This window comes from Paenibacillus sp. LjRoot153, assembly GCF_964253085.1.
Classification (GTDB): Bacteria; Bacillota; Bacilli; order Paenibacillales; family NBRC-103111; genus Paenibacillus_E.
In genome coordinates this window covers 4,036,000-4,093,670 of record NZ_CAXUQH020000001.1, presented here as the reverse complement: position 1 = coordinate 4,093,670, position 57,671 = coordinate 4,036,000, and the positions used below count along the sequence as shown (strand labels likewise).

Annotated in this window: 56 protein-coding genes and 4 pseudogenes (2 of these 60 only partly in view); 46 read left to right on the top strand and 14 right to left on the bottom strand. The window is 40.7% G+C overall.

All coding sequences use genetic code 11. From position 1 onward, the window contains the following. The 4 genes from ACSQ8P_RS17555 to ACSQ8P_RS17540 all read left to right on the top strand — a co-directional run. On the top strand, positions 1-366 hold the 3' portion of the coding sequence (locus ACSQ8P_RS17555) for a UPF0158 family protein (RefSeq protein WP_436236333.1). It extends 111 nt beyond the left edge of the window; only the last 366 of its 477 coding nucleotides appear in the window; its start codon lies beyond the left edge, outside the window; its stop codon occupies positions 364-366. A 39-nt stretch (positions 367-405) separates the two neighbouring features. Continuing rightward, positions 406-711 carry a stalk domain-containing protein gene (locus tag ACSQ8P_RS17550; protein ID WP_436236332.1) on the top strand — a complete coding sequence of 102 codons (306 nt, stop codon included), beginning with the start codon at positions 406-408 and terminating at the stop codon, positions 709-711. A 307-nt stretch (positions 712-1,018) separates the two neighbouring features. Then, the gene (locus ACSQ8P_RS17545) at positions 1,019-1,510 is read left to right on the top strand and encodes a DUF4309 domain-containing protein (RefSeq protein ID WP_436236331.1); all 492 of its coding nucleotides are present in this window, start codon (positions 1,019-1,021) and stop codon (positions 1,508-1,510) included. Between the two features lie 455 nt (positions 1,511-1,965). Continuing rightward, on the top strand, positions 1,966-3,210 hold the full coding sequence (locus tag ACSQ8P_RS17540) for an MFS transporter (protein ID WP_436236330.1): 1,245 nt from the start codon (positions 1,966-1,968) through the stop codon (positions 3,208-3,210). A gap of 322 nt (positions 3,211-3,532) precedes the next feature. On the opposite strand, the gene ACSQ8P_RS17535 is transcribed toward ACSQ8P_RS17540, so the two are convergent. From ACSQ8P_RS17535 to ACSQ8P_RS17525, 3 genes are read right to left on the bottom strand one after another with little or no spacing between them, the layout of a single operon-like run. Next, positions 3,533-4,681: a Ger(x)C family spore germination protein gene (locus tag ACSQ8P_RS17535; protein ID WP_436236329.1), complete on the bottom strand. Its 1,149-nt coding sequence runs from the start codon at positions 4,679-4,681 to the stop codon at positions 3,533-3,535. Further along, the gene (locus ACSQ8P_RS17530) at positions 4,678-5,775 is read right to left on the bottom strand and encodes a GerAB/ArcD/ProY family transporter (RefSeq protein ID WP_436236328.1); all 1,098 of its coding nucleotides are present in this window, start codon (positions 5,773-5,775) and stop codon (positions 4,678-4,680) included. The genes ACSQ8P_RS17535 and ACSQ8P_RS17530 overlap by 4 nt, the downstream gene beginning before the upstream one ends. Beyond that, positions 5,760-7,247 (bottom strand): spore germination protein, encoded by a 1,488-nt coding sequence (locus ACSQ8P_RS17525; protein WP_436236327.1) that lies wholly within the window; start codon positions 7,245-7,247, stop codon positions 5,760-5,762. The genes ACSQ8P_RS17530 and ACSQ8P_RS17525 overlap by 16 nt, the downstream gene beginning before the upstream one ends. Before the next feature lie 291 nt (positions 7,248-7,538). On the opposite strand from ACSQ8P_RS17525, the gene ACSQ8P_RS17520 reads away from it, so the two are divergent. The 11 genes and pseudogenes from ACSQ8P_RS17520 (at position 7,539) to ACSQ8P_RS17470 (ending at position 16,275) form a co-directional block, all read left to right on the top strand. Continuing rightward, on the top strand, positions 7,539-8,204 hold the full coding sequence (locus ACSQ8P_RS17520; RefSeq protein ID WP_436236326.1) for a GntR family transcriptional regulator: 666 nt from the start codon (positions 7,539-7,541) through the stop codon (positions 8,202-8,204). Between the two features lie 29 nt (positions 8,205-8,233). Further along, positions 8,234-8,635, top strand: coding sequence for an SDR family oxidoreductase (locus ACSQ8P_RS17515; RefSeq protein WP_436236325.1), 402 nt, complete (start codon positions 8,234-8,236; stop codon positions 8,633-8,635). Between the two features lie 32 nt (positions 8,636-8,667). Further along, entirely contained in the window at positions 8,668-9,765 is a 1,098-nt protein-coding gene (locus ACSQ8P_RS17510; RefSeq protein WP_436236324.1) for a mandelate racemase/muconate lactonizing enzyme family protein, read from the top strand. A gap of 93 nt (positions 9,766-9,858) precedes the next feature. Next, positions 9,859-10,026: a hypothetical protein gene (locus ACSQ8P_RS17505; RefSeq protein WP_436236323.1), complete on the top strand. Its 168-nt coding sequence runs from the start codon at positions 9,859-9,861 to the stop codon at positions 10,024-10,026. 90 nt (positions 10,027-10,116) lie between these two features. Then, positions 10,117-10,452 (top strand): GerAB/ArcD/ProY family transporter, encoded by a 336-nt coding sequence (locus ACSQ8P_RS17500; RefSeq protein ID WP_436236322.1) that lies wholly within the window; start codon positions 10,117-10,119, stop codon positions 10,450-10,452. A gap of 288 nt (positions 10,453-10,740) precedes the next feature. Beyond that, positions 10,741-11,148: pseudogene (locus tag ACSQ8P_RS17495) on the top strand (GNAT family N-acetyltransferase). A 77-nt stretch (positions 11,149-11,225) separates the two neighbouring features. After that, a pseudogene (locus ACSQ8P_RS17490) lies at positions 11,226-11,420 on the top strand (transposase); the annotation flags it as partial. A gap of 147 nt (positions 11,421-11,567) precedes the next feature. Further along, the gene (locus ACSQ8P_RS17485; protein ID WP_436236321.1) at positions 11,568-11,897 is read left to right on the top strand and encodes a transposase; all 330 of its coding nucleotides are present in this window, start codon (positions 11,568-11,570) and stop codon (positions 11,895-11,897) included. Then, complete coding sequence (locus tag ACSQ8P_RS17480; protein ID WP_436236320.1) at positions 11,837-12,742, top strand: IS3 family transposase; 906 nt, start codon at positions 11,837-11,839, stop codon at positions 12,740-12,742. Before ACSQ8P_RS17485 ends, ACSQ8P_RS17480 begins: the two co-directional genes overlap by 61 nt. 182 nt (positions 12,743-12,924) lie before the next feature. Then, entirely contained in the window at positions 12,925-14,715 is a 1,791-nt protein-coding gene (locus ACSQ8P_RS17475; RefSeq protein WP_436236319.1) for a cache domain-containing sensor histidine kinase, read from the top strand. Continuing rightward, a complete protein-coding gene (locus ACSQ8P_RS17470) occupies positions 14,716-16,275 on the top strand; it encodes a response regulator (RefSeq protein WP_436236318.1) in 1,560 nt (519 codons plus the stop codon). A gap of 47 nt (positions 16,276-16,322) precedes the next feature. Here the strand turns inward: ACSQ8P_RS17470 and ACSQ8P_RS17465 are convergent, their stop codons facing one another. After that, entirely contained in the window at positions 16,323-16,976 is a 654-nt protein-coding gene (locus ACSQ8P_RS17465) for an SGNH/GDSL hydrolase family protein (protein WP_436236317.1), read from the bottom strand. Positions 16,977-17,170: 194 nt separating this feature from the next. On the opposite strand from ACSQ8P_RS17465, the gene ACSQ8P_RS17460 reads away from it, so the two are divergent. The 8 genes from ACSQ8P_RS17460 to ACSQ8P_RS17425 all read left to right on the top strand — a co-directional run bounded on the left by ACSQ8P_RS17460 (position 17,171) and on the right by ACSQ8P_RS17425 (position 24,704). Next, on the top strand, positions 17,171-18,100 hold the full coding sequence (locus ACSQ8P_RS17460; RefSeq protein WP_436236316.1) for an ABC transporter permease: 930 nt from the start codon (positions 17,171-17,173) through the stop codon (positions 18,098-18,100). A 14-nt stretch (positions 18,101-18,114) separates the two neighbouring features. Then, entirely contained in the window at positions 18,115-18,993 is an 879-nt protein-coding gene (locus ACSQ8P_RS17455) for a carbohydrate ABC transporter permease (protein WP_436236315.1), read from the top strand. A 71-nt stretch (positions 18,994-19,064) separates the two neighbouring features. Next, a complete protein-coding gene (locus ACSQ8P_RS17450; protein ID WP_436236314.1) occupies positions 19,065-20,765 on the top strand; it encodes a hypothetical protein in 1,701 nt (566 codons plus the stop codon). A 926-nt stretch (positions 20,766-21,691) separates the two neighbouring features. Beyond that, entirely contained in the window at positions 21,692-21,850 is a 159-nt protein-coding gene (locus ACSQ8P_RS17445) for a hypothetical protein (protein WP_436236313.1), read from the top strand. A gap of 571 nt (positions 21,851-22,421) precedes the next feature. Then, entirely contained in the window at positions 22,422-22,880 is a 459-nt protein-coding gene (locus tag ACSQ8P_RS17440) for a hypothetical protein (RefSeq protein ID WP_436236312.1), read from the top strand. Between the two features lie 154 nt (positions 22,881-23,034). Beyond that, on the top strand, positions 23,035-23,583 hold the full coding sequence (locus ACSQ8P_RS17435; RefSeq protein ID WP_436236311.1) for a hypothetical protein: 549 nt from the start codon (positions 23,035-23,037) through the stop codon (positions 23,581-23,583). 77 nt (positions 23,584-23,660) lie between these two features. Continuing rightward, positions 23,661-23,978: a YdcF family protein gene (locus ACSQ8P_RS17430; RefSeq protein WP_436236310.1), complete on the top strand. Its 318-nt coding sequence runs from the start codon at positions 23,661-23,663 to the stop codon at positions 23,976-23,978. Positions 23,979-24,233: 255 nt separating this feature from the next. After that, a complete protein-coding gene (locus tag ACSQ8P_RS17425) occupies positions 24,234-24,704 on the top strand; it encodes an NUDIX hydrolase (RefSeq protein ID WP_436236309.1) in 471 nt (156 codons plus the stop codon). On the opposite strand, the gene ACSQ8P_RS17420 is transcribed toward ACSQ8P_RS17425, so the two are convergent. Beyond that, entirely contained in the window at positions 24,681-24,971 is a 291-nt protein-coding gene (locus ACSQ8P_RS17420) for a hypothetical protein (RefSeq protein WP_436236308.1), read from the bottom strand. The genes ACSQ8P_RS17425 and ACSQ8P_RS17420 overlap by 24 nt on opposite strands. A gap of 231 nt (positions 24,972-25,202) precedes the next feature. On the opposite strand from ACSQ8P_RS17420, the gene ACSQ8P_RS17415 reads away from it, so the two are divergent. Beyond that, on the top strand, positions 25,203-25,664 hold the full coding sequence (locus ACSQ8P_RS17415) for an NUDIX hydrolase (protein ID WP_436236307.1): 462 nt from the start codon (positions 25,203-25,205) through the stop codon (positions 25,662-25,664). Between the two features lie 332 nt (positions 25,665-25,996). Here the strand turns inward: ACSQ8P_RS17415 and ACSQ8P_RS17410 are convergent, their stop codons facing one another. Then, a complete protein-coding gene (locus ACSQ8P_RS17410) occupies positions 25,997-26,515 on the bottom strand; it encodes a DUF3231 family protein (protein ID WP_436236306.1) in 519 nt (172 codons plus the stop codon). 80 nt (positions 26,516-26,595) lie between these two features. Further along, positions 26,596-26,711, bottom strand: a pseudogene (locus ACSQ8P_RS17405) (MBL fold metallo-hydrolase); the annotation flags it as partial. A gap of 645 nt (positions 26,712-27,356) precedes the next feature. Between ACSQ8P_RS17405 and ACSQ8P_RS17400 the strand changes: the two are divergent. The 7 genes from ACSQ8P_RS17400 (at position 27,357) to ACSQ8P_RS17370 (ending at position 33,697) form a co-directional block, all read left to right on the top strand. Then, positions 27,357-28,451: an L-dopachrome tautomerase-related protein gene (locus ACSQ8P_RS17400; protein WP_436239543.1), complete on the top strand. Its 1,095-nt coding sequence runs from the start codon at positions 27,357-27,359 to the stop codon at positions 28,449-28,451. Between the two features lie 299 nt (positions 28,452-28,750). Further along, on the top strand, positions 28,751-29,146 hold the full coding sequence (locus ACSQ8P_RS17395) for a hypothetical protein (RefSeq protein WP_436236305.1): 396 nt from the start codon (positions 28,751-28,753) through the stop codon (positions 29,144-29,146). A 405-nt stretch (positions 29,147-29,551) separates the two neighbouring features. Beyond that, on the top strand, positions 29,552-30,250 hold the full coding sequence (locus ACSQ8P_RS17390; RefSeq protein ID WP_436236304.1) for a DUF3885 domain-containing protein: 699 nt from the start codon (positions 29,552-29,554) through the stop codon (positions 30,248-30,250). Between the two features lie 274 nt (positions 30,251-30,524). Next, positions 30,525-31,172 (top strand): SDR family oxidoreductase, encoded by a 648-nt coding sequence (locus ACSQ8P_RS17385; protein WP_436236303.1) that lies wholly within the window; start codon positions 30,525-30,527, stop codon positions 31,170-31,172. 498 nt (positions 31,173-31,670) lie between these two features. Next, positions 31,671-31,925, top strand: coding sequence for a hypothetical protein (locus ACSQ8P_RS17380; protein ID WP_436236302.1), 255 nt, complete (start codon positions 31,671-31,673; stop codon positions 31,923-31,925). Positions 31,926-32,703: 778 nt separating this feature from the next. Further along, complete coding sequence (locus ACSQ8P_RS17375; RefSeq protein ID WP_436236301.1) at positions 32,704-32,862, top strand: hypothetical protein; 159 nt, start codon at positions 32,704-32,706, stop codon at positions 32,860-32,862. A gap of 202 nt (positions 32,863-33,064) precedes the next feature. After that, positions 33,065-33,697, top strand: coding sequence for an immunity protein Imm33 domain-containing protein (locus ACSQ8P_RS17370; RefSeq protein WP_436236300.1), 633 nt, complete (start codon positions 33,065-33,067; stop codon positions 33,695-33,697). 300 nt (positions 33,698-33,997) lie between these two features. Here the strand turns inward: ACSQ8P_RS17370 and ACSQ8P_RS17365 are convergent, their stop codons facing one another. Both ACSQ8P_RS17365 and ACSQ8P_RS17360 read right to left on the bottom strand, forming a co-directional pair. After that, positions 33,998-34,945, bottom strand: a complete 948-nt coding sequence (locus ACSQ8P_RS17365; RefSeq protein WP_436239542.1) for a phosphate/phosphite/phosphonate ABC transporter substrate-binding protein — start codon at positions 34,943-34,945, stop codon at positions 33,998-34,000. A 3-nt stretch (positions 34,946-34,948) separates the two neighbouring features. Then, positions 34,949-35,290, bottom strand: a pseudogene (locus tag ACSQ8P_RS17360) (copper amine oxidase N-terminal domain-containing protein); the annotation flags it as partial. Between the two features lie 333 nt (positions 35,291-35,623). On the opposite strand from ACSQ8P_RS17360, the gene ACSQ8P_RS17355 reads away from it, so the two are divergent. From ACSQ8P_RS17355 to ACSQ8P_RS17340, 4 genes are all read left to right on the top strand, one after another. Beyond that, the gene (locus ACSQ8P_RS17355) at positions 35,624-36,130 is read left to right on the top strand and encodes a DUF4275 family protein (RefSeq protein ID WP_436236299.1); all 507 of its coding nucleotides are present in this window, start codon (positions 35,624-35,626) and stop codon (positions 36,128-36,130) included. Positions 36,131-36,303: 173 nt separating this feature from the next. Next, positions 36,304-36,747: an NUDIX domain-containing protein gene (locus ACSQ8P_RS17350; RefSeq protein WP_436236298.1), complete on the top strand. Its 444-nt coding sequence runs from the start codon at positions 36,304-36,306 to the stop codon at positions 36,745-36,747. A gap of 79 nt (positions 36,748-36,826) precedes the next feature. Next, the gene (locus tag ACSQ8P_RS17345; RefSeq protein ID WP_436236297.1) at positions 36,827-37,282 is read left to right on the top strand and encodes a hypothetical protein; all 456 of its coding nucleotides are present in this window, start codon (positions 36,827-36,829) and stop codon (positions 37,280-37,282) included. Between the two features lie 133 nt (positions 37,283-37,415). Beyond that, complete coding sequence (locus ACSQ8P_RS17340; protein ID WP_436236296.1) at positions 37,416-38,012, top strand: hypothetical protein; 597 nt, start codon at positions 37,416-37,418, stop codon at positions 38,010-38,012. Positions 38,013-38,092: 80 nt separating this feature from the next. Here ACSQ8P_RS17340 and ACSQ8P_RS17335 read toward each other — a convergent pair whose 3' ends face one another. Continuing rightward, positions 38,093-38,215: an IS3 family transposase gene (locus ACSQ8P_RS17335; protein WP_436236295.1), complete on the bottom strand. Its 123-nt coding sequence runs from the start codon at positions 38,213-38,215 to the stop codon at positions 38,093-38,095. Between the two features lie 137 nt (positions 38,216-38,352). On the opposite strand from ACSQ8P_RS17335, the gene ACSQ8P_RS17330 reads away from it, so the two are divergent. Next, positions 38,353-39,747, top strand: a complete 1,395-nt coding sequence (locus tag ACSQ8P_RS17330) for a PASTA domain-containing protein (protein ID WP_436236294.1) — start codon at positions 38,353-38,355, stop codon at positions 39,745-39,747. A 250-nt stretch (positions 39,748-39,997) separates the two neighbouring features. Here the strand turns inward: ACSQ8P_RS17330 and ACSQ8P_RS17325 are convergent, their stop codons facing one another. The 3 genes from ACSQ8P_RS17325 to ACSQ8P_RS17315 all read right to left on the bottom strand — a co-directional run bounded on the left by ACSQ8P_RS17325 (position 39,998) and on the right by ACSQ8P_RS17315 (position 42,554). After that, on the bottom strand, positions 39,998-40,801 hold the full coding sequence (locus ACSQ8P_RS17325) for a CPBP family glutamic-type intramembrane protease (protein WP_436236293.1): 804 nt from the start codon (positions 40,799-40,801) through the stop codon (positions 39,998-40,000). Between the two features lie 579 nt (positions 40,802-41,380). Then, the gene (locus tag ACSQ8P_RS17320; protein ID WP_436236292.1) at positions 41,381-42,142 is read right to left on the bottom strand and encodes an SDR family oxidoreductase; all 762 of its coding nucleotides are present in this window, start codon (positions 42,140-42,142) and stop codon (positions 41,381-41,383) included. A gap of 1 nt (position 42,143) precedes the next feature. Then, entirely contained in the window at positions 42,144-42,554 is a 411-nt protein-coding gene (locus tag ACSQ8P_RS17315) for a MerR family transcriptional regulator (protein ID WP_436236291.1), read from the bottom strand. Between the two features lie 274 nt (positions 42,555-42,828). Here ACSQ8P_RS17315 and ACSQ8P_RS17310 point away from each other — a divergent pair, with 274 nt between their 5' ends. The 8 genes from ACSQ8P_RS17310 (at position 42,829) to ACSQ8P_RS17275 (ending at position 56,640) form a co-directional block, all read left to right on the top strand. Next, positions 42,829-43,245, top strand: coding sequence for a hypothetical protein (locus tag ACSQ8P_RS17310; RefSeq protein ID WP_436236290.1), 417 nt, complete (start codon positions 42,829-42,831; stop codon positions 43,243-43,245). A 153-nt stretch (positions 43,246-43,398) separates the two neighbouring features. Beyond that, positions 43,399-43,800: a hypothetical protein gene (locus ACSQ8P_RS17305; protein ID WP_436236289.1), complete on the top strand. Its 402-nt coding sequence runs from the start codon at positions 43,399-43,401 to the stop codon at positions 43,798-43,800. A 102-nt stretch (positions 43,801-43,902) separates the two neighbouring features. Further along, complete coding sequence (locus ACSQ8P_RS17300; RefSeq protein WP_436236288.1) at positions 43,903-44,370, top strand: DUF2691 family protein; 468 nt, start codon at positions 43,903-43,905, stop codon at positions 44,368-44,370. A 1,621-nt stretch (positions 44,371-45,991) separates the two neighbouring features. Then, a complete protein-coding gene (locus ACSQ8P_RS17295; protein ID WP_436236287.1) occupies positions 45,992-50,593 on the top strand; it encodes a pectinesterase family protein in 4,602 nt (1,533 codons plus the stop codon). A gap of 323 nt (positions 50,594-50,916) precedes the next feature. Beyond that, positions 50,917-54,636, top strand: a complete 3,720-nt coding sequence (locus ACSQ8P_RS17290; RefSeq protein WP_436236286.1) for an OmpL47-type beta-barrel domain-containing protein — start codon at positions 50,917-50,919, stop codon at positions 54,634-54,636. 164 nt (positions 54,637-54,800) lie between these two features. Beyond that, entirely contained in the window at positions 54,801-55,199 is a 399-nt protein-coding gene (locus ACSQ8P_RS17285) for a hypothetical protein (protein WP_436236285.1), read from the top strand. A gap of 178 nt (positions 55,200-55,377) precedes the next feature. Then, complete coding sequence (locus tag ACSQ8P_RS17280) at positions 55,378-55,578, top strand: hypothetical protein (RefSeq protein WP_436236284.1); 201 nt, start codon at positions 55,378-55,380, stop codon at positions 55,576-55,578. Between the two features lie 594 nt (positions 55,579-56,172). Then, entirely contained in the window at positions 56,173-56,640 is a 468-nt protein-coding gene (locus ACSQ8P_RS17275; RefSeq protein WP_436236283.1) for a hypothetical protein, read from the top strand. Positions 56,641-56,720: 80 nt separating this feature from the next. Here the strand turns inward: ACSQ8P_RS17275 and ACSQ8P_RS17270 are convergent, their stop codons facing one another. Then, positions 56,721-57,092 carry a hypothetical protein gene (locus ACSQ8P_RS17270; RefSeq protein WP_436236282.1) on the bottom strand — a complete coding sequence of 124 codons (372 nt, stop codon included), beginning with the start codon at positions 57,090-57,092 and terminating at the stop codon, positions 56,721-56,723. A gap of 141 nt (positions 57,093-57,233) precedes the next feature. On the opposite strand from ACSQ8P_RS17270, the gene ACSQ8P_RS17265 reads away from it, so the two are divergent. Both ACSQ8P_RS17265 and ACSQ8P_RS17260 read left to right on the top strand, forming a co-directional pair. Next, complete coding sequence (locus ACSQ8P_RS17265) at positions 57,234-57,536, top strand: Dabb family protein (protein ID WP_436236281.1); 303 nt, start codon at positions 57,234-57,236, stop codon at positions 57,534-57,536. A gap of 116 nt (positions 57,537-57,652) precedes the next feature. Further along, positions 57,653-57,671 carry the 5' portion of a hypothetical protein gene (locus ACSQ8P_RS17260; protein ID WP_436236280.1) on the top strand. 356 nt of this gene lie beyond the right edge of the window, so 19 of the gene's 375 nt are visible here — the first part of the coding sequence; it begins with the start codon at positions 57,653-57,655; its stop codon lies off the right edge, out of view.

Below are 57,671 nucleotides of genomic sequence, written 5' to 3'. Positions count from 1 at the left end.
ACGAGAGAAGAAATGAGAACTGTAGAAGATGAAGAACCATTTGAAAAATTTCCTGACTGGCAAAGAGAGAATATTGAGAAAGCTATCAGCATAATTGAGGATGAAGACGGGGTTTTCGTGGACTTTACATTAAGAAACAACTTCAATGAATATGAAATCATTGAGGAGTTTATTGTAAGGCTTCCGGATCAAAAAAATAGAGAAATACTGGATGACACCATTCGAGGTAGAGGAGCTTTTCGAAGATTTAAAGATAGAATAATAGAACTTGGCGTTGATAAGCAATGGTACACATACAAAGAAGGTAAGATAAGGCAATTGGTAATTGAATGGTGTAAGGAACACAACATAGAAATTCAGGATTAAGAACGGATCTTAAAGGCTGCCGCGGTATATGTATTCAAAGTGAATGGAAAAGAGATGGAACTAAAGAACAACCCGTTAGTAGTTGACGGAACATCCTACTTGCCATTACGAGAAATAGCTGGTCAGCTCGGATACGAGCTTAGTTATGACGATACAACGAGAACAATTAGTTTTGAACAAAAGCAAGTTGATAGCAATCAATATCAAGAATTAACCAAAGCCCCGGACTGTACCAGAGACCTAAAGGGGAATTCTCTATGTTGGTTTATAAAAATAATATCTTTGTCAATAAATCTGATATCCAAAAATTGGGGTTTCCAATTGAGGATGAATGGATACCGATAGCGGATCTCACAAAGTCCTATACAAAATCGTGCAATGTACTCTAAAACTGGAATATTACTAAACAAAGAAGACTTAAAAGCAAGGGGATTTATCAGTTATTGTTTCTTTATTAATGCATTAAACGACCTGAAAAAGGCTACCGGCAGATCGGTAGCCTTTTTCTCAATTATCGAGTATTAGGGTGGAATAGTCTAAATAATAAAAGTTAAATTATGGAAACCTTTTTACTTGTTCGCTTCGTTTGATTTATTATTGAACTAACAATGGGAGTTATGAGTTTTGAAAAAGTTTGTTTTAGGTCTTATATGTGGAATTGGGGGCTTTAGTCAAATATGAGGATGCCACAAAGACTATTCAAATAAATGAGACTTCGTTAAGCAAGAAGTTACAACTAAATGAGGCATTTCTAAATGCAGTCAAACAAGGGGAGCTCCCAGGGATTGAGTTCGGAATAGGCGCGACGAAAAATGATGTGTTCAGAACATGGGGGGAACCACAACGAACAGGAAAAAGACAAACCCAGTTTGATGCATGGTTTGATTACAGTTACTTTTTTAGTCCGAACCAAACAGTATATGCAATAGGAGTAGGTGGAGAAACCATCAATTACTCCGTTGAGGAAGTGAAAAAGGCATTGGGTCAGCCTAGTTACGAAGGACTCAGTTTTATAGTGGACGGTTGGGAACTAAATTACAAGGTCGGCGAGTATGTTTTGTTTTTTGAAGCCGATAAGAAGGATGGAACCGTTCATTACTTAACATTTAATATGATTGAAAAACATAAACATAAAATTTGCTGATCTGATCATAGATGGAAAATCACTATATAAAATGTTGATAAGGTATGATAAAGTTCCTTCGATTCCTGGTTAGGGCCAGTCTGGATCGAGCTTAAGCGTGCTGAGTAATATTATGACAAAAAGGGAAACTAAAGCTCAAAAAACATCAAAGCTAACATTTTACGCTAAGGGATATCATTTATTTAATGCAGGTATTCGTTGATTTTTCACAAAATATGGAAGATGAATGGTCTTCAGTATACTTCTGGCAATTTACATTATTGGTCCACTGCTCAAATAACTACTGGAGACCGAATTTGGTGGGGATTGTCTAAGGATACTGCGGATTTTTTGTTTATCGTGTATTGTATTAGCATTCATTAGTTTGATTGTTTATTTAAAATTTAAAGATTAGTGTTTTATATTATTCTGGTGGGCGTTCAAAGGAATTTTTGAAAATGTTTAGGAGGATTCATATGTTTAAGAAAATCCAAGGGAACGCTAGAGGCTGCTTAATTTATGAACCGATGTTTATTTTACCGTACAGTATGATTACTACGTATGCAACAGTATATATGTTCCAATTGGGAGTCAGTGAGAGACAAATCGGTTTTATTACTTCAGTGGGACTGATTATGCAGATCTTTACTTCTTTCATCAGTGGATACCTTACGGACCGGATGGGCAGGCGCCGGGCGCTTCTCTATTTCGATCTTATAAGTTGGAGTGCCGCTGCACTCATCTGGACTGTATCGCAAAATTTCTGGTATTTTCTGATTGCTGCCGTATTTAACAGTTTCCTTAGAGTGCCCAATACAGCATGGTACTGTTTGTTGGTCGAAGATACCGCACAAAATGATCGGTCTAACGTATTTAGAATTCTGCAACTCGTCGGGGTGATTGGGGGATTGTTCGCTCCGCTGGGTGGACTGCTAGTTAACCACTTCACGCTTATCCCTGCAATGCGTATTATGTACGCCATTTTTTGCGTTAGCTTAACGGTAATGTTCTTCGCCCGAAACTTCGCGACTCATGAGACGGAGATTGGAATACGAAAAAGAAAAGAGAGCGCATCTTATAACCTGAAGGACACCTTTCAAGCCTATATCAATACGGTTAAGACCATCCTGTCAAACCAGGCGTTGATGATTGTCTTTAGCGTGTACATTTCCTTTAATTTTCAATTGACTTTGCAAAACACATATCTCTCGATTTATCTTGTTGAAGCTTTGAATATTAGCGACGCACTCATTTCAATATTTCCGGCGGTATCCTCTTTAGCAATGCTCGCATTGATGTTCCTAGTTGTCCCGCGCTTAAAGGAGAATAAGGCACAAGGTTACATGATATGGGGATTTTCACTTGCAATCGTGTCAAAAATTATTTTAATTGCCGTTACCCCAGGGCAATTTGCACTGGTGATATTCAGTACAATACTTGCAGCTGCAGGCAGTATTATTGCTAGTCCCTATTTGGAGGCGATTGTCGCAAATTCCATCGATGACGAACAACGTGCCAAAATGTTTTCGATTCTGCAATTTCTTGTCTTACTATGTATCTCTCCATCTGGCGTAATCGGCGGATGGACGTATACCATCGATCCTAGGCTGCCTTTCATCTTAATCATTATATCTTCCATCGTAAGCATAGTTTTGATGATCGTGTTAATGCGTAGGGAAGCCAAAAAAATAGTTGATCATTTAGAAGTTAATAGGAAGTGACTCCATGTTGGTTTGTTAGCTGCCTTAAATACGGAGTAGATACAAAACATACTCGTTACCTAAACGGCTGATGCAGGCGGACACTCTCCATTGTTACGCTTTAAACTGACATTTGCTTGCAAATTAACATGGGACTGATGGGAAGGCGTGCCATGATGAATTAGACTATGGAAAACATCGCACCACCGGGTGATAACGGCACAGTGACATCTTTATCTATCTGAACGCTACGATCACAGATTTGCCAATCCCTCTCGGCATAATGTGGAATAACCCATCCTTTGAGAGGGAATGGCGTGGTGCTAAGTCAGCCATCTAAAAATTAACTAATAACCCCAGTACTTGTTATGTGCACTTGAATTTTCGTGTTCAACTTCACTTCTTTATATGTGTTATTCCAGTCGATGTTTTTCCACAGCTCAGGGTACTTTACTCTGAGCTTTCTACCAATTCCAAACGCATCGCAATTCGCCTTTAATAATTGATCTGTCACTGTTATTGCTTGCTTGTTTAACGCAGTAGACAAATTTTCATTTAACTGTTCACGATCAATTTTTTGCCCCATACTGCCTGGGGAGCTGCTAAGGGCACCAAAAATATCAAGTGTAATGGAGCATTCGATCTCTTGGGTATTTGGATCAACAGATACGTCGAATACTCTCTTCAATTTCTTTACTTCAAATGTAGTAATTGAAGCAGTCTCTGACTCGTTAGCCATGTTTTGTCTAGGACTCTGTTGAATTGAAATATCCATAAAGGCGTGTTTGTTTAGCTTATCTTTTAGAAGCAATAGGAGTGTACTGTCTTCTTGGGACAAAGACACTCCGGTATATTTGTCATCATTAAATAATGCGGTACTGTCAACTACAAGAGCTTTATTATCAATTCTACGAATCATGGGAAGTACCGTATCTTCACCGGGATCAGTGATTTGACTCCATAACGAAAAGAGCGTTAGCTCTGGCACGACGGTCGTACGATCGGCTCCTTCAATCATTTGTTTAATGCCAAAAGCAACAGGGCTATTTTCTATTTTTTGAAATGAAAGAATGTCAGCAGCTTTCCCCTTACTAATAATAATATTCGATTTCAGATAACCTTTAGGATTTCGGTAAAAAAATTCCAAAGGAGAGATCATACCGCGCTTCGCCAGCTCTTCACTAACGATTATGACATGCGTTTTGGTAGCTTCTATTGTACCTGGCAGCATACTATCAATTTTGAACCCGATTTGGGAAACGGATTCCCCTGTAGTTTGGATGACTTCATCCTTCACATCAAATTGCCCGCCGCCTTTACTTTCTAAGATGATAGCTCTCACTGTTCCGAGGAGTTGGTTGTCTGTTGCAGCAACATCAAGGCTTATCCCGTTTAAGATTTTTTTACTCGTTAAATATTGAATATCCCAACAGCCTGTGAGGGTCATTGAGAAACATCCTAAGCAAAGCGCAATATACCATTTTTTTCTCATGTTGACTTGACCTTTCTATTCTTTTTCAGTAGGAAGGACATTATCCATAACAGGAATGGAATTACGACAATCATAAACAGGTACCCATATTCTAACCATTTGCTGAAGATATCAAAATTTTCCAATGCGGATAGATAGGACGCTAATAGAAAGATAAGTCCTCCACTGAACCCGATCATTCGTCGATAAGAAATTTGATTGGTTGTTAGACTTTTACCAGCTAGGGTTAGATAAGACACAATCGTGACGGTCATTGGAATAATCCAGATTGTCAAAAAAATTAGATCTAAACGATCAAACAATTGATAAGTTAACCCTTTGAAAATAAACAAAACGGGCTCATTCACTTGTGCTAATGCGATAGGACTAAATCCGATCAGACAAAGGAATACAAAGTACGTATAAAATAACGTAACAAAGCCATTTGCCAAAGAGATGACACGGAGCAACCCTTTGGGGTTATTTTGGACATGGGCAGAGAAATAGAGGATCACCTCAAAACCAAGCATTGAAAAAAAGGTGTTTTCACTTCCCTTAAAGATTTGCCAACTACCTGCTTGACCTACCGGCAAAATGTTAGTAAATTGCATGTCATTACTAAAGTTTAAAAAACTGATCAAGAGCAGTAGGGCAAAAAGTACGGAACATAATATGAAAAACCTACTAATGATGCGCAAGTTTTCAATGGCTAAATAGACACCAGCCCCAATGATGAGCAAAAGTAATACCCAACTGGGTGTAAGCGCGAGCATCCAAGTGTTCACTAATTTCACATAAAGTGTACAGGCATATCCCGCAATAACGATGAAAAAGACATAATAGATAAGGTTTAGAGCTTTGCCAACATAGACGCCCAATATACGAACCGTCATTTCACTTAAGGTCTGATTTGGAAATTTGTTGAGCAGCTGCCAATATACGAGAAGCAATAACTGAATGACAACCCCGGCCACAAGGACGGAGATCCAAGCATCCCCTTTAGCGGATTCCTGAATTTTCGATGGCAAGGATAACAGTCCTATCCCAATTTGCGTCTTGATGATCAAAAAAAACAAGTGAGTTCTACTTATCGTAGGATTCAATGGCGCTTCCACCTCACAAAGAAGGAGTGTTTAGTGCTGCCAGGTTGTTTATTGTTCTTCCATGTAGGGAGTCTTAGAAAAATATCCTTTAGATTCTGTTTACCTGTAAAAGGACCAAATGGTTCGAAATAAGCGATCCCTAATGTCTCTATCTTGCAAAGATGAATAAAGATAATCATCATCATGATGGCAATTCCGAAAAAGCCAAATAAAGAAGCGGCAAGCATGGTAGGAAATCCTAAAATCCTCAAACTGGTTCCAAGCTCATTAATCGGAGTTGCAAAAGAGGCAATCGCCGTCAATCCGATGACGACAATCATGGTATGAGAAACCAAGTGGGCTTCCACAACGGCCGTGCCGATAACTAATCCTCCAACGATACCAATCGTTTGGGCGATGGGGGAGGGCAAGCGGATTGACGCTTCTTTCAGTAATTCAAGAATGATTTGCATGGTGATTGCTTCCAAGATCGGCGATAATGGCACATAAGTTAATGAAACTTTTACGGAATATAAGATCCCGATCGGAAGTACTTCGGAATTGTACGACACGGTAGCAATATAGACCGCAGGTAAAGAAATGGCCAAAATAAAACTAATTAAACGAATGAAGCGGAAAAAGGTCCCCGTAATCCATCGGTTGTTGTAATCATCGGGGGATTGATAAAATGAAAAAAAAGTGGTGGGAAGAACCAAGACGCTGGGACTGCCGTCAACAACAATATTAATTTTTCCCTCCATCAAATAAGAAACAGCGCGATCCGGTCTTTCGGTCTGTAGGGATTGAGGAAAAGGAGAATACGGATGCTCCTCGATCATCTCGTCAATATTTCCTGCGGAATATAAATAATCAAGATCAATAGACCTTAATCTTTTCTCGCATTCTTCGATGATGGTTGGATTAGCAATGTGATCTATATAGATCATAGCGACTTTTGTATTCGTGACATGGCCGATTGTAAAGTACTTCACCTTAAACTTAGGACTTCTTATCCGATTGCGGAGCAAATAAATGTTCGTGCTCAAACTTTCAATAAAACCTTCATGTGATCCCTGAATGACTTGTTCAGATTTGGGTTCTTGGATATTTCGGACATGTGATTGTGCGACTAACATCATGAATGCGATTGGTTCATTTTCCATGACCATGATGCATGACCCATTTAGTAGATACTTCCCAATTTGAAGAACATCATTGGAATGCTTGACTTCGATTGATGTTACGATTTTCTCAACTACGCCTAAATTTGAATCCAATAGAGGCTGAATGACGCTAGTTTGAAGTAATTCAGCCTGTACAAGGGATTCTATATAGACTAATGCGCAAGCTTGATTGTTAAATGCAAGGTTATGCGTCATCAGATCTTCTGTGTTAGATAAGTGTTCTTGGATCTGAGTAATTAGAAATTCGAGATCTCCAGGCTCTAACTCAATTGTAGAGGACTCAGATTCCATGAATGTGTGTCTAAGGTTGTTGAATTTCATGTCATCCTCACCCCGCCGCTAATATTCCTTTACCTATTATTAACAATTAGCCCTATAATTATTTTTCGATATTGGGGTAAATGGACTTTGCGAAAGATCCTCACTTCTTGGATAATTATGTTAGTACATTCTTAAATCCAGTAGCACTAGTGAACAAGCCTGAGGGAAAGCATCCTTTGAGCATTCAAATTTTAATTTCTATTTATTTTATATAATAAATCATGTATGATTAATGATATCGAGAAGTGAAGAACTTGATAACATAAATTACAAGATATTGAGGCGATAGAAATGAAAAAGAGCCTAAGCCGCTATGTACTAACCGATGAAATCTACACGTTGATTAAGGAACGAATCCTTAACCATGACATTGCTTCTGGTGGCAAAATCAATATTGATCAATTAGCCCGCGACCTTGAAGTCAGTAACATTCCTATTCGAGAAGCACTTACTAGGTTAACGGCAGAAGGTTTGGTCAATACGGTTCCTTTTAAAGGGATGTATGTGGCCGAGATGTCGCTACAAGAGTTGGATGAGATGTTTGAAATTCGGATAGAATTGGAAGGCTTGGCTATAAAGAAAGCAGCACCTCGAATACCGGGTGTTTCCATTGCGGAACTGGTGCAGGAGATGAAAAGCTGGTCTAGCAGGAAACCGACGGAAATCGAAGAACAAATTCAATTCATTGCCGAAATGAACGAAAGATTGCATGGTTTAATTCTGGAGCACTGTGACAACCAATCTTTGAACCAACTGATCCATTTATATATTGAAAAAATACAGAGATACTTATCCTTCATTCATAAAGAGATCGATATGCAAGTGATTGAAGAAGAATGGTATGAACATAATCTCGTTGTAAAAGAGTTGGCCCATGGTAATTTTGAGGCTGCAGAAAAAGCTCTATTACAGCATTTAAAACATTCGCACATAAGAACTAGAAATTTCTTTCTATAAATTTTTTTCAATAAAATCATACATGATAAATGATAATGAAGGATGAGTCAGAGCTAATGAACCTACAAAGTAAGGTAGTCATTGTAACGGGGGGCGGATCAGGAATCGGCGAAGCGATTGTCCGATTATTCGCAGCCCAAGGCGGAGTCGTCGCCCTGACCAAGGCATTAGCCTTAGACTATGCGCCGGATGGTGTCAGAGTGAATTGTATATGTCCGGCTGGTGTTTTTACTCCCCTCCTACAGCATTGGATTCAAGAGCAAGATGATCCGATTACGACGATTCAGATTTTGAATGATATGCATCCAATTGGCCGTCCAGCAACCTCGGAAGAAATTGCTCAAGCTGCGTTATTTCTGGCAAGCGCTCAATCGGGTTTCATTACAGGCGTTGCTCTTCCCGTCGATGGCGGAGCTTCACTTGGTTATTAATTCCATACATACAAAATAGGGAGATGTTTCTGATGAAGATTACTAAAATTGAAAGCTTTGTACTGCACGTGCCGATTACACCACCAATTACAGATGCAATTAATATCGCAACTCACTGGGGATTAGCTGGTGTTCGTATTTTTACGAACGAGGGCTTTGTTGGATACGGTTATACAGGTACTTGTGCCCATGGTGATGATATGATTGTCGATACAATCGATAAATACTATGCGCCACTTCTGATTGGCAAAGATCCGTTTATGGTAAGAGAGCTATGGAATGATATGCGTTTTGGCAAAATGCACTGGATCGGCCGATCCGGCGTTACGCACATGGCGCTTGCAGCTGTTGATATTGCGATTTGGGACATTATGGCAAAAGCCTCGAATAAACCGTTGTGGCAGTTCCTTGGCGGTGCAAAATCGCAACCGATAAAAGCCTATAATACGAATGGTGGCTGGTTGAACTGGTCGCAAGAGCGTCTGGTTAAAGATTGTGCTGAGATTGTTGAGTCAGGCTTTACGGGTGTTAAAATCAAAGTTGGTAAACCGGATTCACGTGAGGATTATGCTCGTTGTAAAGCAGTAAGAAAAGCGATCGGTGACGATGTTATTTTCATGATTGACGTCAATCAACAGTGGAATATTAATACCGCTATGACGTGGGGCAAGAAGTTGGAAGAATTCGATCTGTTCTGGTTGGAAGAGCCACTGAATCCAGATGACATTATGGGTCACAAAAAGCTAGCTGACGAGTTAAACGTTCCGATTGCTTTAGGTGAGCATGTCTATAACAAATATGCGTTCAGAGACTATATCCATCAAGGCGCTATTGAGTATTGCCAAGTAGACGTAACGCGTGTCGGGGGTATTACCGAATGGCTGCAAGTGGCAGGATTAGCAGCTTCCTATGATGTGCCGATCTGTCCGCACGTGGGCGATATGGGCCAAATTCACCTACACCTCGTCGCATCTACGCCAGGCGCGATTATGCTTGAGTACATCCCATGGATTCGTCATATTTTTGAAGAGCCGGCTACGGTGGTAAATGGACATTACGTATTGCCTCAAATGCCAGGAGCTTCGACGACTATTCTTCCAAGGTATTTCCAAGAATATCGGATTAGATAGGCTTACGACATCCATATAGGTTGCGCTAACATGGTGAAAATAGACGCACATCAACATGATCATTTCGCCAAGCCGCCTATCAAGGAAAAGTAAATGGGAGCCTGGGCAGATGAGTTTGCTGCAGCAGCCCAGCACCCCAATGTTTACTCAAATGTCTCGAGATTATATACAGTTGCAGCTGCGGACACATGGAATGCGGATGATTTGAAACCTTATATTGATTACGCTTTGGGACCCTTTGGTGCTGGATGTGTCGGGTGACAAGAACATTATCTCATTAATGGCCGCGAAAATCGCGGCTTTTTTACTTTCTGGGATGGCTGTATGTTTTTTTGTTACTCTATAAACGCTTTGGCTAAACAGATCAACATTGGTGATTTTTTACAACGTTTTGAAATCCTTATAGCGGGGATATGGTTTCTAACAGTTTACTTCAAGACAACCTTTTATTTTTATAGCTTCGTTATTGGACTAGCTCAGGTTTTGAATATAAAAGATAATCGTCCTATCGTTTTGCCATTAGGGATGATTCAGGTTGTTTATTCGCTCGTTGTCTATCCAAATGTTGCATATATGACAGAATTTGATACTAAAGCATGGATATCCTACGCTTTAGCCATTGGGCTCCTGTACCCGCTCCTTATCCTAAGTGTTGCTTCAATTCGAAAGTCGATGATAAAGAGTTAAAACAACTTGAAAAATCAATCTGATTAAAAAATTTGTGCTAAGAACATATATCTTATACCGAATTATCGTACAAGAACTTACAATTCGTTTAACGACTGTTTCTCGGTTAGCCATTACTACTCACAGCTCCTCCTACTCTAGTAATGAAAACGGACAGGGGAGTAGTAGCCGTTTTTCACCAGGGGAGTTCCAATATGTGGTATTATTGAAATGAACATTTGTGAATTAGATTGAATAAATTAGTGAGCTTATTTCTGGAAATTTAATTTTAGCCTGAGGGAGTAGTTTATGAATATAGTTTTCGCATCTGATTCGGAGTATGAATACATAAAAGAGCGAGATCATCACATTCTAGAAAACTTAATTATACCGAAGATAAGACAGAATGAAATATTCATCATAAAGAATGACGATCATGGCATTATTGGATGGATGCGTCACAGTTATTTTTGGGATAATACACCGTTCATGAATATGATTTGGATCGACGGCCCTTTTCGAAATAATGGAATTGGAAAAAAGGCAGTTCTCTTTTGGGAGTAAGAGATGAAGAAAAAAGGGTTCAAATTAGTGATGACTTCCACTTTGGCGAATGAAGACGCTCAACACTTTTATAGAAAATTAGGATATAAGGATTCGGGATGCTTATTACTTGAGGATGAACCGATAGAAATTCTGTTTACAAAGACTCTTTAGCTTAAGCAGTAATATACTAAGCAAAAGGGAATCGATAGCTTGCAGTCGGCTATGACGATGATGTCTTCCAAGTCATCAAGATACACTTTGAGAAGAAACATAAAATTACCCCTGGTATTATTGCAGGTTTGCATATATTTAGCTCACGTTTGAACTTTAATCCGCATGTACATATGTTAGTGACGATGGGTGGGTTGAAGTCAAATGGGGAGTGGAAAACGTATGATTACGTGCCGTTTGAAATGCTTAGAAAACAGTGGCAAACCGTAGTGAAAGGTATTCGTGGGTATGAGTACAAAATTACCGATGTACGTGCAACCTAGAAAGGACCGTCAGGATGAAATTGAAGTGCACCCCTTATAATGAACATTGGAAAAACCCCCTGGGTAAACCGATGAATTATAAGGGGTGCATTTTTTATGGCGATCAAAGGACAAACGTTTAAGCATTATCCAGAATCCATCAAGACAGAGGCCATTCGGTTACATATGGTGGAGGGATGGAGCTACAGAGAGATCACAGAACATTTGGAAATACATGACAAGGGTCGGGTCAAGAAGTGGATGAGGAAGTACCGCGAGTGCGGTGAAGAAAGTTTCAAGGACAAGCGTGGAGTACCGTTTCGGACAGAGACAGAGCAGGAGCGCCTGATTCGACAGTTGCAGCTAGAGGTAGATGTGCTAAAAAAGTGGTTACAAATCTTGAATCGGGAGGTGCGCAAAAGAGATACCACATCGTTAATGAACTGAAGGAAGAGCAAAGTGTAAAGGGTCTATGCTCTTACTTGGGAATAAGCAGAAGTGGTTACTACGCCTATGTAAAACGTAGTAAGACAGATCCTGACGAAGAATTAAAGCTCAAAATCCTAGCAATCTATGAGCAGCGCAATAAGATTCTAGGATACCGCCGTATTCAAGATGAGTTGTATCGTCAATACAACCTTATCGTCAATCATAAGAAGGTTCTACGCCTCATGCAGAGCCTAGGAATAAAGTCGATTATCCGACGTAAATATGTTCACCGAACCAGCCATGAAGCAGCTGTATCCGATGGGAGAATCGCTGAGAACTTGCTACAACGAGACTTCCATGCTGATGGTCCAAATCAAAAGTGGGTTACCGATGTTACGCAGTATCGTGTATTTGATGATCGCCTTTATTTGTCCGCCGTAAAGGATCTATGGAACGGAGAAATCGTGGCTTATCACATCAGTAACCGTAATGATAATCCGCTTGTACTAGAGACGTTTAGAAAGGCATTTAAAACGCAAACAGACGTGACTGGCAACATCCCGGGATTGATCGTTCACAGCGATCAGGGATACCAGTACACGTCTCATGCCTACCACGACATGCTGCCAAAGGTTGGCGCCCGAATCAGCATGTCACGCCGAGGAAATTGTTATGACAATGCCTCAATCGAAAGCTTCTTCTCTCATCTAAAAGTGGAAGCTCTCTATCCCTATGATATCCGAACCATTGAACAAGCACAAAGGCGAATTGAAGAATTTATTCGATTTTATAACGAGGAAAGAGCACAGAGAAAACTAAATAAGCTGACGCCGGTTGAGTACCGACGCCAGCTTGCTGCCTAGGGCTTTTTTCAGTGTCCATTAAATGGGGTCTTGACCAAATTTCCCTAACGGTCCTTTCTTATCTATATATCTTCCCAACCACTCAGTCATCCAGTAATGATTACACGACTAATCATTGGAAGTAATTACAGGGTATGATAAAATGATTTTGATTTAATGAGAGCCACATAGGAGAGGTTCATATGTTATCCGTGTTTCGCTACCGTCCTCATCTAAGCGTTACGGCAAAATTTATTATCATTTACCTTTCAATTCTTGCAGCCTCATTGTCCGTTACTGGACTTATCCTTTATGTGCAAGCGTCTAAATCAACAATCGCTCAAGCGCAGGTTGTTATGGAACAGAATGTACAGCAGAAGAAAGATAATATTTCCGAAAAAATCAAAATGATTGAAAACGTTTCCCAAATCATTGCTTACGATACGAAAATACAAACGTTCTTGGGCAGTGCATTTACGAACGAGTCGTTCCAACTCGAAGAATACAGGGATAACACTGCGCCTATCTTAGAAAATATAATGAGACAAAATACTTACATACATTCCATCCGTATTTATATGGAGAACAATACAATTCCTGAGTTGTATGATGGATTTTACCATTTGGATCGGATCCGGAACGAGGAAGGTTATGCGGATTTCATTCTGAATCGCGAAGGCAATTCTAACTGGATGGGTCTGCATCCAGAGAAAACAATCGTGTCCTTGCCGGGTGTGGTGGAAAAAAACGAGGTCTTCTCATTTTGCAGAAAAATGTTTTCTGCCAAATACTTAGATCTAGTCGGTTTGTTGGAAATCGAGGTGAAGCAAGAAGTTCTTTTTGATAGTCTAAACAACTCGAGTGCGAGGAATCTGGGTCGTATTTTTGTTGCCGATCATACTGGAACCATTGTATCCCAGAACATTCCTGACCTTTACAAGAAACACTTAGTTGATTTGGGTATTCCCCAATTACCAGGCGATCTGAAGTTTAACGAGATTGTCGAGATGGGTGGAAATTCTTCCATTCTCATTTCAATTCCATTGGAGGGACTCGATTTCCATGTCGTGGGGCTGTTTCCGGTCAGTAATTTTAACGGGAAAGTAAAAGATTCGTTACGCACAATGATGCTCGTGCTTCTTGTTGCGCTTTTAGTGCTGAGTGTGCTCGTTTATTTCATCACAAACGCGTTATTGGCACGAATGAAAGTGCTGGTCAAAGCGATGAAACAGGTACGAAATGGTTCACTTGATATTTCGGTACCGGTCGTATCGAACGATGAATTTTCTCAGATGGCGCTAAGTTTTAACCATATGACCAGACGCATTCATGAACTGGTGGAGACGGTATACAAAACCAAAATCATGGAGAAGGAAGCTGAGCTGAGAGCGCTGGAATCCCAAATCAAACCGCACTTTTTGTATAATACATTAGCGACGATTTCTTGGGTCGCCCGCAAATCTAACTCTCCGGAGATCACGCACCTTTCCAATACACTTGCAAAGTTTTATCGTTTGGTCTTGAACAAAGGCAGATCAATCATCATGGTCCGGGACGAGATCGAGATGGTTCGCACCTACGTGCAAATTCAGAAATTCCGGTTTGAAGATTTATTTGATATCGTGTTCGAAGTGGATGAGGAGATTTACAAGTATCATACCGCCAAAAACATCTTGCAGCCGCTCGTTGAGAACGCACTGATACACGGGATTGAACCGAAACGGGCTCACGGTACGATCATCATAAAAGCTGGCTCTAGAGATGACCGGCTGTTTTATCAGGTGATCGACGACGGCGTTGGCATACAGAAGGACAAAATCGATGCGATCCTGCAGGGTCAAGTTGATAATTCGAGCGGGAGCGGCTATGCCATAAAAAATATTATGGAACGGTTGGATGCTTATTATGGCGATCAACACAGCTTTGAACTATTCGGGAGGCCCGGTATCGGGACTGTCATCACCATCACCTTTGCGAAAGGAGTGCAGAGATAGATGTTTAAGATGCTCATAGTAGAGGATGAGAGATGGGAGCGGGAGGGACTGCTCGATTTCTTGGATTGGGGCGGTATAGGAATCGAGATTGTCGGAACCGCAGTCGACGGAATCGACGGGCTTGAGAAGTCACTCTCTCTCCTGCCAGATATTATCGTAACGGATATCCAAATGCCCGGAATGAATGGCCTTCAGATGGCCCAAAAAGTAAGGGAATGGCTTCCGGACGTTCGAATCATCGTTTTAACGGGATACGATGACTTCAGTTATGCGAGGGAAGCCATTCAGTTCGGTGCAGATAACTATGTTCTGAAGCCTGTTGAAGAAGAAGAGATGCGTAAAGTGATGGACAAGGTTGTTCGAGATTGCGAGCTGAAAAGGCGTAAAAAGCAGGAAGAAGAAGCTTTGCAGCAGGAGTTGTTATCCCGTGAGAGGGTTGCCGCTGAGAAGAAGATATCTGATTTGTTGAAGGGGCGGCGACGAGACGCCACACCGTCATCCCTGATGGATGAGCACGGTCTTAGCATCCATGGATTAGCTTACTCCGTTATGATTGTTGTAACGCCGTCAGGGGATGTTGAAAGTCGGATCCGTCAAGCGCTAAATGGATTATGCGTGGTAGTGGGGTGTGATGAAATCGATCAAGCATCGGTCGTCATTGTTCCTATTCAGGCGGAGCATCCGTTTCCTGCGGAACTGGCGGAACGACTCGTACAGGCGGCAGGCGAACTGTCGTGCATCGGTGTCGGAGAAGCAGTTCCAGAGATTGATCAGATTCATGAGTCGTATAAGCAAGCTGTAAACACCGTTCGCTTTGGCATGTTCCGGGATCGAAGAGGTTTCGTCACCTATACGGAAGTGGAGCAAGTGAAGCAGGATTTTTCTCTTCACAGTCATGAGTTTTTCAAGAAATGGCAGGAGCTCTCCCGACAGCTCCGCATTCAGGTTGCGGCTAACGATGCAGCGAAGTTGGACGAACTGCTTGAAGAGTTATTTCATGAAATTTCTCTTCATCCGGGAGCGGGCAAAGATTATATCGCTGCTCATCTCAATATCTTGATCGGGGAAATTTCACTTATGGAGGAGAACGGAACGGAGGGGACTTTCTCTGGGGAAATGCATCTAGGGCAAGATTTGTTAATGCTGAACCGATTGCAGGACATGCAAAATTATGTGCGGCACTTTATCATCGGCTTGTGGGCCAGACTGGACGAAAAGCGCAACCGCAAGGACGATTATATCGTCAATAAGGTCATCCGATTGATCGAACGGAGTTATGGCTCGAGCAGCTTCAGCTTGACCATGGCAGCGAGCGAGGTATTCCTGTCCCCGAACCATCTTAGCGTCATATTGAAAAAAGCGATAGGCAAGAGCCTTCATGAATATTTGTTGGAGTACCGGATGAAGAAAGCGGAAGAGCTGCTCCGAACGACACGGAACAAGGTATCATGGGTAGCTGAACAGGTCGGAATTCCGAATACGTCATATTTTGGTACCTTGTTCAAACAAGCTTACGGCATGACACCCGGAGAGTACCAGGAATTCATGCTGAGAAAATGAAACAGAACCCTAGCCGAGGCATATAGCCGATCTAGGGTTCTTTCTTTTTACTTGTTACTCATTTGTTGCGAAACACACTGGATCCATTGTCTAGCGATCATCTCATGTCCGGCGGGTGTCGGGTGAAACCCGTCCCATAGCCAGTAAGGTTCGGGAGCTGAGTTGCAGGCCGAAGAAAAGAGATGTTGAAGCGGCACGTGAATGCATCGGTATTTATCGGCCATTTCTTGTACAGTGCGCTGCCGCTTAGTGATCTCGACATGCCACTGCTCCCAGTTGGCCTTTACGTCTCCAACCGGCAGTATAAAAGGTTCGCATAGCACCAAGGTAACATTCGGATTAGCTTCCTTCGTTTCTTCCAAGAGCATTTCATACACGCGCGCGAATTTCTCTGAAGAAACACCGGAGCGGTTCATCCATTCACGGTGGACATCATTGACGCCTACGAGGATACTCACGATATCTGGCATCTCACCCAGGGTATCTTCCCGCCATCGCGCGTACAGGTCCACTATGCGGTTACCGCTAACTCCACGGTTGATAAAAGAAATCTGCTGTTCTGGGTAATCTGCCTGGATTCGGCTGGCGACTAAATAGGCATAACCATGGCCCATCACATGGTTCAAATCGTTGTCACGGCTGCGCCCGCCGTCCGTAATGGAGTCACCTTGGAATACGATGGTCGAAAGCTTAGGAAACATGGTTTTGCCTCCTTATAAGGTTTAGTACCCCCAAGTTATCAAGTATGCAGTTGACTGTCCATACACATGGATCAAGTTCGTTGAATTTTGATACTGAAATCGTTTTTTTGCATATTCAAGATGGCTGATAAACTTTTATAATGAGCGTAATAGGGCGGACACCAAGAAATTGACAAAAGAAAGGACGTATGACGATGAACAGTTTGCCTATGGGCCGCAGGTTGACCAAAAAGTTTTGGCATCAGCGATATTTGATGATTCTTACCTTGCCGGTTGTATTATGGATCATAATTTTTAATTATGTTCCGATGTACGGGATTATTATTGCCTTTCAGGAATATACCCCCTTCAACGGCTTTCTTCACAGTCCATGGACCGGGCTCGCGAATTTTAATGAGCTGTTTACGGATCCGACATTTCAGGAGTCACTGAAGAACACCATTCAAATCAGTGTCGCCAAATTGATTTTCGGGTTTCCAGCCCCAATCGTGCTGGCTATCCTACTTAAAGAACTGAAGCATCCTCGTTTTACAAGAATTGTGCAATCCTTTACGTATCTACCGTATTTCGTCTCTTGGGTGCTCGTGGTGGGGTTTATGTATACGCTACTCGATCCTCAAACGGGTGTTGTCTCCCAATTGCTGCAAATACTCGGTATCGTAAATAAAGACACCATGCTTATGGGAGATCCCCATTCGTTCTTGTCTTTGGTGGTCATAACGGAAATATGGAAAAATATCGGCTGGAACTCGATTATCTATTTAGCAGCTATTGCCGGCATCGATCCACAGCTTTATGAAGCCGCTTATGTTGACGGCGCAGGCCGATTCCGCCGAATCTGGCATATTACGCTCCCTGCTCTGAAGCCAACGATCGTGATTCTACTCATTTTATCGGTCGGGGGACTCATTAACTCTAATTTTGACCAAATGTTCCTGATGCAAAATTCGATGACGCAGGACGCTGCCAATGTACTATCGGTGTATGCTTATAAAATGGGGATCGTAATGGGGCGGTTCTCGTACGGCACGGCCGTCGGTTTGTTCCAATCCGTAGTGGCTTTCGGTCTCATGTATGTGACTAACTATTTATCTAGAAAATTTACGAAAGAAAGCTTGTTTTAGGAGGTTACCTATACATGATCACACATTCCAGAAGCCTTGCGGAAAAAGGATTCGATTGGTTGAACGTCCTGTTAATGCTTGCGCTTTCCATCATCACGCTGTATCCGTTTTATAACATCTTGATTACCTCGTTTAACGACCCGACAGATGCCGCACGGGGGGGGATCACGTTTTGGCCCCGCGAGTTTTCTATGGAGAACTACCTGATGGTGTTTCGGGACCCTAATATGACGCGCGCATTTGTAGTCACGATTGCCAGAACATTTATTGGTACGGCCGCAGCCGTGTTGTTTACAGGGGCTTTCGCATACGGGGTATCGAAGAAGGAACTGCTGGGGAGAAGATTCTTTCTTATTCTGGCAATCGTAACGATGTATTTCAGTGGCGGCATTATTCCGTATTATCTTCTGATTGCTAAATATCTTCATTTGAAAAATGATTTTCTCGTGTACATCATTCCGAACTTATTCAACGTGTTTAACGCCATCATCATGCTGACCTTTTTCCGAGGGATACCGATCGAGATTGAAGAATCGGCGAAAATGGACGGAGCGAACGAGTTGACCATATTTTTCCGGCTCATTATTCCAGTTTCCAAACCAGTACTCGCAACTATAGCGCTCTATAACGCTGTCATGCATTGGAATTCCTGGTACGACGCGATGCTTTTCGGAGGTGAGAAGCTGGTCACCCTGCAGCAAATTTTGATGCAGATCATTAGCTCGAATAGCAACGTGAGCATCATCGCAAGCAATTTGGGGTTCGGGAATGTGACGGCTCAATCGCTCAAGCTAGCCACCATGGTCATTACGACACTGCCGATCGTATTCAGCTACCCATTTGTGCAGAAATATTTTGTTCAGGGAATCATGATCGGATCTGTGAAAGGTTAATTAGGTTTTAAACGGGAATTCCCGTATTAGCATACTTGCAAGCATAAACAGATTTTAAGGGAGGTTTTTTCATGAAAGGACAACGCTTTAAAGCTTTGACATGTATTGCAATCGCCGTCTCGGTTCTGTCAGGATGCAGTACCCCCAAAGACACGGCGGGGGATAAAAAGCCAGACGTTTCGCCTAGTGCGAATGCCACGCAGAGTGCCAGTGCGACAAACGATCCCAATGCCTTATCGTGGAAAAAAGACACGTCCCCCTTCACATTCAGCCAATACTTCTACGGTAACTGGGCGTCCAACTACATATGGAAAGACCAATATGGCATGAAGCTGATCACGGACAAGACAGGAGTTAAAATCGATAGAAAGCTGGCCACAGGCAGCGACGACGATTACTTGAACACGATGATCGCATCCGGTGATCTCCCCGATACGATCATGCTGGATTGGAGTAATCCGAATGTAACCAAACTGATCAACAACGGCCTCGTGTATTCGATGGATGAGTTGATTGATAAATACGCACCTGAGTTTCGCAAGATGCTTGATCCGGACATGGTTAAATATCACACGATAAACGGAAAATTGTGGTACCTGCCCAACTTCTATGAGACGAAAGACAGACTGACGAGCGGCACGCCAATAACCCCGATTCGTCCCTGGTTTATCCGTAAAGATATTTATGTGGCGATTGGAAGTCCGAAGATCGAATCGACGGATGATTTACTGAATGCCCTGAAACAGGCAAAGGCGAAATTTCCGGACGTGAATCCGGTCGGTGTTGAGTTTTTCGACGTGCAGAAAAATGGCTTTAAGGGTAGTTTATCGATGGATTACCTGATCTACTCCTTCTCACCGCATCATCTGGAAGAACGTGTTAAAGAGGACAAGCAAATCGTAGAATATCCGATGCGCAATAAAGGTTTTATTGATGCTTTTCGGTTTATGAACACGTTGAATAAAAATGGTTTATTCGATCCTCAATTGCTTATTTACAAGCAGGAGCAATATCAAGAAAAATTGTATGGGGCGCAATATGCGGTAGCATCACAATTTATGGATGCTCTTTATACACAGTATAATCCTAAGATCGAGAGCACGATCGGCAAGGACAAAACGTATACGGTTCTGGACGGATTGAAGGTGAACGGTCACACGCCGAGATATCCGGCATCCCGTCTGATGGGCTGGCAAGGCTTCTTCATTACCAAGAAAGCGAAAGACCCAGGCCGCATTCTGCGTTTCGCCGAGTATTCGTGGTCGGACGAGGGACAAATGGATTTACGTTACGGCAAACAAGGAGAAACGTACGATTTGGTTGATGGCTTGCCGAAATACAAGCCGGAAATCCAAGATTTGATGCTCAAAGATAACAATGCCTGGTATGCCAAATACGGCTTTACGGCTTCCACACTCCTCTGGAGAGCTGGAAAGCTTTGGGACGATGCCTCCACACGCGACTTCAAGGAATCCAAACCGGATGAATTCGCTGCAGGAAAGCTGCTCGAGAAATACAACTTTGACAACTATTCGCTTGGTATGGAAAATCTTGAACCTGAAGGATCAACATCGGAAGGTATCATCAATATCAAGGTTAAGGATCTCTGGAACAAGACGATACCAAAGCTGATTCTTGCCAAATCGGATAGCGAATTTGACAGTATTTATGCCGAATTTATCGCTCAAATGGATAAAGTGGGGGCCGAGAAAGCCGAAAAGGTCATGTATCAACGACACCTTCTGGATCTGAGCAAAAAAGGCATAAAATAATATGTGAAAACGCAATGCCCCCCCGCTCGATTCCATTCACCGGAAATCGAACGGGGGGTTTTGCTTGTAAGTACAAGAAAGTATAAGTTTTCTGAGACATGAGAGATCTTCTTGTGGCTAGGTTCGTCAAACGTCAGTATTGGAAAACGTACTTCGTAACGGGCAGTTTTGCATGGTTGCAGCTTGGTGGAGTCAAGTTTGGTTGGTGTGAATCAGTGTAGGGATTATGTTGAAGTGGGCTTCTGAGCATCCAAACCGAATATTCATTGAGTAGGCTTTGGCGAAAGTCTCGTCGTTACAAGAGACGCGCATTCAAACATATTGCATGTTTCGATGTGTTAGAGTGAGTCCGAATTTATATTTGGGCTAATTAAGGTGGTATCACGGGGTATTCTCGTCCTTTCAAGGATGAGAATATCCCTTTTTGTTATATTCTGAGGAGGGGTAACATGACAACTGAAATTGTTCTAACAGGTATTAAGCCCACTGGTAAAGTCCATTTAGGGAAGTCCATTTAGGGAACTACATAACTGCAATAAAACCTGCACTTCAAATCGCAAAAGATAGTGATTGCATCGCACTTTACTTTATTGCTGACTATCATGCATTAACATTTATTCAGAACAGAGACGAGTTCAATGATCTGTCTTATGGTATTGCATCAACATCGTTGGCATTAGGGCTAGATCCAGATAGAGTGCTACAGTAATACAATACCTCTTTTTGAAACAGTTGATGACCTAAAAAAGCTAATAAACAAAATTAAAACAGATTCTATACCTCCTAACGAGCCCAAAGATCCAGATACATCTAATGTGTTTTTATTGTACTAAGAATTTGCTAACCCCAGCCAAATTCAAGTATTAAGGGATCAATATCAAAAAGGTATTAGTTGGGGAGAAGCAAAGCAAGAACTGTTCCGGGTCATGAATGATTATTTAGAAGAACCGCGAAATAGATACAATGAGTTAATGGCATCACCAGAAATAATTGACAGTATCCTGTTTGAAGGAGCAAAGAAAGCAAGAGCTTTAACTGCGCCTCTGCTTGAGAATGTAAAAACGAAGATAGGACGCTATAAATAGTTAGAACTTTTGATATAGAAATCAACTGATTATTCAACGGGATGGCTAAGTCTGTTTAACTAATGGGGGAACGAGAGTTCAATAACAACATGAAGAGGTATGGGTTCTAGTTTTGAAGAATGGAAAATGAAACACAGACATCTGTAAAATGAATGTCAGCGGTGCTTTGTTTGACATAAAAAAGCAGACATCAGTGGACTTTATCTAGCGTTTAGATCATTATGTGTAAGAGGACAAGATCATATATCCATTTGAATCCGCGATTTGACACTAAGTTGTTACCTTCCCCGTAGTTGTAAAACGATACAGATAAATGGTCTGTTTAACGTTATACAATACATCTTCATATCCCAAAATTCATCTTTCATTACAAGTTAATATTGATACAAAGCGATGCGAAAACAGGATCAAACTAATACAAAGGATAAACGGCCATATTCGGTTGAGTTTGTTCAACTAACGGGCAGTAGAGAGTGGTGTAATCGGAATACTTTTGTGGAATTATTTGTAAAAATAACGCAACGATATAGAATGTTTATATGTCTAATATTTGTAGAAACGGGGTATATGCATGATACGAACAAAGATAACGATTGGAGTGCTTATTGGAATCATCGGGGTGTTGGTAATGATCATAGTTATTAATTTAACGCCTGACAACAAAAATGCACTTGAAAGAAACGATATTATCCTACACCATTTCAATAAGGTGGATGTAGAGCGTTTATATGAGATGGTTCAGCGTCATAAAAATGGAAAAGGCGACTATCTCGTGCTCATTCCACCGATTATCGACGGTGGTTTCTGGATTCATGATGTGCAATCAAATGGCAGGGAGGTCACCTGGACCATTGATAACACCAGGGATGGAATGAGTTCTGAGCATGGAAAACAGGTTTACAGATGCAAGAGGATTAGCATGGATGAGACAAAAGATCATTATGTGTATACACTTAATCAATGTGACAATGAAGGTGAAAAGAGCATACCAATTTTTAGACTACTCAAGGAAGATGTTTTGTTACGCTAACGAATAACTATAGTTTAATATCAAAGGGGCTGCCGCGTTGCAGCCCTTTCCCAACTAACGGGCAGTTTAGTTGAATAAACCTTTACAGAATAAGGTGATATGATGTCGTTCTGCGAATATAATTAAGTACCATTTTTTTGTTAGGGGAGGAAAAATGAAGATCAATAAAATTTATATTCCGTTCGTCGTTATCTTTATTATTTCTTTCATTTTTTTGTTTTGGTTAATTCAACAAAATAAACCTCTGTATGATCAAATTGGAAAAGTAATTTCAGAATCTGATTCGGGCTATAGTGAATTAATACATTTACATACAGATAGAGATCGGACAATAGCATTTTATAAAACCAATAGGTCAGAGTTAGGTGTTGTGTTACTACAGAAAAAGCTTCGTGGATATAAATTAAGTCAATATATAAATAAAAGTTTAATGTTTACAGATCAAGACCTAAGCTGGCAGGGTTCAGAAAATCAAGAATTTAACATTCATATGCTTTATGGAGTAGTTAAAGATCCAGAAATAACTCAGATTCTTATAATTAGTGAGGGAGATAAGACAGCTCATATTATAAATAATGGCGAATATTCGATTTGGTACTCGTTGGTAGAAAACGGTTTGAAGATGCCTATTACTATTCGGGCAACGAATAAAAAAGGTGAAATATTGTATGAAACTGGTGATGTTAGTTTTTGGAATGATTAGAACTCACCCCGCTAACAGGCAGTTTAGTTCCAATATGTGGTAATATAATGGCATTGAACAAAGTGGGAGGAACTTGAATGTCATATCCATTTGATTGCATTACGGAATTTATGTTTTTTGAAACAAATATTGATCCCGCTGATGTCATCATGATTCCTGGAGGAAGCCATCCACAGCTGATGGAAAAAGCAGCTGAACTGTTCCATCAGGGCTTAGCACCCTATATATTGCCTTCAGGTGGTTCGACACCGAATGTAAAAACTACGGAATGGGAATTTCTTCGTGATATTGGAATTGCACTTGGCGTACCCGAAAATGCTATCCTCCGAGAAGATAAAGCAACCAACACCTTTGAAAACTCAAGATTTTCCAAGCATGTACTTCATGAAAATTAACAAAGATAATTGGTTTCTTGATGAGAAGAAAATTACTTCCGTTATGAAAGAACTAACCAAGGTTGGACAATATTTTGCGCATCATATACCGAATTGGGTAGTGCGTTGACCTATCGAGTAACGATAGCTCAAAAAACATCAGGAGAGGCTATCGACAGCAATGAAACGGTAGCTTTCTTAGGGATGTTCAGGATAATTTAGTTAGATTATCAAATAAATGTATACTCGATTTTATATAAATAAGGGGATCGACTCATGCAAGGGTATAACGTTCTTCTGATATACAGTAAAGATATGGATCGGCTGTTAATGTGCAAACGATTAAAGAACCCTTATAAAGGTTTAAGTAATCTGGTTGGCGGCAAAATCGAGAGTGGAGAAACGGGGATTGAAGCTGCTTACAGAGAACTTTATGAAGAAACCAGCATTTCAAAAGATGATGTTACTTTGCATCATGTAATGGATTTTAAATACTATTTGCATCATTGCTATGTTGAAGTTTTTGTCGGCAAATTGAAGCGTGATGTCAAGGTCTCAGGGGATGAAAATGAATTATATTGGTCTGATTTGAATCAAGATTTTTTCGATATGACCCTATTTGCAGGTGAAGGAAAAATTGGGCATATGATTGAACAAGTGAAAATGATATTTGTTTGTAGAAAATATGAAGTGAACCCACTTCTGAAAGGCGATGTATTGCCATTATTCAAGCAAATGATAACCTAATAATCGTCCAACAATTTTGATTGTAAATACTACAAATATAAGTGTTCCAATTAAGAATAATATCATATTAGGACGTCCAGGCTTTCCAATCACATCCAGTATCACAATAGGCCATTCCAAATACCACCAGAGCAACCTTCGCTCTTTTTTTTCGGTTCTATAATTTTTCGCATGTTTCATTGCGTCCTTTAATGGCCTGTAAACAAAGAAGCCGCAGCCAGCCATCATAACCAGACCGAAGATCCACGCAAAAAACATTTCCTTCATATCATGACTCCTAATTAGTAATTAAGTGTATAATCTCTCTATAATCTCTCCACATATCCAATGATATACATATCTGATTATTAAACATGATTCATTACGCTAACGGATAACTATAGCTTAATAAAAACACCAGGAAGGCAGTCGACACCAAGCGGCTGCCTATTCCCCGCTACGGGCAGGATTATATGGTGGCGTTCTGGAATTATTCATGGTATAACAAGTCGTATTTTCATGGAGGGTGTACATGCTGAAACCATTGTTTGGGTATTTCCAACAGATAAAAGAATAGCGAGCATTCACAGCATTCTCATTACAGATGACGGATCACTTATTATGGTTTGGGATAAAAACGAAGAAAACCTTACTACGGTTGGTGGTAGAATAGAAAATAACGAGGATTTAGATGCTGCTCTTGATCGTGAGACAGTCGAAGAAGCTGGTCTTATTTTAAAACCATATAGATTGCCTATTGCATCGTGGTATTGGGAAAGTACGGATACATATACTGTTTTCGTTTTAGCAAGAGTTAAGGAGTATTTAGAAATACCAAAAGGCTTTGAGACAACTGGGCGTGTTATCATGAATTTCGAAACCGCACGCCAGATGATTTTAAGATTTGAAGGAAAAGGGTTACGTACAGAACTTCTAGATATCGTTGAAGCGGTTTACGATCAGTTCTTATCACTTCACTAACGGGTAACGAGAGCTCAATAATAACATTAATGACGGCTGAGGAAGTGGTGGAGAGGCTTGACCGGTTATTCAACCCTAAGTGAATATGTCCTACTCTAGATCATTTTAATCCTGTGGATACACCTAAGTCGGATTTTGTTTAGTGGCTTTTCCGTTTTGATCGAAAAATGGCTTACTTTGATTGGAATGACGAATTAAAGACTATGTATAAATGTAGCTCTAAAAAAATAAGACTCAAAAGTGAAACAGCTTCCTCATCTTTCGAGGAAGCTGTTTCACTTTTGAGTCTTATTTCACAAATTATATTACTATCTCAATAAATTTAGATCAAACTAAGCATTAACGGTCTCAGGTCTTTTTATTTGTAGCGGAGGAGGAACAAGCCAACCTTTTTCTTTGCTCATCTCCAGTATTTTAAGGCCTATTGCTGTTTTAGTTATGTGGTATTTTGCAAATAAAGCACCTATATCCACTCTAATTGATTGACCCATAGCTTGACTGCAGGCAACTAATCCCAATGAAACGTCAGCTGCAATTTTGGCTGCAATCTCGGGATCAGCGAATCTTGCACCGACTGGGATATCCTCGAGTTTAACTGCTGGTCTTTCAGGCATTGTTGGAACTGTGGCAATTCCGTTATCAATAAGTATTTTATCTAATTCTTTTATTTCAAGATTTGCTTGATCAATGAGACCGTCGAGTATCTTTTTAAGATCTTTGTCTCCTGAATGATTTAAATATGCTTGATAACAGGATACAGCTCCTTTAGCAACTGTGGATGCTGTCCATACACTAAAGATTTCCCCGTAGTGTAGAGGTTCATCTTTTGGATTACCGCTTAAAATTCCCATATGAGTGTATCTCCTTTTTTCCTAATTTAATGACACTTGATTATCATATCCATTTGTTCCTTTAAAATTCATGTGTCCTTCGCCTTCGATTTACCCTCAACCGTTAAAAATGCATCACTTGCAATAAGAGCCCTGTCCTATCTCGAAATAGCAAGAGGTGTCCAGGCGTATGACCTGGTGTATGGATCCATCGCCATCCACTACAGCGCCAACGTGATTAAAGTGCCCATGCGTTAGAACGATGGCCTTTGGTATCGATTCTGCGCCAAAATGATCTTTGACATATTAAAAATGCGGTGGCAGATTGCAGTATAACCATATCAACTAACACCCCAACCTTCAGCAGTTCCAACCAAACATATATTTACGATCTGATTGGTATAGCAGAATAGATCATGGCTAACCTCATCACCAACACCTTCATCGGTATAAAATTATCTGCCAAGCCTCAAAAAAAGAGGTCGACCAGAAATATCTGGTGACCTCATAACAACAGCCTGACACACAAGAAAGCACAACACAAATTCATGAGCTTTTGCTCTAGGAACAAGAAAATAGATGGTGGTTATAGACACAAACCAGACTAGCAGCAATAAATTTCGTTCCATGTCCATGGATTTAGCTTGTACATGGAAGGAGGCTCCTATGTATAGTGTACTTCTTTTTATTCATACTCTCGTGGGTGGTGATACTTAGGTAAAAACACAACACTGTTTACTTGTTGTCCGTCATAGACACGAACTTGCAGGGTTCCCTTAAAAATATTTTATTATCCAGGCACTTGAACCACATTCAGTCATATATAGGTGATAGCAGTTCGAACCAGGTTGAGGAGGATTTTATACAAATGATGTTACCGAGTGAAAAGTATTTTGGTAAGTTTGAAGCGGTTTTTTTATTTTACGGGGCCATGCCTACAGGCGTTACTGTTTCTGAAACTGGGCGCATTTTTATTTGCATGCCAAAATGGGGAGACGATGTTAAATTTACGGTGGCTGAAATTGTTCGCGGTACATTACAGCCCTATCCTAGTTTAGACGCTAATTTGGTAAGCCAATCGAATATCACAACGTCCTTCATTAGTGTCCAAAGTATCGTTGCTGATGGAAAGGGAACGCTTTGGGTACTGGATACGGGGGCTCCTAATTTCTCAGAACCCATCAAAGGGGGGGCGAAGTTAGTCGCTGTAGATTTAAATACAAATACGATAAGAAGTGTATTTACATTTACAGAGGATGTTGTCCTGCCAACCACTTATCTGAATGATGTCCGATTTGATTTTCGTGTTGGTAAAGCAGGTTATGCTTATATAACGGATTCGTCTTCCCGAGGACCGGGTGCCATTATTGTCGTTGATTTAGAAACGGGTTATGGCTGGAGACGGTTAAACGGGGCAAATTCAACTTCGCCCGATCTCTTTCTTTTACCGAAAGTCGAAGGTGAAATCCTGATGAATCGAAACAAAGATGGATCTACTTCACCCTTTAGATTGGCCTCTGATGGTATAGCAATTTCCCCGGACGGCAAGATTTTGTATTTTTGTCCTCTCTCCAGTCGACAACTGTACTCGATTTCAACGGAAGTCCTAAGAGACCGAACGATACCGGATATGAATTTACAGGATCACGTGAAGTATTGGGGAGAAAAAGGTGCTTCAGATGGAATGATCACCGGTGCAAAAGGCACCCTTTATGCTGGAGATTACGAAAACAACAGTATTCGAAAGATATTGCCGAATGGCATCATGGAAACGATCGCACATGATCCGAGAATTTTATGGCCGGATACTTTTTCGATTGGTCCAGATCAATACTTATATTTCATCGTGAACCAATTACATCGACAGGCAAGATTTCATTATGGAAATGACCTGCGGCAGAAGCCTTATAGTTTACTCCGTATGAAAATAGACGAACCACCTGCTCCTACCTTTTAATAAATATTTCACTATACAAAATTGACTCTATTTGCATAGAAAATGTATTTTATAACTTTAGGGTTATAAAGAATTTGGAGGCTGCCGCTCCGCAGCCTGTTCAGCTATCGGAAAACGTTAGTTCAATAACAACAAGAGAAGGCAGCCGACCTAATGATCGGTTGCCTTTTCTCAACTAACGGGCAGGATAGTTAAATAATGCATCTTTGAAGAAAATGAATATTCCATGCAAATGTGTTAAATATAGTATCCTGTCCATACATATAGAAAAGCAAAATGTATGGGAAGGGATGAACTAAATGAAAATTGCCTTGTATATTATTACTGTTATTAGCTTATTTGTATCAGTAGCTTGCAGTAACTCGTTTAGTGAATCGGATGCCGTAAAATATACGTTAGCCAAGAAACATGAGTTAAATGACCCTCATTTATATGTTGATTTTCCAAAACGAAATGGAACCAGAATTATTAAGGTCACGATAGGTGGGATGTATGGAAATACAACCAATTTAAAGTTAATAACTAGTGTTAAACTGATTGATAAAGAAACATACGAAGTTACCCTTATCAAAGATTGGAACTATAAGGTAAATGATATAAGAGTGAGTAGCTTTTGGGTATTTAAGGTTACACAAAGCAATGTGACTCTTTTAAAAAAAGACAACAAGGATGATTTACTGGCTGTAATAGGTTGATGATTAGAGTATAGTGTCCGCATCCCAGCCAAGTAAATTAGGCTAACGGTCAACTATAGTTAAACATCTGAAGGGCTGCCGTCATGGTAGCCCTTCACCCCGCTAACGGGCAGTTATGCTCAATGAGCGGTTGTGATAAAATGGAAAAAGAGGTGATTCCATTGTTGAGAAATATCGCGTTTACATTCTTACTAATAATTGGAGCGTTATTTCTGTTTATTGCTTCTATTCCGCTTTTTAATGCCTATCCATATAGTGATGGACCGAATTTAGGCCCTTCAAGCACTTGGGAATTGATTCGAATGATCTCATACCAATCATGGGCATTGTTTTTAATTATTGGACTAGTGTTTTTGATATCTTCGGTTTTAGGGCTACGAAAAAGGTTTCTCTTAAAAAAATTTTGTGCTAACGAAAAACGATAATGAAACAATTAATGATAAAGGTGATGAAATGAGCACAGATTTTCAGGATTATATGCGATCAAATTTACATGGAATGTCATTAGATCCTCCACTATTTTATAACTCCGATATAGGAATTCGGTTTGAGTTGGGTATCCCATATAGGGGAATAGAAGACCCCGCGTATTTTGAAACAGTTAAAAAACGTTCTGTGACTTTGTTTGAGTCATTATTTTCAGAAAGTGACGAAATGTATATTGTTAGACGGACATTTGAAACAAAGCCACCTTATGTGTTAATTAATCCCGACGGGGTTAATGTATTTGTAAAATATGTTGATACGGAGATCGCAAAACAGGTTATTTGTTACGAAGAAGTACCAGACTACGATGAAGATACTAACCAGTTATCGGGATATTTCAAAAGTTATAGCTTGTTATGTCGTGTAAAAAAAGTAGATTACAAGGGCACATTGGAAGCCATTGGCTATGCTGATTTCCCGAGTAAGGGGAATTACATTTCGGATCGAATTTACTTCATACACCCTAAGAAGAATATTGTGTTTCATATGTATGATGACCGCGGACTGGACATAGTTGCAGTCCGAACGGAGGATTTAATGAAATTGTATAGCGATTTTAATGATTGGATTTTAGATTATGACAGGGAAAAGATTGATCGAATATTTGGAATGAGATGAAAAACAGCGAACTGCTTGCTGAACTAAAGAGGAACTATAGTTGAACAAGCGTAAAAAGGCTGCCGCGTGCAGCCTTTTGTGCTAACGGGCAGGTTAGCGTGGTAAAATAGGGTGAAAACTAACTAAAAAAGGAGGATTTTTTATAGCTTTAGCTCATGACTTTGTTCTTATCTCAAAACGTAAATTCAAGGAATTTTCCATAGCCGGTATTTATCATTACATTGCATGCAATTCGGAAAAAGTTGTTCAAATACATGACGACATGTTTGGTTATATGCAAGATTCATTGAATTGGATTGAAACCTTAAATCCGGATAAGCAAAACGAACGTATGTTAGGATTTAATTACTACGGACGCTCGATAATTGATAAGAATGGTGCGGTAAAGTTTATAAAGATTATGAAAGCTTGGTACTGTATCTTTGATGAAGCTCCTGAAGATATAATTTTAACAGGGCGGTATACTTGGAGTGAAGATGATGAAGGTCAACAATCAACTGGTGAATATGAAAGATTAAAATTTAACAGAAGAGAAGTCCTTGATTTATTAAATCGATTAACTGAATTTGAAAATATTAAGGATTCGTTGCACGCCTATCAAATGGCGAAACGGTGCAATGTGAAGCGTGTAATGTTTGAAGCTATACGTTGGGGTGAAAAAAATGCTCGCATCAACTCCATTTCTCCAGGAATTATCGTAACACCATTGGCTATAGACGAGTTCAATGGTCCTAGAGGAGATTTCTATAAGAATATGTTTTCCAAGTGTCCTGCTGGACGTCCAGGAACAGCAGATGAGGTTGCAAACGTGGCTGAGTTGCTGATGATGCCACATGGCGCTTTCATTACCGGATCTGATTTCCTAATTGACGGTGGAGCGACAGCTTCTTATTTTTACGGATTACTAAAACCAGTAGAATAATGAAAGTAGTCAATATCACCATGGGATGAGGATAGGATGGAGGATCCTATAAATCCAACTAGCTTAAACAAACAATTTAAAATACAAGGGTCATTACGGAGGTCATTCAGCATGCAGGACAGGAGACCTCCGATTCTAACAGCCAATGAATATGGGGGGTGAGATGACGCTTGGAAATCGCTGAATGGTTCTACTGGAGCAATCTTGTCTCCTTCCGGCTCAAGAGCAACACAGGCGGGGATTTGTATAGCGAGGGAGCTTTCATTATCTTTACTAGTGGGGAAACCGCAGGTTTTGAGTGCCGCTTGGTCAGCTCATAGACAGTGTTGCTACAATCAATTGGGTCGTCTTTCGGGTTTTATAAGTCGATTCCATTCCTAAATAAAGTTAAGCAGGGCGATGAGATCCTGCTTTTGGCAGTCAGTCAATGAGACCGACTGCTTTTTCTATAAGTAATAACGACATACGTTTAGGTAATAGGAGGAGGACAACCATGCTGTGGATATGAGCAGACTTAACAGAGGGAGAGCATTTCTACTAAGCGTTATATTCATTTTGGTAATTATCGTTGTTACCAGTTTCAATGCGCACTTAGCTGGAAAGATATTGGCTGGTGGTTTGCTTATTCTGGGCGCTTCCGGTATCGGATCGGGCTTTAGAAATAAAGAAGAAGGTGGTTGGACTTTTCATCCGCTGATACTTAGTATTGGACTACTGTGTACGTTTATTGGGGTTAGTCTAAGTGGGCAATGAAATGAATGGAAAAACGGACATGCTTCAGTTTTGAAGAAAATTCAATTCTTACCACAGATGATTAAGCTAACGCAGAACCACCAGAAATGGTGGTTTTTGTTGTTTTAGGTTATTTCAAATTGGATATGGGAACAACTTATCATGTATCTATATGCAGAAAACAAAGAATTTTTTCATGGCGTTTGGAATTTAAAATCAATCGGTAAGGGAGATTATTTTACATGTCGCACGTAGTTGGGAGTGCAATCTTTGCAATTATAGGATTTTTGATGATTTTTATTATTTTTCTAATTGGCTTTTTTATATTCGACTTTCATTTATTAAAGGAGCTAATAACAAATCTACGTTCTAGACCCATATTATTAATTCTTATACTTCTTGGTTTATTTGTATTTTGGATAATATTTAATCTTTTAAGAGGCTCGTTACAGATTGAACCCTAGCTATTAGCCACTTTTTGAGGTGGTTTTTTGCTGCTCCGATACCATCGTGTTTGTTTCCTCCACCTCTCTCAGCGCCGTTTTCCCGCTTTGCCCTCCATATAGTCCATTACGCTAAAGGCGAACGAGAGCTCAATAAACAATTAAATGAAGCTGCCGCGCGAAGGAACGGCAGCTTCATTACGTTAACGGGCAGAATATCGTAGCGAAACATTAAGTAGTTGGCAACGTATAGAGCTATACCTACATCTTTTGGAAAGTCGTTGTATGAGGCGAAACTGTCACAGCAGCAGTAAAGCATTTGGAATGAAATTAAGAAGCGGAGTGATTATTTGAAAATGAAAGATGTCGGAAATGGTGCTTTCATAGGCGTTGGAATTGCTTTAGGTGTCGCATTTGGAGCAGTATTCGGTAATGTAGGTCTTGGAATTGCATTTGGAATTGTAGTCGGATTAGCAATCGCTATGTTTAGAAATAACAAAAATAAAGATCAATAATTAAGGTAAACTATTCACCTAATTAGTAGAAAAAATCATTACTTCACAAACGAAGAACGTTAGTTATAAAGTGAGCAGATTGCCGAGGGTCGGAAACTGCTCCTTTTTTCTTTAACGGACAGGATTGTGTAAAGCCAACATTGATAAGATGTGAAGTACGTCTATTCATTTGAATGCATTAAAAAGGGGGGATTCGCTTGGAATGGAGCTTAGAGGATGTAGAAAAAACGAAACTATTGAACCCGAATACTTTTTTCATCCCAAGTTAAAAGATCGGCAAAAGCAAAAGAAAGGCGATTTAGTCAGATTGCACTTTGTTCTAAATCACACTTCTGAGAATGATCCTCGCGCGGAAAGAATGTGGGTGGAAATTACCGAGAAGAAGTTATTTAGTCACAAATATATCGGGATTCTAACCAACCAGCCAACATACATTAACTCATTACATGCTGGTGATAAAATCGACTTTGAGCCAAAGCATATTGGCAGAATCATAATCCCAAAAGGCGATCAACGTTGGTTGGATAGTGGTGAAAAAATGGCTCTGGTCTCTAATAAGTGCTTGGAAGAAAGTGCTTGCGATCGGTGGCTCTATCGCGAAACTCCCGACCGAGAGGAAGACAGCGGTTGGAGGTTGTTCGAAGGCACCGAAACCGATAAGTACAATAGTGATTCTTCAAACATTAGAATCGTAAACATATACTCTTTATTAGATAAGGATCCTAGTCTAATAACACCTCTAAGAGGCGCGCCCGGAACTGCTTTCGAAAGAGAAAACATTAATAGTCGATGGATCCGGCAAGATCGGTGGCCTGTTCAGTTAAAACAAATGTAGTATTGAAACCATAACTGGAAACCCAAGCTTCATGTCGGGTGACAAAAACATTATCTCATTAATGGCCGCGAAAATCGCGTTTTTTTGTTTTATGGGATAAAGTTCTTGTCATAACCAAATGACAAGAACTTTATCTCATTCCCGACAGAGCGTAGGGAGTGGAAAGCTTATCGACTAAAGTAACGGGTAGTATAGTTGAGGCATCATAAGTATTCCGAAGCCATTCCCATCGGGTATGGTTAACATTTCCCATACTTTTGTTGTAATCACATCACTTTGCCTTCTAAAGTCCCTCTGCTATCAAATTTCAGAGTTTTGAGATGTGTTCAACTCATTATATAACCATTTATTAACCTCTCGAACAAATTGAAATTTATTATCCTCGGAGACAGTATACCCTTGATGACTAAACACATCTTGAATAACTTTCTTCCCCTCAGGATCTTTAAAGATAGCAATAAATGCCTCCTGAATCTTTTTACGCCATTCCGGATGCATATCCGAACGAACAGAAATGGTATCGTTGGGGATTTTACTTGAAAAAGCAAGGATACGTGTATCACTCATAACATTGGGGTAATCTTTCAGCATATTGGTTCGAATATCTTGAAAAACAGCGACAGCGTCTACTTTGTTATTCAGCAGCCCTTGAACTGCTTTGTCATGGCCCGTGAATTGCTGGCCCGTTACATTACGAAAAGGGTCTATTTCGTTCTTTTTCAACAAAAATCCTGGATAAACAAAGCCTGCAGCTGAGGTCACACTTTGCCATCCGATTTTCTTATTTTTTAAGTCCTCAATGCTTTGGATAGGCGAATCCGTTCTAACAAGAAACATTGCTTGATAAAAATCAACAAGTTCTCGAGTTGACTTTCCAGTCGGAGTTTCTACACCATATCGTAATGCCTGCAACAACACATCCACTGCCTTAAGATTATCATGTGCGTAAACATAGTTAGAGGGGGGCAAAAAACTGAGATCAATAGTCTTAGCTTTCATAGAATTAACTACATTGTTATAATTCGTATTGACGCTAAATTCAACGGGGATTTCAAGCTGTTCACTAAGCAATTTCTCTAGGGGTTTTGCTTTAGCCAGTAAAAGTTCCGCCATTTGAGAAGGGACGAATTGAATCCTTAGTTCGCTGGGTACAAAAGAAGCAGAAGATGCGGCGCTGTTCGGATCTAAAGAGTCCGGACGATGTTGCCCTATCTCATCTAATACCTCAGATGACGTAACAATCGTAATCTTCTGATCAACAGAATTCCAAGATACCTGAGCCCCGAAAGTTTCGGCAATAAACCTAACAGGCACCATTGTACTCCCGTTATTAATATAGGGAACACCTTTTAAAACAACTGCCCCCTTATTGATATATGCAAACTGTGAGCCAATATAAAGTTGAACAGATATACTGTCTTTTTTTGCAACAATACTTTGATCCTCTTTATTCCAAGTAACCTGTGCATTCATCGCTTCGAAAATAGGCTTCATAGGAACCATGACAGTCCCTTGATTATTAACAGGCGGAACTTCAAGATGAAGCGTCTGACTATCAATCACAATATTAGCCTTGAGATCGTTGTCAGCCATTGCTAACCCACTATTAAAACAAAATAACATGCTAAGTATTATTAAGATAGTGCACAGTGCTGTTTTCAGAGTCTTCATATATAATCCCCCAATATATCTTTTATTTTTCTGATTAAATAATCGCTTAATCTCGTCTTACCATATTGTGGGAATTTGTAGGCGGGCAAGTTTGCATCACAATAAATAGTCGGTAGCTTCTGCTGCGGGGATTCCCCTTTTGAATTCCGCCACTATTCAACGAAGGGCAGTTCAGCGCAACCATTACTTTCCATTTTCGTATATATATTGTTCAGATATAGGCTAGCGAAGAGAGGGATTTTAATGGATTTCAGTATGTATAGACAAGAAATTAATCAAATGATAGACAGTTTACCTGATGAGGAATTAGTGAAAGTTTACTGGTCCATTGAAACTATCCGCCAAAAATATCTTTTTAGTAAAAACATGCATGATAAAGGGGTAGTTATTTTAACCTTATTGGAAAAAGAGCATAGAATTAAGGACCTATGGGACAGCTCATTTGCAAAGAACATTAGCGACGAGACCAAAAATGATATTCATTATAATCAGTATAAGTGGCATATTTTTAGTTATAAGAAGCAAGAATGTTTTGAAAAAGAAGCGGCGAGAAATGGATTTGATGCTATGACTAAAAATGAATTATATGTCATGTATCAAAATCTTCCTGATATTGTATTTGAATATAATAATGCAAATGATATTGTTGCATCCGATTTTGATTATGAACAAGATATATATTTATTTGATAAGAATTTCACTTGGACGTACGTACACACTCATGAATCAATGTGCGGACCATACTTTTATAAAATTGTCTAGGGTTAGTTAAACTTTTCAAAAAAACTAGACAACTTAATGACAAAGAGGCTGCCGGCATGTAGGGCAGCCTTTGCTCACCTAACTGGCAGTTTAATGCATTGAATATCCTATATGGAAAACAAAAGTGGTGCAATATTCCATGGTGTTACATAATGAGAACGGATGTGAACTAGATGGAAAAAATACGACTTCGTGCGTGTGCATTAATTATTAAGGATGGAGCCATCTTACTTATCGAATACGAGAATGATAATGGTGATGGTGTCCATTACAATCTTCCCGCAGGTGGTATAGAGCCAGGGGAAACCTTTGTTGAAGCTGTGATAAGGGAAGCAAAAGAAGAGGCGTGTGTCGACGTGGAAGTCGGTCCTGTTGCCTTTGTTTACGAATATCAACCAACTAAAAGCAATTATATTTATGGCGACACCCATTCTGTGGGGATTACATTTAAATGTGAATTAAAATCAGGGTCATATCCCAAACTTCCACAAAAGCCAGATACTAAACAAACAGATGTTAAATGGATACCGATTTTGAAGTTGCATTCGATTCAGCTATACTCAGAAATTAACCAAGACATTATTGATTATTACAGCGGTGAAAAAGTTGCTACTTGATTAATCGCAAGCCTTGCTGCGATTGAAGGTTAATGAAAATAGATATGAACAAGTCACTTGAATTCGTGGAGGAATGCATTTGAACCTAGAAAATCAGGAATTGCTTTTCAGTATTTTCCACGATGGTGGTGTAGAAGACATCAGGGATACTGTTGACGGCATTGAATGTACCATCGACATTATGTATCTTGCTGAACGGATTAAGCCAAAATTTAGAGGCATTATTATAAAACTTATTTATCCTGCTGAGCTGTACATAGAATACGTTGACACGAGTGAGACGATTCGGCATTTTAAGGAACTAAACAAACTTGATATTGAAATCTTGAAGGCACAAGTAATTGAGGATACAGTAAAGGTTTTTTGCAGTATCAACGGAGGGAAATCCTTTGGATATCTTAACGTTAAGGCAAGTGAAATCTATATTTATGACCCCGAGCGTAATCTAATTTCACTTGAAGAATTAAAAACAATTTGTAATCAATATTGGGATGACTTTAAGGCTGCTGCAAGGCGGCGACCGTCGTTAAGCTAACGGAAACGATAGTCTGAAACACCAGGTTGCTGGCAGGATATTTTAATCACTTCACAAATACTTCAAGATGGAGAAAATGCAAAGTTCGTGAACAAGTCTGCAAGTTCTATTTGAAAACATAGGAGTGACTCTCTTGTATGCATGGTTTAAGAAAAAAAAACTAACCATAAATGACCAGCTAAATAATCTTCAGTCTGTCGGTATCAGATTGAAGGATCACATTAATTTAGAGGAATACTTAGATTTTGAAAAAAGGGATTATGAGGAAAAACCGTATTTTTTATTACTTATGGAATTAGGATCCGAAATACAAATAGAAAACAATGCGTTTGTATCGGCAAGTAATGATGTTTGGTATTTTGATACTGAATGTATAGAGGGGCACGGAGATTACGTTCGAGTAATAGAGAGAATTAGAGAGTTGATTAAAGCTGAAATTGAAATTGATAACATAAATGATTATGTAGATATTGAAGAAGAGGTTGTAAACATTACATTTACTGTGAATGGGAATGGATATAAATACGATTTAGGTATAAATGATGATTGGATAGATAAAGAGATATTTAGAATTTTTTCTATGTTACTGATGGAATACGGTAGCAAAAAGAGATTTTTTTATTCGGAGATAGATCAGAGTTTATTGCTTGTTTTAGTCGAGAAGGAACAAAATATAAACTTAAACAAATTATTAAACATATTTATTCCTGCATATCTCGAAGAAAAGTAAACTCTGACGAATAAAAAACGAGGAAATATAGAGAAGGAGCTTGCCTTGTGATGTGACTCCAAAAGTTAGACAGTATATAGTTAGGCAGCCTTCAGGGCATGGGTTCGGTACCGTACCGGGCTCATGCCCTGAAGCTTTTCCTTGATGCGATCGTGGGTGTAGTAGTGGATAAAGTGTCGCTGGGGGTTTTGTAAGTAAATCATGAGTGGTAGAGTTTCGAAAGTTGCGTCCCTACTGTATAACTCATGATATTACGCGTAATTTTGGGAATTTTAACCATTAGTGACTCAAAAAATGGTTAATAGGCGAATACACTATAAGTATAAGGGGGAACTCGTCCATGGATAACATCGGAAACCGCTATATGCTCGATCAACCGCTTAAGTGGTTGACGAACGGGCTGTTGTTAAAAGGTATGGATATGACCTGCAAACGTGATGTTCTTCTATATACATTCCAAGAGACCGACGAATCAGAGCATCAGGAAGCATTGCGTAGGCTGAGAAAAGCGTCCCAGATGTCCGACAAGCATTTCATGCACATTCTGGATGCCGGTTCGGAAGACGGAACGTTGTTCGCCATTCTTCAGTCGGTAAAGGGAAGTCCTTTGTCCGATCGGCTGAGTGATTTGGAGATAACCGGCCACAAGGCACTCACGTATGTGCACGAGCTAGCCAAGGGCATTCGAGAAACTCGCCGTCAACGGCTGCCGGAATGCTCCGTTGACGCGGAAAACCTGTGGATTGAAGATAACGGCCGGTTGCGGATCATGAACTTTTGGACGGAAGGGAAAAACGGACGACGCGGTGTGCCGGGGCTGGCTCTGCTTCTATACCAGTTGGGTGCCAAAACGGATATCCCGACATCCTCTATTAGTGCCTACTCATTCGAGCTGTACCGATTGTTTGCCGATTTGTCGGATGTAACTCGGGAACGTGCCGTAGCTCTGGCCTGCAATGCATATGAAGGGATTTGCACGCTTGCCGATTTTCAGCAGGAGCTGGAAGTACTGCTCGGTATCGGCAGCGAGAGGAAGGAGCAACTTCTTACATCTGCTTTACCGCCCTACAATATGATTGCTTCAAACGGGCGGAAGCGGAAAGCCGCTGTATCTGAGTCATATGCGTTTGTAGAGCCTAAAACCGGGGAGAGAAAGACCAAGGATCGAACGGCAGAAGCGCTAATGCCCGGGGAGCCTCAGGCGCGCATCAATGTGGCTTTTAACCGCAAAATAGCGGAACTACGCGAAAAGTTCCTCGAATCGTTCCAGCTGCGAAAATGGGATCTGTTTGCTACCGCTGGCTTCAGTGTGATCGTTCTGCTGATCTGGCTGTCACTGCCGCACTCAGAACATGTGAACGGTTCTAAGATGCAGACAATTCCGACGCCAGACTCCACAGAGGTATCGGTGAATCCTACCGAGATTTCGAAGCCTTCCGCATCAGCATCCGCGATGCCGACTCGAACGGACGCACCGTTGGCTAAACCTTTAGACACCGAAGTTCAGCCGACAGACGATGGCGCGGTACAAGCCAAAACGAGCGTCGTCCCGAATTTGGTCGCTCATTCAAGGGAGGATGCCGAAAAGATGACAATTGCCTCTGGGCTTCGATACCAGTTTTTCCTGGAATCGAACACCGCCGTTAAAGGGGTCGTCTTCAAGCAGGACCTAACTCCCGGAACTGCCGTCAAAAATGGCGACCGCATCACGTTTTGGGTGAGCAAAGGGAAGTAAATCGGCGTTAAGAGTCCCTTCATAGCGCAGGCCCGCCTTATTGCGGGATGTTGTGATGATGTCGGAAGACATAAACATAAGTGCTTTAATATCCCCGTAAAATGGGGAATGGTAGAAAAGCGCCAATGAACTTGAGCCGTATAACGTGCTCGCTACGCTAGCGTGCAGATTTGCTTAATAAAAATGCCTGTGGCCTGAGTTGGCATCACGTGGGAAGGCACCTTGACGTGCAATACGTAGTCAGCGGACGTTAGTAACCGGCTTTTGGTTTTCTCCAGTACCAAATGGTGCTCAAAATGAGATAGAGTCCCATGACTGCCGTAAGCAGTATAAGGGTGAAGCCCGACATGTTCTCCATGGAATCAAGCCATCCGATTCTTTTCATACCGAACAGACTGATGTTAAACACGATTCCAATCAGCATAACGGACCATATGGATGAAAGGCGTACATAGATGGATCCATAAATGAATCCTAACACTACACCCAGAAGCTGCATTGCAATTCCTCCCGGCTGCAACGCCGCAATAATCAAGGCGATGACTAGAATTGGCCAGAATACGGGAACATGTTTCCGGGCTTCGTTAAACATGATACCAATAAACAGGATCAACTCAAGTGCAGTGGTGAGCACGGAGGAAAGTATAATGTAAAAGAAAGGAACAGAGGCGAAATATTCTTCTGTAAAATCATTGAACGTTGTAATGTTGTAGTAAAGAAGTAGTTTCATGGAGGCAGCGTTTAATAAAGTGAACGCCAGCCCTATTGTTATCATGTGAACCGAAAAGCTCGGACTGATCGGCGAGAAGCTACTAAGTCTCCAGAAGCTTACCGGTGTCTGTTTCAAAAGCCGATATTTAATGGCGTAAACAATTGCGGAAAGGGCGATTGTAATTACAAGTACCATGAATACCTGGATTGGGATGTTCTTTCCTCTTCCGAACTGCCCCCATCCTAATACAGGATCAATGACGATATTATAGAGGAAAATCACTAAAATGATGACCGTCAAATAGAGTAAGTAATTTCCCAGCATCGATAAATATCTCTTCATGAGAATCGCCGCCTTCCATTTTCAAAAAATAAACTAACTCATCCCTTTTCAGAATATTCCTTACCCATGAATTATATAATAACTCGTATTGTATTTAGCGAAATATAACGCATTCCTGCAAGATGGTTTGAATATTTCGATGAATAAAGAGTGACTTATTATGAATCTCCCCCTTCTGTCGAATAGATGCTTAATACGGTGGAAATAAATTTTTATGACTCAAGGAGTAGAAGAACTTCTTGAAGATCGGCGAGGTAAGGGTAGTACCAGAGGAGGGTATTATGAACCCCTTAAAATGGGGATTTTTTAGTTTAAATCGCCAATGTTTGTGTCGCAGCACCACGACACAAACATTGGCGCATTATTTTAGTCGGTTAAGATCTAGGGAAGTGGTACTTCATTGTGCTAACGGGCAGTTTAGTTGAATTAGGAATGGGTAACTATAAAAAAGCAAAACTCGCCAACACTACGGCGAGTTTTGCTTTTTTATATGCCAACGCGAAGTCAAAACAACTGCCATTTTGATTTAAAATTTCGGGAAAAACCTACACAATGGTAGCAGCTTTTTCGTAAGCGTAGTTATTCAATTAGGTTTTTCGTGGCCTTATACAGATTTTCCACGTATACATCTATTTCATCTCGTGACATGCGTAAGCGATTCACAGAAGTACCATATCCAATTTCCTTTTTACCCTCTTCTAATCCTTTGAAAATTCCATCTGCGAAGGCCTCTAATGGTTCTCCTTGGGTATGCACCCCCGCTCCACCTAAATTTGTATTCACTGCTGGAGGAGCAACTTCAATTACTTCTACAGACGTTTCAGAAAGTTGGTGTCTTAGACTCATTGTAAATGAATGAAGCGCCGCTTTTGATGCTGAATAAATCGGAGCAATCGCAAACGGTGTAAAAGCTAACCCAGATGTCACGTTGATGATAGTCGCCTCTTCTTTTGTTGCAAAAAATGGAGCGAACATCATAGAGAGATGGAAAGGTGCTTCAATGTTGGTTGTGATTTCTTTACTGAAATATCTCCAATTGTTCTTCGCATCCCCTTTTAACACATTAAAGCCTTGCTGTATGCCTGCGTTGTTAACTAACACATTCACGTCTGGATAGTTCGCTGTTACCCAATCAAACAATGCTGCGCGCTCGGATTCAATATCCAAATCACTTACACGAGTAATAAGGCTAGGGAATTTTTCTTTCGCTTCTTGGAGTACATTTTCACGTCGTCCACAAATAATGACTTTATTCCCGGCTTTAATAAAGCGTTCTGCAAAAGATAATCCTATTCCAGAACCGCCTCCGGTAATAAGGATTGTGTTACCTGAAAGTTTCATTCTAATTCCTCTTTTCCATTATTTTTTCATCTTCTCTTGCTTCTTTTATTTCCTGAGTATACTTTGTATAACGTGTAATTTTTACGTCAATTCCTTTTAAGGCTTCTTGCATTAGCGAAATTTCAGCTAGTACAGCTTGCTTGTGATTCTTCATCATTTCAAGTCGCAATTCAGTAGTACTATCTCCCTCTACTACCCAATCAACATATTGTTTGATTACACTTATTGGCATATGCGTGTTTTTTAGATAAATAATGATTCCAAGGAACGTAATTTGATCTTCTGAAAATAACCGCCTCCCAGCTTCATCACGCTCAACTTGTGGTAGTAGTCCTTTTTTTTCATAATAACGTATCGTTGATTCTGGAATATCGAGTTTGGCTGAAACTTCGCTAATTGAATAAGACTTCATCTGGAGGCCTCCAAATTTTATATTTCATGTCGACAGGAATATGATACGACTTAAACCATGGTTTAAGTCAACAAAAAAAATTTTAGTCTGTCGAAGGCTAAAAAAATTTTGCTTGCTGCGGTACTTTCTTGGAAGTACCCTGATGTGACTCCATTTGGTGAGAAACTTTTTTTGAATGTAGGTTTAACTCCGTGGTCTCGCGATCACTCGGGTTTATATTAAAGTGGGCATCTTATCGAGCATCCTTTTCTTATGCGGCCTTATGAAGTTAAGGATGTCTTTAAAAAAACATTTGATTTTATCTTTTTGGATTCCTCCATATATTATTACCGGCTATCAGACCGTCTTTGCTGAAGGAATTTATACCTTAGAGTACTTAAAGGATAGCGGCCATTGTAGCTATAATAAAGAGGATCAATGGGTAACGGGGACGTGTTCGGTTACCTTCAGTAATCATGGAACGAAGGATGTGCCGTTTTCCGTTTCCATTCGCAGCCAATTTAAGGATACTGAATTCCTTCAGGATTTGGATGCTATAGGTGAAGAGAAGCTCATCATCAAGCCACAAGAGAATAAAACATTTGCTATTAATTTTAAAAAGGTAGCATCTGATTCTAATATTCCTGTTAGCAGTTCTTTGTCTAGTTTCGATATTTCTATTAAAGATGGAACAAGGCAAAGACTATTATGAGATCGTACGGCATCTCAACAAAACACCCGATTTTATACATATGTCCTGCTGGGCTTGAACTAACGGGCAGGGCAGTGTTAATACAATAAGTCTATTGGTTTGAACTGTAATTTTTGTCTGCATAGTAACGTCTATTCTTTTAGAGGTGAGACCATGAATAAGAAGTTTTTCTTTATTGTAATGACTTTAATACTACTTACAGGTTGTTCTTCAACATCAAAAACCGAGAGCCGTAAAAATGAATTGGAGTACGGTAAAACTGTACGTGTAACTTTGGCTTGGAATGACAATATATACGAGATGGTTACTGAGTCTATACCAATCGATAAGATTGATAAGGAAATAGGGGCAGTAAATAAACAGGTAAGTCCGTACCCAACTCACAATGGTGAGGTTGGTAGAAATACACCTGAAGGGCCTACGATAATCCGCAATGGTGGAGGCAAATTATACACAGTAAAAGGCGTAAGTCAGCAACAACAAATAGCTATTGAACTCTCAAAAGATGAATACAAAAAATGTATCTTTTTCACTAAGTTAACTGTTGAAAAATAATTTATAGTTCGATTCATTACAAGTGAAGGCTACCGAAAATTATTGTTCGGTAGCCTTCTCAGCTAAGGTGCAGGATAATTAAATAATGCTGGAGGGGATAAAATGAAAAGAGGAATTAGTTTCGAGATTTCAAATGAGTACGGAAGTTTTCTTGGAGATATATTGAAGCCCTTCGATACGAAATCATTTAACTGGTATATTGGAGGCGAAGAGTCATATTTCGTGAATGACGGTACTTTAGGGGAGCCACTTTTTCTCAAAGAAGTGTACAGAATGGATGGCGTAATTCTTAAAGGAATCATCGAAAATAACGAGCATTATTTAATTTTTATAAATGTAAAAGCTTACCCTAAAGAGAAGATCGTAAAAGATATTAAAACATACGAAGAATTCTTAAATAGCGATTGTCAGCTCGTTCTCTTAATCGTTGATAGTTCATTCGTCACGATCTATTGCAAAGATAAGGATTTAATTGAAAGTCTGTATCATAACGCAAAATTAAATGGCTACGGAAATGTCCATTTCGTTACAGATGAAAATGATGGGCGAACAAAACTTTCTGTATGGTAGTAACGTTACGCTAACTGGTAACGATAGTTAAACGATAAAAGGAGCCGCGAAAGCTGCTCCTTTTATCATTAAGCTATTGGGCAGGATACTTTCAATGTTAATTGGGGAATACCAATTAATAGGGAAGTATGGAAGGTATTGCTTTATTTCTGGGTTGGATACTATACAACGTTTTTACTGGTAAAATAACAGGCTAACCGAGACTATGATACTTATTGTTTCCCGAGAAATGGAAACCTGAATCATTGATTATTATCTGATTTATTGATTATGAAAGCTAAAAATCGCTTAATTTTAACGAAAGTACAAATGAACGTGAGATGATTATTGCCGCACTTGTTAAATGGATTTAAATTAGGATTAACTGGAAGTGAACCTATTTGTTAAGTAAATGGAATTTCACAAAAGTAAAAACGAAATGATGAAATCCATTTTTAAAAATCAAAAAACAAATGGAGGAAATTTGAAGAAATAGAACGTATACACTACTAGCTACTTCATTAATCACAGCTTCAATCGCTTCTGTTCCGGCGAACGCAACCGATTTAGGACATCAAGTTTTGGCATCTAATGATGGTTGAGGAGCAACTATTACAGGAACAACGGGTGGCTCTGCAGCTTCAGGTAACGAATCGGAGCCAATTTGTAAGCGCTTTAGGTGGCGGAAGCAATACGATGCCGAAAAGATAACAACAACCCGCTTGGATTCAATAACAATAAAGATCCGAATTGCTAAGATTGTAGGCGGTAATTACGTTTGATGATGGAGCCGATCCAGACAATTTGAACTCAACCTACTTTGGGCTCAAAATAACTATGTAAGCGTAACAGGTATTTCTGCTTCCCAAATAGTAAGCGTATTAAGCGATACGACTCTGTTCGATTCGGGGACACATCTCAATGGAACTAGTGTGAATGTAGCGCACAGCGCAGGATTGAGCACTTCCGTAGAACCTTCTTTCGTTTATATTCTAAAGGAAATTTTTAAAAAAGGGGAACATATGGCCAATACATTTAGTTATTACTGCAACAATTGCGGAAGGAAATACCCAAACGAATATGCTGACCACATATACAAAACAGCCTTCAAAACAATTGATAGAGAGAACTACCCAATAGGCAGTTGTAAAGATTATGAAGCCAACTATGAAAAACGTGAGAATATTGAAAAAAAATAATATTACCCCGAAGGTCATTTTTGTATGACGGTCAGTCGTCCACTTATGGATCGGCTGCATTTCCTAAAGCTAACGGGCAGTGTTCTCTAAAGGACTACAATAATTTTCCGGGTATTGATGACAATAACATTGTCCGAATGCTGACATAAAAAAAGAAACAGCCCCGAGGGTAGGCAGATTTCATTATTGGATCTTTAAAAGAATAGACCTTATCCGTTTTTATCTTGCTCTGTTTCTTTATTTTCCGAAGCTGCCAAATATATAGTTAAACAATAGAGAAACCGGCGGTGAGGGAACAAATCATCGTCTGAAATGAACCTGCAATATACCAAGTTTAGCCTGAATCATTCAAGATGTGAACAAATGATTATAGCGGATATAAGCGTGCCACTAGTATAATCTGAGTATATTTTCAAAAAAAGTATAGGAGGTTGAGAGACTACATGATGATGAAAGCGCTTAGAATTATGTTGTGTCTGCTGTTTCTTTCTTCCTACGTGCCGCTTATCGGTGCGTCTGAGATCCAGGCGGCGGCAGCGCCGGTTACATCTCTTGTCAATGATAATTTTGAAGGAAGTACGTTAGGAGTATTGCCTGTAGGGTATACCCCGCCTTTTGGCAGCGGTGTGATTACTTCTTTTACAGCTATGAACAATTCTACGGTAATTAATAGTAGTAATCTTAGAAATAGCTATGGCCAAACATCGACTACTTTAGTCGGAAACACAACCAATGTATTTTGGATCAGTGACGGCGCTGGCAGAGGCGGCTTCAATAAAGCTTTCACGCCAGTAACCGCAGAGATCGGCAAAGGGATGACTGCACAGCTCGATTTTATGGAAGGCGCTATGGTAAGCGACTCATACGTTTTGGAATTGCTAGACAGTAATAAGAAAATAGCGCTTTCCTTAAAGGCCGATTACGCCTTTCCGGATCCTCTAACAGGCGGCACACAAAAATTCCAGGCGAAAACCTGGTATACGGTGAAGTACGTTGCCGATGTAAAAGCCAATACGGCAGATCTTTATATTAATGGCATTTTCTCAGGTAATTTCAAATTCGCCAGCCCGGTTACAGATATTGCGTCAATCAATTTTAGAATGGCGGGTACGTCGACAGGGAATGCGTATGTGGACAACATCATCGTTTCTCAACAGGAAGCGGTGACACCACAGAACTTGACAACCGAAGGCGCAAACCGCAGGGTTGAGCTTAGCTGGGATGCAACAAGCGGTACAGATACTTATAATGTGTATCGCAGTGAATCCCGTGATGGCATCTATGAAAAGCTTGCAGAAGGTGTGCCGTCAAACAGCTACACGGATACTGCCGGTCTGACTAACGATAAATACTACTATTACAAGGTGACATCGGTGAACTCGTCCGGTGAAAGTGAGTATTCGTATTATGCGTCTGGCTATCCTAATAACGTGGAGCCCCCTTCAGACGAAATTACAGGTCTTAACGGCATTGTCAGAAACGGGCAGCTTACAGTCGCCTGGAATCCTGTTAATAAAGCGGCCTTCTACACGCTTGAGAGAAGCACAACACCGGAAGGACCTTTTGTCCCATTATTGACGAACGGGAAACCCAAGCTTACAAGCACTTCCTATCTGGATACGAACTTGCGGTCGGATACGGCGTATTATTACAGACTTTCAGCTGGGAATGTCGGCGGTCTGGGTCAGCCCAAACTGCTCGGAAAGGTATCCCCTGCAGCACCGTTAGGTGCACCGACGCTATTGAGCATCGAGCCTGGAAATAACCAAGTCCAGCTAAACTGGACTTCAGTAACGAAAGCATCGTCATACAGCGTAAAAAGAAGTTTGGTAAACGGTGGACCTTACATAGCGCTAACTAATGTTATCGGAACCGGTTACTTAGATACCACTGCGGAGAACGGCAAGACTTATTATTATGTAGTTGATGCTGTGAATGATGGGCAAGAAAGCATGATTTCAAATCAATTAAAAGCGAAGCCATATGCTCCGGTTAATGGTGCACCAGCTAAACCGACAAGCTTCCAAGCAGTCGCAAACGAAGGCAGCGTAAGCCTTTCCTGGAATGCGGTAATTGGCGCTTCTTCTTACAATGTAAAGAGAGCTATTTCTGCTGACGGGCCATATACGGTCATCTCTTCAACTTACGATGCGATATTTGGCGATTTGAGCGTGACAAACGGGATCACTTATTATTATGTTGTGTCTGCTGTAAATTCGAACGGCGAAAGCCCTGATACGGATGAACTTGTTGTTCTTCCGGCGGCTGTGTTGACGGTTGATAAGAATGTAACGGCTGATGGAGTAAAAGTATTCAATACGATTCAAAGCGCTATTAATCAGGTTCCGACAAATAACACCACAAGAACGATCATTCATATCGCTTCAGGTACGTATACCGAAAAGGTTAAGGTTGATCGACCTTATGTAAGTCTTGTCGGCGCGGGCATGGATAAAACAACCATTATGTTTGGCGATTACGCAGGGACTGCGGCTACACAGGGCAAGCCCGGTCACACAGGAAACACATTCCTAAGTCAGACGGTGGATGTAACGGCAGACTTCTTTAACGCTTCCAATTTGACAATCGAGAACAGCGCCGGACCGCGCAATGAAGTGGCACAAGCGGTAGCTCTGTCACTCAAAAGTGATATGGCCGTATTGGAATCTGTAAGATTGAAAGGGTTTCAAGATACGCTGTACAACGGCTTAAATACCAAAAGTCAGGGACGCCATTATTTCCACAATAGCATTATTGAAGGAGACGTCGATTTCATCTTCGGTGAAGCTCCCGCTGTCGTTATGGACAATGTGAAATTAGTGCTTGTGAGCAATGTCCCGACCGGCGCGAGTGCAGGAGGACATATTACGGCAGGAGCGCAGAAAAATACGACGGACAAGGGATATCTTTTTATTAATTCTCAAGTGGTCGATGGTCCTTCTGCACAAGGGATCTACGATTTGGGCCGCGCTTGGAAGGATTACGCAAGAGTTACATTTATCAACACTTTCATCGATTCGAAGAAATTCCTTCCAGAGGGTTGGGCGGCTTCATGTGCGGGTTCCTGTATCACTAGCTATTTTTCGGAATATAACAGCTATGGATACGGAGCGAATGCAACCGCACGTCAAATTTCCACCCAGCTCACGGGACAGGAAGCAAGTTTGACGATTTCGCAAATTTTAGGTGGCTGGGATCCATCCATTCCGGTTATCATGCCGAAAGTAAACTATGCGCCAGCAGTAGTGGTTACATCCTCCAACTTTGATAAGAACCCAGCGAATCAGGCGGATATTAACGTAAGCGTTAGGACCAACGGATTTGCGTTGACGAATATCACGAATGGCACAGGAGTTCTTGAATCGTTGGACTACACCGTTACCGGCAGTGTATATACACTCAAGAAAGATTACCTTTCCCGACTACCCGTGGGATCAACGACACTGGGCTTTAACTTCGGAGACATTGCCGTGCCATTGATTGTAAATGTGGTCGATAGCGAGGAGAAAGATATTGGCAGACAGGTATTGATGCCTAATGACGGATGGGGAGCCCATACCACAGGAACAACCGGCGGATCGACGGCTAATCCGGAACAAATTTTCATCGTGAGCAAGCGCAGTGAACTAGTGAAAGCATTGGCAGGCGGCACCATGCCGAAGATGATCTACATAAACGGCACAATAGATATGAATGTGGATCAAAACGACAACCCGATAGGTATGGAATTCTACAAAGATCCGCTTTATGACTTTAACGCTTATCTCCAGACATACGACCCGGCCGTTTGGGGTAAAACATTGCCTGGCGGCGCTTTGGAAGAGGCGCGTGTAAGATCGGCAAGCAATCAGAGTAAACAAATCAAAGTTAATGTCGGTTCAAATACGACGATCGTCGGTTTGCCTGGCACCAATGCGAAGATTCTCGGCGGCAATCTGAACGTAGAGAATGTGGATAATGTCATTATCCGGAACATCGAATTCCGGAATACATTTGATTATTTCCCGCAGTGGGATCCGACGGATGGCGATTTGGGCAATTGGAACTCCGCTTATGACAGCATCTCGGTAAAAAGTTCTACTCATGTTTGGATTGACCATAACACATTTAGTGACATAGGCGGCATGGATGATCCGAATCACACCTATTTTGGACGCAAGTATCAACAACACGACGGTGCTGTGGATATGACGAATGCATCCGATTTTATTACCGTATCCTACAACTACTTCCATGATCATGACAAGACGACGCTTGTAGGTGGAAGCGATAGCTTTAGCAGCGATGCTGGCAAAGAAAGAATTACTTTCCATCACAACTTTTATCGGAATGTAGGTCAGCGTGCACCACGTGTGCGTTACGGTCAGGTTCATGTGTACAACAACTATTACGAAGGAACAGTGAACCATCCGAATAACCCATTCCTCTATGCAATCGGAGTAGGATACCAATCTCAGGTCTATGCTGAAAATAATTATTTTGCGAATGATGCGGCTTTATCCCCTTCATCCCTGATTCAAGTATCCAGCGGCACTGCATTCACTGACAAAGGCTCCGTTTTGAATGGCGAAAATGTTGAAGTCGCCAAGAACAACGGTACTTTGCAGCCTGTTAATTGGACGCCAAGACTGTATACTTTTGCGGATCAAACGGCATATGTTCCAGCTCTCGTTATTCATCAAGCGGGTGCAGAAAACACGCAAACGGGCGACACATCTGCACCGCTGTGGAACTCTGGCAATTTGACCGCAACGAATGTAACGAAAACGGGCTTGACCTTAAACTGGCATGCAGCAGTAGATAACATCGGCGTGACCGGATATAGGGTTTATCTGGTGAGCGATACTTCGGCTAAGGAAATCGCAGTCTTGGACAACGTTACAACATACAATGTCGCTAATTTGCAAAAAGATACGAATTACAAGCTTATGGTCAAAGCGGTTGATGCAAGTGGTAACTTGAGTCTTTCCGGTCCTAGTGTCACGATTAAAACGGATCATGATAACAGGGACAATAATCCAGGCGACCCAAAAAAGGGCAGCTAAACTTGAAGTGCACTCCTTAAAATAGACATTGGAAAACCCTCTGGTTAATCCGATGACTTATAAGGGGTGCATTTTTTGAATTTTTAGAAGATTTGTCGGGGAGTATCATATCTCTGACCGATAATCATTAGCTCAGAAATACGGGCGAAATGTTCAAATGATTGTTTCGGAACCTCAAACATAACTGATAAGCTAATGAGGATATTCGAATTAATTGAGCCTTGTTTGAGCATTGATGATGCGAGGGGGGACAATGCAAGTTTCTAAGTACTTGAAAGCGATTCCAAAGTCGTCACAACCACTTAAACGCGGGAGGAATTACATTGAAAAAAAGTATTGAAAAGGTAACGAGTTACGTTTTATTGTTTGCTATATTGCTATCTGTAATAGCAAGCGGAATGTTCAATACGGCAGTACACGCTACCGGTCTTTCGATCACCAACAATGGAGGCTGGAATGAGACGGCCTATGTAGAATGGGCACCTGTAAGTAATGCGACGGGGTATAATGTATTTGTTAAGCCTGCAAGTGCAGCAGATTCTCAATATGTACAAATTGATACGCAATTAATCCGACAATATCCTTCAAATTGGAGAGCTGATGCTATAGGGCTTGCAGCTGGGAATTATGTAATGAAAGTCGAAGCAGTACTGTCAGATGGTTCCAAAGAAAGTACTGTTTCAAATACGATATCAGTAGCGCCACATGACAGATCTGGATTTGCCTTTGCAGGAAACTCACCATTTGGCACAGGTTCAGGAGCTTATAATAATGATGGAACACTTAAGAATGGCGCTCAAGTTATTTATGTAACATCTGCGACTGCGCAAACAGTAGCTCTTGATGTGATAACCAGTAGCTCAGGTACTAAACAAACAGGTGTTGGTTTAGGTGCAATTCTGGCACTAAGACAAAAAGGCTATGATAAAACACCACTTGCAATTAGATTTATTGGAAAAGTGACAGATGCTGACATGAGTGGACAACTTAACAGCAGTGGATTTCTTCAAGTAAAAGGGAACGCAAATTATGCGGAAATGAATATTACATTAGAAGGTATCGGACAAGACGCCTATGCTTCTGGCTGGGGATTCCTACTTAGAGCAGTCGGTAATGTAGAAGTAAGAAACTTTGGTATTATGTTATTCCCTGACGATGGCGTTTCACTTGATACAGGTAATGCTAATGTTTGGGTGCATAATAATGATATTATGTATGGAAAAGCAGGCGGAGATGCTGACCAAGCAAAAGGTGATGGTTCAACTGACCTTAAAAAAGGATCAACTTATCTTACAATCTCTTACAATCACTATTGGGATTCCGGAAAAGCTGCTCTAGTCGGTTTTGATGATACATCTGAATTCTTTGCAACATTCCACCATAACTGGTTTGATCATTCAGACTCTCGTCATCCACGTATAAGAACAGGATCTATTCATATCTATAATAACTTCTTTGATGGCGTCGCAAAATATGGTACTGGTGCTACAACTGCAAGTAATGCCTTTGTAGAATCAAATTATTGGAGAAATGCTCATAATCCAATAATGATTTCTTTACAAGGCACGGATATTAAAAATGGTGTTGCTAATGGCACTTTCTCCGGTGAAGCAGGAGGTATGATTAAAGCCTACAATAATATTATTGATAATCCTAATAGTCTTATCTATGCAAATTCCAATGCAGGAACAGCTCCAGCTAATGCAACATCATTTGATGCGTACTTAGCTTCGTCAAGAAATGAAACAGTTCCTAGTTCATACAAAACATTAGTAGGTGGAACAGCTTATAATAACTTTGATACGACTATCGATACAGGAGTAAATGTAGCTGACATTGATTCCGTAAGCATTGTTGAACAAGTTGTTACGGCAGAAGCTGGACGCCTAAATCATGGAGACTTTACATGGGATTTTGTTGATTCAGTTGATGACACATCGTATAGCCTTAATTCAGCACTGATGTCTAAAATACTAAGTTACACAACTCAACTTGTATCTGTAGGTGGTAATTCAACAGAAACACCACCAACACCACCAACAACACCACCGACAACACCACCGACAACACCACCGACAACACCGCCGACAACACCACCGACAACACCGCCTACATCGGCAATTGTTCACAACTTTACTACAAATGGAAAAACAAGCAGCTTCTTCACGATTGTAGGGAACCTTTCAACAAGTAAGGGAACAGTGGCATATGATGGTTTAACACTAACTCAATGTTTAAAACTGGAGAGTACAACCAATATTGGGTTTACCACAACACAAGCTTCAACATTAACATTAGTGTTTAATCCAGCAAACGGACTTAAAATCAAGATAGATGGAACAAGCTATGCAATGACAAATGGTATTGTCAGTGTATCACTTGCGCCTGGCGCACATACCATTACTAAGGATGATGTTACAAATCTTTATTACATGAAACTCGCAAGTATGGAGAGCGATACGACACCTCCAGGGGATGCAATGTTTACAGCTGATGTGACAACTCCGACCAATACCGATGTGAACGTGATTATTCAGTTCCCAGATGACGCAGCTGTGAAAGAATTTAAAGTGGGCACTGAAGGCGCATGGACACCATACACAGCACCGATTGTTATGGCATCGAACAATACGATCTTTGCCAGAGGAACGGATACAGTTGGGAATACATCGAACATTAGCAGCTATATGGTAAGCAACATCGACAAAACGCCTCCGGCTGACGCAACATTGTCAGCAGACGTTACATCGCTAACCAATTTGGACGTTACCGTAACGATCAGCTACCCGGGAGACGCTTCGTCGATGGAATATAAAGTGGGAGCAAGCGGCGTATGGACAGCGTACACTGAACCGGTGGATGTTTCCGACAATGACACCGTGTATGCAAGAGGAACAGATGCAGTAGGAAATGTATCTAATGTAACCAGTATTACGGTAAGCAACATCGATAAATCGGCTCCGGCTGACGCAACCTTGTCAGCTGACGTTACAGCGCCAACCAATCAGGACGTTACCGTAACGATCAGCTATCCATCCGATGTGACGGTGAAGGAGTACAAAGTAGGAGATATCGGGACATGGACGGCATATGGCTCTCCAGTGGTTGTCTCCGAAAATAGCACGGTTTATGCTAGAGCAACAGATGCTGCAGGCAATGTGTCGAATGAGACGAACTACTCAGTCAGCAATATCGATCACATAGCACCTATCGATGCAACCTTGGTTGTAGATACAAATACGCTGACTAACCAAGCTGTCAACGTAATCATCAGCTATCCGGGAGACGCTTCGTTGATGGAATATAAAGTGGGAGCAAGCGGCGCGTGGACAGCTTACACCGCCCCAGTAGTTGTCTCCGACAATGATACCGTGTATGCAAGAGGAACTGATGCAGTAGGAAATGTATCAAATGTAACCAGCATTACGGTAAGTAACATTCATAAAATAGCTCCTGTAACAACCGCTACCCTAAGTCCGGTTGCGCCTAACGGAAAGGACAGCTGGTACACAACAGATGTGACCGTGAGCTTATTCGTAAGCGACATTTACGGAGGATCAGTAACAACGGAATACCAAGTGAATGAAGGTGAATGGATCATTTACACTGGCTCCATTCCAGTCTTCGGTGACGGAACTTATAAGCTCGGATATCGCAGCAAGGATCAGGCAGGCAATGTAGAACAAACCAAAACCGTCGAATTCAAAGTCGACAAGACAGCACCAGTGATTTCCGTCCAACTCGATAAAACCTCGATTTGGCCGGCAAATCATATAATGGTTCCGATTAATGCCACGCTGGATACTAGTGATGCTACATCGGGCGTTGAATCCGTGGTATTAACGTCCATAACGAGCAATCAACCGAATAGCGATCCAAGCGATATTCAGGTCAATTTCGGTACAGCCGCCACTTCTTTTAGCTTGCGTGCGGAGAAGTCGCGGATCTATACCATCACGTACACGGCAACTGACAAAGCGGGCAACAAAACGGTAAGAACAGCAACCGTCACAGTGCCGCATGATCAATCCGACAAAAATTAAGAGGTAGTTCAATTGATTGAATACGAATAAATGATATTTCAGGAGGAAGACACCAGCCCCTTCCTCCTGGATATGTTATCCATTTCGAAAAAATGGAAGGATTGAATTTTCAAACATAAATAATAAAATAACTTTTAAAGATAATCCTTGGAAAGATGGACATCGTGTCTTGGAATTTATTTGGAGTGGTCACATTAATGAAGCTGGACTCTGGTTTGATTTACATTTTAAAATCTGCCGAGTACGATGAAGAAAATAGTGATTTGAATTTTCAAGACGATGAGGAAGTATCTGACTGGCAGGCAGAAATCATTTGGAATAATTATCATAAATGTACGCTATCATCCACTTACTGGGGAGAAGCCAGTGGATTTAAACAGGCGCCTTATATCTATGACGGCTCAGGTACCATTGAGCTCAGTACTGCGTTTGACTCGGGTAACATCAAGATCTTTTACGGGAATTCATCCACTATCGTACAATCGTTTACGGCTGGTACCTGGTCGTGTGACCAAAAAGGATTTGCCAGGTTTACGCCTAATCAACGTAGGATGGATGGCTAAGAGTTACGCTAACGGGACACGAGAGTTCAATAACAACATGTAAAAGGCAACCAGCCCAGGTGGATTGGTTGCCTTTTCCCCGCTAAAGGGCAGGATAGTTGAGAAATTGCAACATTCATACGGGGTGTTACGTCTTATTTCAAAAGGATTATTCTGTCAATGGGGTGATGTTTACATAATGGTGGTTAAAAAGATAATTATTTATCTAGCAATATGTAGTTTTGTTTTGCTGATTGGTTGCGGTAAAGAACAAACCGAACAAGTTGCGTTAACGAACATTGAAAATAACTTGAATCTTCAACATTATGCTAGGGCGTTGGGTTTCTTTGCACATTATATTAACTGTATGGGCATTAATTGCTGCTTGGAAGTGGGCTAATTGGAAACGTTGGAGGGAGTTTTTACCAACCATATATTACATAGTAATCATGAGCTTGTTATATCAATACATAGCTCATAACACCTATCATCTTTGGCATAACGAACGTAACATCCCCAACGAGCTCATTACTGATAATTTATACAGCTTTATTATTTTCCCATGTACTGTTATGCTTTTTCTGTCGAACTTCCCCCAAAAAAAAGTGTCCGTTTTTGGTCACTTTCTCAAGTAGATAATTATCTATTCTTCATTAGAGTGGGTTGGCAAAGAAAATGGTTTTATGTCCTACCATCATGGTTGGTCTTGGAAATGGTCATTCCTTTTTGATTGCATGATGTTCCTTATGCTACGACTACATCATGTACGACCAATTCATGCAATAGCGATATCCCCAGTAATAATTTTGGTTTTGTTGATGATTTTTTATATCTAGCTCAATTTTCGTTGAGCTAATGACGAACGATATTGCGGCGATGGTACTAATCCATCGCCTGTTTTCATTTCTATGCCAACCGCTCAACTATCTGGCAGTTTAGCGCAACTAAAATTCCCCTTTTTCGTCTAATAATGTAGTTAAGAAAGGGGGGGCTTATGAACCGATCTTTTAGCAAGATGATTCTGTCAGTAATCCTGTTGTTTACGCTCACTCTGCTTGTTTTGTTGGCATCAGGTTGTATGAAAAAGGAAGAGCTGAAAACGAGCACTGGAATTGAACCGCCGAATCCCAAGATAATGGTAGACGGAATAAACGTGCCTTTCTTGCTAGGATCTTACCAATGGAAGGGTGCTATTGCCGATGTACCTCAGCCGTTGAAATTAGCTGAGCATGTGAAACCAGTTAACGCTTCGCCTTCGTCACTGCTAAAGGTGGTATTTGACTACAAACCTAATGAGTTAAAACTTACCGCATGGGCAACCGACGGAAAACTAAATTATAGTCAACCTATTGATGGCTATGAAGCCATGCTTCCCGCTGAAAAAGGGCGTTGCATCTACACTTTATCTGGTGTTTGGAAGGAAGGACGCGGGGAATACGTTTTTGTTATAGATATAAGATAAAGATTGATTGAACTAACGCAGAACGAGAGCTCAATAAAAAACATTACTTCTCTCGGTTGAACATTTAGTCGACTGCTCTTTCATACTTCAATAATTTGATACCTTTTCCATATTGGATAAGATGGGGTTTTACAATGAAAAGTTAATCGATCAAGATGATCAACATCATTAGGTCTTACATAAACAACAGTTACAAATCCATCTTGTCCCTCTTGTAATCCGTAACTTATAGTATTTTTCTCATATTTATTTTCATAGCCACCTTGAGAGGTGTTATACTCCACTTTAATCGATTCCATGATGTTTGATCCTAAACACGAGCTTACAAAATCTTTATACCATAGGAAAGATTTCTCTTCAGGTGTAAGGGGATTACTCTGATTGCCTACTACAGGTTTAGGGGAATACAGGAGTAGAAGGGTTAAGACCAGCAACATTAATGATTTTCTCAAAAATTAATCATCCTCTCTATAATTAGTCTTGTGGTATTATTTGTAATTGCATGAGAACTATTCGGAGAATGTGACCGATTTTTAAACTAACGGTGAACGATAGCACCACAACATTAAGCTTAAAAAAGGAGCAATTTAGCGATGTACGAACATCTCGTTGTATTCAAGTTCAATACTAATGTCACGCCAATCAAGCAACAGGAATTGCTGGATCAATTGTTAACGTTTCGGGATCGTATCCCCGGGATATTTGATATAAGTGCAGGCATCAACGTAACTGAAGAAACGGAAAATATTAAGGGCTATACTCTCGGATTACGGGTAACGTTTGAAGACCTTGCGTCGCTGCGTTCATATGGTCCGCATCCCATTCATCAGGAATTTGTTAAATCGCTAGATGGTATACTGGAAAATGTTATTGTAGTTGATTACCCATTGGTTTAAGCAACCAATACGAGGCTGCCGGTATAGATCGGCAGCCTCGTTGCGCTAAAGGGCAGGATAGTTCCAATGTGTGTTAATATGAAAACTAGATAATAACGTTCTAGGAAGTGATTTAGGTGGATCAATTAGATGAGA

Coding starts and splice junctions, on each gene's coding strand:
- ACSQ8P_RS17535 (WP_436236329.1), bottom strand. CDS start 4,681: ATGAGAAAAAAATGGTATATTGCGCTTTGCTTAGGATGTTTCTCAATG.
- ACSQ8P_RS17305 (WP_436236289.1), top strand. CDS start 43,399: ATGAATAAGAAGTTTTTCTTTATTGTAATGACTTTAATACTACTTACA.
- ACSQ8P_RS17320 (WP_436236292.1), bottom strand. CDS start 42,142: ATGAAACTTTCAGGTAACACAATCCTTATTACCGGAGGCGGTTCTGGA.
- ACSQ8P_RS17370 (WP_436236300.1), top strand. CDS start 33,065: ATGGAGCTTAGAGGATGTAGAAAAAACGAAACTATTGAACCCGAATAC.
- ACSQ8P_RS17310 (WP_436236290.1), top strand. CDS start 42,829: ATGTCTTTAAAAAAACATTTGATTTTATCTTTTTGGATTCCTCCATAT.
- ACSQ8P_RS17455 (WP_436236315.1), top strand. CDS start 18,115: ATGATCACACATTCCAGAAGCCTTGCGGAAAAAGGATTCGATTGGTTG.
- ACSQ8P_RS17410 (WP_436236306.1), bottom strand. CDS start 26,515: ATGGGAATTTTAAGCGGTAATCCAAAAGATGAACCTCTACACTACGGG.
- ACSQ8P_RS17465 (WP_436236317.1), bottom strand. CDS start 16,976: ATGTTTCCTAAGCTTTCGACCATCGTATTCCAAGGTGACTCCATTACG.
- ACSQ8P_RS17525 (WP_436236327.1), bottom strand. CDS start 7,247: ATGAAATTCAACAACCTTAGACACACATTCATGGAATCTGAGTCCTCT.
- ACSQ8P_RS17425 (WP_436236309.1), top strand. CDS start 24,234: ATGCAAGGGTATAACGTTCTTCTGATATACAGTAAAGATATGGATCGG.
- ACSQ8P_RS17295 (WP_436236287.1), top strand. CDS start 45,992: ATGATGATGAAAGCGCTTAGAATTATGTTGTGTCTGCTGTTTCTTTCT.
- ACSQ8P_RS17420 (WP_436236308.1), bottom strand. CDS start 24,971: ATGAAGGAAATGTTTTTTGCGTGGATCTTCGGTCTGGTTATGATGGCT.
- ACSQ8P_RS17485 (WP_436236321.1), top strand. CDS start 11,568: ATGGCGATCAAAGGACAAACGTTTAAGCATTATCCAGAATCCATCAAG.
- ACSQ8P_RS17435 (WP_436236311.1), top strand. CDS start 23,035: ATGAAGATCAATAAAATTTATATTCCGTTCGTCGTTATCTTTATTATT.
- ACSQ8P_RS17450 (WP_436236314.1), top strand. CDS start 19,065: ATGAAAGGACAACGCTTTAAAGCTTTGACATGTATTGCAATCGCCGTC.
- ACSQ8P_RS17475 (WP_436236319.1), top strand. CDS start 12,925: ATGTTATCCGTGTTTCGCTACCGTCCTCATCTAAGCGTTACGGCAAAA.
- ACSQ8P_RS17325 (WP_436236293.1), bottom strand. CDS start 40,801: ATGAAGAGATATTTATCGATGCTGGGAAATTACTTACTCTATTTGACG.
- ACSQ8P_RS17385 (WP_436236303.1), top strand. CDS start 30,525: ATGCAAGATTCATTGAATTGGATTGAAACCTTAAATCCGGATAAGCAA.
- ACSQ8P_RS17265 (WP_436236281.1), top strand. CDS start 57,234: ATGTACGAACATCTCGTTGTATTCAAGTTCAATACTAATGTCACGCCA.
- ACSQ8P_RS17300 (WP_436236288.1), top strand. CDS start 43,903: ATGAAAAGAGGAATTAGTTTCGAGATTTCAAATGAGTACGGAAGTTTT.
- ACSQ8P_RS17335 (WP_436236295.1), bottom strand. CDS start 38,215: ATGATTTACTTACAAAACCCCCAGCGACACTTTATCCACTACTACACC.
- ACSQ8P_RS17460 (WP_436236316.1), top strand. CDS start 17,171: ATGAACAGTTTGCCTATGGGCCGCAGGTTGACCAAAAAGTTTTGGCAT.
- ACSQ8P_RS17510 (WP_436236324.1), top strand. CDS start 8,668: ATGAAGATTACTAAAATTGAAAGCTTTGTACTGCACGTGCCGATTACA.
- ACSQ8P_RS17415 (WP_436236307.1), top strand. CDS start 25,203: ATGGAGGGTGTACATGCTGAAACCATTGTTTGGGTATTTCCAACAGAT.
- ACSQ8P_RS17375 (WP_436236301.1), top strand. CDS start 32,704: ATGAAAGATGTCGGAAATGGTGCTTTCATAGGCGTTGGAATTGCTTTA.
- ACSQ8P_RS17445 (WP_436236313.1), top strand. CDS start 21,692: ATGAATGATTATTTAGAAGAACCGCGAAATAGATACAATGAGTTAATG.
- ACSQ8P_RS17315 (WP_436236291.1), bottom strand. CDS start 42,554: ATGAAGTCTTATTCAATTAGCGAAGTTTCAGCCAAACTCGATATTCCA.
- ACSQ8P_RS17440 (WP_436236312.1), top strand. CDS start 22,422: ATGATACGAACAAAGATAACGATTGGAGTGCTTATTGGAATCATCGGG.
- ACSQ8P_RS17505 (WP_436236323.1), top strand. CDS start 9,859: ATGGGAGCCTGGGCAGATGAGTTTGCTGCAGCAGCCCAGCACCCCAAT.
- ACSQ8P_RS17280 (WP_436236284.1), top strand. CDS start 55,378: ATGGTGGTTAAAAAGATAATTATTTATCTAGCAATATGTAGTTTTGTT.
- ACSQ8P_RS17355 (WP_436236299.1), top strand. CDS start 35,624: ATGTATAGACAAGAAATTAATCAAATGATAGACAGTTTACCTGATGAG.
- ACSQ8P_RS17540 (WP_436236330.1), top strand. CDS start 1,966: ATGTTTAAGAAAATCCAAGGGAACGCTAGAGGCTGCTTAATTTATGAA.
- ACSQ8P_RS17470 (WP_436236318.1), top strand. CDS start 14,716: ATGTTTAAGATGCTCATAGTAGAGGATGAGAGATGGGAGCGGGAGGGA.
- ACSQ8P_RS17350 (WP_436236298.1), top strand. CDS start 36,304: ATGGAAAAAATACGACTTCGTGCGTGTGCATTAATTATTAAGGATGGA.
- ACSQ8P_RS17330 (WP_436236294.1), top strand. CDS start 38,353: ATGGATAACATCGGAAACCGCTATATGCTCGATCAACCGCTTAAGTGG.
- ACSQ8P_RS17520 (WP_436236326.1), top strand. CDS start 7,539: ATGAAAAAGAGCCTAAGCCGCTATGTACTAACCGATGAAATCTACACG.
- ACSQ8P_RS17430 (WP_436236310.1), top strand. CDS start 23,661: ATGTCATATCCATTTGATTGCATTACGGAATTTATGTTTTTTGAAACA.
- ACSQ8P_RS17275 (WP_436236283.1), top strand. CDS start 56,173: ATGAACCGATCTTTTAGCAAGATGATTCTGTCAGTAATCCTGTTGTTT.
- ACSQ8P_RS17515 (WP_436236325.1), top strand. CDS start 8,234: ATGATAATGAAGGATGAGTCAGAGCTAATGAACCTACAAAGTAAGGTA.
- ACSQ8P_RS17395 (WP_436236305.1), top strand. CDS start 28,751: ATGAAAATTGCCTTGTATATTATTACTGTTATTAGCTTATTTGTATCA.